This is a genomic window from Enterobacter sp. MGH 4, from assembly GCF_000534735.1.
GTDB lineage: Bacteria > Pseudomonadota > Gammaproteobacteria > Enterobacterales > Enterobacteriaceae > Enterobacter > Enterobacter intestinihominis.
This window is the reverse complement of sequence record NZ_KI973300.1, coordinates 23,449-80,631: the sequence shown is the minus strand read 5'-3', so window position 1 is coordinate 80,631 and position 57,183 is coordinate 23,449. Positions and strand designations below refer to the sequence as shown.

At 54.1% G+C, this 57,183-nt stretch carries 55 protein-coding genes, 7 pseudogenes and 1 riboswitch (1 of these 63 only partly in view); of the genes and pseudogenes, 29 read left to right on the top strand and 33 right to left on the bottom strand.

Going from position 1 to position 57,183, the window contains the following annotated elements; translation table 11 throughout:
• From L350_RS00035 to L350_RS00040, 3 genes and pseudogenes are all read left to right on the top strand, one after another.
• A protein-coding gene (locus L350_RS00035) for a DsbA family oxidoreductase (protein WP_008502228.1) crosses the window boundary here: on the top strand, positions 1–73 show its 3' portion. 629 nt of this gene lie to the left of the window's left edge; 73 of the gene's 702 nt are visible here — the last part of the coding sequence; its start codon lies beyond the left edge, outside the window; the stop codon is at positions 71–73.
• 65 nt (positions 74–138) lie between these two features.
• Positions 139–276 (top strand): annotated as a pseudogene (locus L350_RS23765) (sugar dehydrogenase); the annotation flags it as partial.
• A gap of 33 nt (positions 277–309) precedes the next feature.
• Entirely contained in the window at positions 310–1,278 is a 969-nt protein-coding gene (locus L350_RS00040; RefSeq protein ID WP_080686368.1) for an IS5-like element IS903B family transposase, read from the top strand.
• Between the two features lie 45 nt (positions 1,279–1,323).
• Here L350_RS00040 and L350_RS0122790 read toward each other — a convergent pair whose 3' ends face one another.
• Positions 1,324–1,779 carry a hypothetical protein gene (locus L350_RS0122790; protein ID WP_176483641.1) on the bottom strand — a complete coding sequence of 152 codons (456 nt, stop codon included), beginning with the start codon at positions 1,777–1,779 and terminating at the stop codon, positions 1,324–1,326.
• 272 nt (positions 1,780–2,051) lie between these two features.
• Between L350_RS0122790 and L350_RS22895 the strand changes: the two are divergent.
• A pseudogene (locus L350_RS22895) lies at positions 2,052–2,540 on the top strand (integrase core domain-containing protein); the annotation flags it as partial.
• 63 nt (positions 2,541–2,603) lie between these two features.
• On the opposite strand, the gene L350_RS00050 reads toward L350_RS22895, so the two are convergent.
• Both L350_RS00050 and L350_RS00055 read right to left on the bottom strand, forming a co-directional pair.
• Positions 2,604–3,815, bottom strand: coding sequence for a type I restriction enzyme subunit R domain-containing protein (locus L350_RS00050; protein WP_205247542.1), 1,212 nt, complete (start codon positions 3,813–3,815; stop codon positions 2,604–2,606).
• A gap of 45 nt (positions 3,816–3,860) precedes the next feature.
• Complete coding sequence (locus L350_RS00055) at positions 3,861–6,758, bottom strand: Tn3-like element Tn5403 family transposase (RefSeq protein ID WP_032627134.1); 2,898 nt, start codon at positions 6,756–6,758, stop codon at positions 3,861–3,863.
• Between the two features lie 94 nt (positions 6,759–6,852).
• On the opposite strand from L350_RS00055, the gene L350_RS00060 reads away from it, so the two are divergent.
• Entirely contained in the window at positions 6,853–7,458 is a 606-nt protein-coding gene (locus L350_RS00060) for a recombinase family protein (RefSeq protein WP_000509966.1), read from the top strand.
• 32 nt (positions 7,459–7,490) lie between these two features.
• Here L350_RS00060 and L350_RS00065 read toward each other — a convergent pair.
• The 3 genes and pseudogenes from L350_RS00065 to L350_RS24580 all read right to left on the bottom strand — a co-directional run.
• Positions 7,491–8,000, bottom strand: a pseudogene (locus L350_RS00065) (Tn3 family transposase); the annotation flags it as partial.
• A 68-nt stretch (positions 8,001–8,068) separates the two neighbouring features.
• Positions 8,069–9,688, bottom strand: a pseudogene (locus L350_RS0122785) (Tn3-like element Tn3 family transposase); the annotation flags it as partial.
• 39 nt (positions 9,689–9,727) lie between these two features.
• Positions 9,728–10,540: a DUF4158 domain-containing protein gene (locus L350_RS24580; protein WP_004187445.1), complete on the bottom strand. Its 813-nt coding sequence runs from the start codon at positions 10,538–10,540 to the stop codon at positions 9,728–9,730.
• Between the two features lie 158 nt (positions 10,541–10,698).
• Here L350_RS24580 and L350_RS00070 point away from each other — a divergent pair, with 158 nt between their 5' ends.
• The 7 genes from L350_RS00070 (at position 10,699) to L350_RS00100 (ending at position 13,730) form a co-directional block, all read left to right on the top strand.
• Positions 10,699–10,989, top strand: a complete 291-nt coding sequence (locus tag L350_RS00070) for a nucleotidyltransferase family protein (protein ID WP_001247892.1) — start codon at positions 10,699–10,701, stop codon at positions 10,987–10,989.
• Positions 10,986–11,387 carry a HepT-like ribonuclease domain-containing protein gene (locus L350_RS00075; protein WP_001293886.1) on the top strand — a complete coding sequence of 134 codons (402 nt, stop codon included), beginning with the start codon at positions 10,986–10,988 and terminating at the stop codon, positions 11,385–11,387. The genes L350_RS00070 and L350_RS00075 overlap by 4 nt, the downstream gene beginning before the upstream one ends.
• Positions 11,377–11,733, top strand: coding sequence for a cupin domain-containing protein (locus L350_RS00080; RefSeq protein ID WP_000215515.1), 357 nt, complete (start codon positions 11,377–11,379; stop codon positions 11,731–11,733). The genes L350_RS00075 and L350_RS00080 overlap by 11 nt, the downstream gene beginning before the upstream one ends.
• Positions 11,734–11,987: 254 nt before the next feature.
• Positions 11,988–12,314, top strand: coding sequence for a hypothetical protein (locus tag L350_RS00085; protein WP_003100858.1), 327 nt, complete (start codon positions 11,988–11,990; stop codon positions 12,312–12,314).
• On the top strand, positions 12,311–12,811 hold the full coding sequence (locus L350_RS00090; RefSeq protein WP_003100856.1) for a hypothetical protein: 501 nt from the start codon (positions 12,311–12,313) through the stop codon (positions 12,809–12,811). The genes L350_RS00085 and L350_RS00090 overlap by 4 nt, the downstream gene beginning before the upstream one ends.
• On the top strand, positions 12,808–13,179 hold the full coding sequence (locus L350_RS00095) for a hypothetical protein (RefSeq protein ID WP_003100853.1): 372 nt from the start codon (positions 12,808–12,810) through the stop codon (positions 13,177–13,179). Before L350_RS00090 ends, L350_RS00095 begins: the two co-directional genes overlap by 4 nt.
• Positions 13,173–13,730 carry a recombinase family protein gene (locus L350_RS00100; protein ID WP_003100847.1) on the top strand — a complete coding sequence of 186 codons (558 nt, stop codon included), beginning with the start codon at positions 13,173–13,175 and terminating at the stop codon, positions 13,728–13,730. The genes L350_RS00095 and L350_RS00100 overlap by 7 nt, the downstream gene beginning before the upstream one ends.
• A 32-nt stretch (positions 13,731–13,762) precedes the next feature.
• On the opposite strand, the pseudogene L350_RS00105 reads toward L350_RS00100, so the two are convergent.
• A pseudogene (locus tag L350_RS00105) lies at positions 13,763–15,115 on the bottom strand (Tn3-like element Tn3 family transposase); the annotation flags it as partial.
• Between the two features lie 161 nt (positions 15,116–15,276).
• Here L350_RS00105 and L350_RS00110 point away from each other — a divergent pair.
• Positions 15,277–15,834: a recombinase family protein gene (locus L350_RS00110; protein ID WP_004118540.1), complete on the top strand. Its 558-nt coding sequence runs from the start codon at positions 15,277–15,279 to the stop codon at positions 15,832–15,834.
• Positions 15,835–15,965: 131 nt separating this feature from the next.
• Positions 15,966–16,298: a DMT family transporter gene (locus L350_RS00115; RefSeq protein WP_004118538.1), complete on the top strand. Its 333-nt coding sequence runs from the start codon at positions 15,966–15,968 to the stop codon at positions 16,296–16,298.
• A gap of 353 nt (positions 16,299–16,651) precedes the next feature.
• Here the strand turns inward: L350_RS00115 and nhaA are convergent, their stop codons facing one another.
• Together nhaA and crcB are read right to left on the bottom strand one after the other, a co-directional pair.
• A complete protein-coding gene (gene nhaA / locus L350_RS00120) occupies positions 16,652–17,800 on the bottom strand; it encodes a Na+/H+ antiporter NhaA (RefSeq protein ID WP_011977829.1) in 1,149 nt (382 codons plus the stop codon).
• Between the two features lie 274 nt (positions 17,801–18,074).
• Positions 18,075–18,449: a fluoride efflux transporter CrcB gene (gene crcB / locus L350_RS00125; RefSeq protein ID WP_004118534.1), complete on the bottom strand. Its 375-nt coding sequence runs from the start codon at positions 18,447–18,449 to the stop codon at positions 18,075–18,077.
• Between the two features lie 77 nt (positions 18,450–18,526).
• Positions 18,527–18,597, bottom strand: a riboswitch (Fluoride riboswitch).
• 380 nt (positions 18,598–18,977) lie between these two features.
• Here crcB and L350_RS00130 point away from each other — a divergent pair.
• Positions 18,978–20,174, top strand: a complete 1,197-nt coding sequence (locus L350_RS00130) for an MFS transporter (RefSeq protein WP_001549953.1) — start codon at positions 18,978–18,980, stop codon at positions 20,172–20,174.
• Between the two features lie 71 nt (positions 20,175–20,245).
• Here L350_RS00130 and L350_RS00135 read toward each other — a convergent pair whose 3' ends face one another.
• A complete protein-coding gene (locus tag L350_RS00135) occupies positions 20,246–21,073 on the bottom strand; it encodes a universal stress protein (protein ID WP_004118529.1) in 828 nt (275 codons plus the stop codon).
• Positions 21,074–21,091: 18 nt separating this feature from the next.
• Complete coding sequence (locus tag L350_RS00140; RefSeq protein ID WP_001549885.1) at positions 21,092–22,570, bottom strand: SulP family inorganic anion transporter; 1,479 nt, start codon at positions 22,568–22,570, stop codon at positions 21,092–21,094.
• Between the two features lie 483 nt (positions 22,571–23,053).
• Between L350_RS00140 and L350_RS00145 the strand changes: the two genes are divergently transcribed.
• The 3 genes from L350_RS00145 (at position 23,054) to arsC (ending at position 25,264) form a co-directional block, all read left to right on the top strand.
• Positions 23,054–23,407: a metalloregulator ArsR/SmtB family transcription factor gene (locus L350_RS00145; RefSeq protein WP_001549886.1), complete on the top strand. Its 354-nt coding sequence runs from the start codon at positions 23,054–23,056 to the stop codon at positions 23,405–23,407.
• Positions 23,408–23,502: 95 nt separating this feature from the next.
• The gene (locus L350_RS00150; protein WP_001549887.1) at positions 23,503–24,786 is read left to right on the top strand and encodes an arsenic transporter; all 1,284 of its coding nucleotides are present in this window, start codon (positions 23,503–23,505) and stop codon (positions 24,784–24,786) included.
• A gap of 49 nt (positions 24,787–24,835) precedes the next feature.
• Positions 24,836–25,264: a glutaredoxin-dependent arsenate reductase gene (gene arsC, locus L350_RS00155; protein ID WP_001549888.1), complete on the top strand. Its 429-nt coding sequence runs from the start codon at positions 24,836–24,838 to the stop codon at positions 25,262–25,264.
• A 57-nt stretch (positions 25,265–25,321) separates the two neighbouring features.
• Here the strand turns inward: arsC and arsH are convergent, their stop codons facing one another.
• A complete protein-coding gene (gene arsH, locus L350_RS00160) occupies positions 25,322–26,035 on the bottom strand; it encodes an arsenical resistance protein ArsH (RefSeq protein WP_025801347.1) in 714 nt (237 codons plus the stop codon).
• A 5-nt stretch (positions 26,036–26,040) separates the two neighbouring features.
• Positions 26,041–26,373 carry an ArsR/SmtB family transcription factor gene (locus L350_RS00165; protein ID WP_001549890.1) on the bottom strand — a complete coding sequence of 111 codons (333 nt, stop codon included), beginning with the start codon at positions 26,371–26,373 and terminating at the stop codon, positions 26,041–26,043.
• Between the two features lie 303 nt (positions 26,374–26,676).
• On the opposite strand from L350_RS00165, the gene L350_RS00170 reads away from it, so the two are divergent.
• The 3 genes from L350_RS00170 to L350_RS00180 all read left to right on the top strand — a co-directional run bounded on the left by L350_RS00170 (position 26,677) and on the right by L350_RS00180 (position 31,129).
• Positions 26,677–28,245 carry an AAA family ATPase gene (locus L350_RS00170; protein ID WP_240183892.1) on the top strand — a complete coding sequence of 523 codons (1,569 nt, stop codon included), beginning with the start codon at positions 26,677–26,679 and terminating at the stop codon, positions 28,243–28,245.
• A 637-nt stretch (positions 28,246–28,882) separates the two neighbouring features.
• Positions 28,883–29,515: a DUF4145 domain-containing protein gene (locus tag L350_RS00175; RefSeq protein WP_223862080.1), complete on the top strand. Its 633-nt coding sequence runs from the start codon at positions 28,883–28,885 to the stop codon at positions 29,513–29,515.
• Between the two features lie 1,122 nt (positions 29,516–30,637).
• A complete protein-coding gene (locus tag L350_RS00180) occupies positions 30,638–31,129 on the top strand; it encodes a hypothetical protein (protein WP_032627128.1) in 492 nt (163 codons plus the stop codon).
• A 113-nt stretch (positions 31,130–31,242) separates the two neighbouring features.
• Here L350_RS00180 and L350_RS00185 read toward each other — a convergent pair whose 3' ends face one another.
• Both L350_RS00185 and L350_RS00190 read right to left on the bottom strand, forming a co-directional pair.
• Complete coding sequence (locus tag L350_RS00185) at positions 31,243–31,527, bottom strand: hypothetical protein (protein WP_032627126.1); 285 nt, start codon at positions 31,525–31,527, stop codon at positions 31,243–31,245.
• Entirely contained in the window at positions 31,527–32,354 is an 828-nt protein-coding gene (locus L350_RS00190) for a ParA family protein (protein WP_032627123.1), read from the bottom strand. The genes L350_RS00185 and L350_RS00190 overlap by 1 nt, the downstream gene beginning before the upstream one ends.
• Before the next feature lie 314 nt (positions 32,355–32,668).
• On the opposite strand from L350_RS00190, the gene L350_RS00195 reads away from it, so the two are divergent.
• Together L350_RS00195 and L350_RS00200 are read left to right on the top strand one after the other, a co-directional pair.
• Positions 32,669–33,622, top strand: coding sequence for an Rpn family recombination-promoting nuclease/putative transposase (locus L350_RS00195; RefSeq protein WP_032627121.1), 954 nt, complete (start codon positions 32,669–32,671; stop codon positions 33,620–33,622).
• 29 nt (positions 33,623–33,651) lie between these two features.
• Positions 33,652–33,978, top strand: coding sequence for a hypothetical protein (locus tag L350_RS00200; RefSeq protein WP_032627119.1), 327 nt, complete (start codon positions 33,652–33,654; stop codon positions 33,976–33,978).
• On the opposite strand, the gene L350_RS00205 is transcribed toward L350_RS00200, so the two are convergent.
• The 7 genes and pseudogenes from L350_RS00205 to L350_RS0122775 all read right to left on the bottom strand — a co-directional run bounded on the left by L350_RS00205 (position 33,950) and on the right by L350_RS0122775 (position 39,094).
• Positions 33,950–34,756 carry a DUF4225 domain-containing protein gene (locus tag L350_RS00205; protein WP_032627117.1) on the bottom strand — a complete coding sequence of 269 codons (807 nt, stop codon included), beginning with the start codon at positions 34,754–34,756 and terminating at the stop codon, positions 33,950–33,952. The two genes, L350_RS00200 and L350_RS00205, sit on opposite strands and share 29 nt — an antisense overlap.
• A 97-nt stretch (positions 34,757–34,853) precedes the next feature.
• A complete protein-coding gene (locus tag L350_RS00210) occupies positions 34,854–35,447 on the bottom strand; it encodes a DUF2913 family protein (protein WP_032627115.1) in 594 nt (197 codons plus the stop codon).
• 52 nt (positions 35,448–35,499) lie between these two features.
• The gene (locus tag L350_RS00215; protein WP_032627113.1) at positions 35,500–36,252 is read right to left on the bottom strand and encodes an HNH endonuclease; all 753 of its coding nucleotides are present in this window, start codon (positions 36,250–36,252) and stop codon (positions 35,500–35,502) included.
• A gap of 56 nt (positions 36,253–36,308) precedes the next feature.
• Complete coding sequence (locus L350_RS00220) at positions 36,309–36,908, bottom strand: hypothetical protein (protein ID WP_032627110.1); 600 nt, start codon at positions 36,906–36,908, stop codon at positions 36,309–36,311.
• Positions 36,909–37,000: 92 nt separating this feature from the next.
• Entirely contained in the window at positions 37,001–37,342 is a 342-nt protein-coding gene (locus L350_RS00225; RefSeq protein WP_023307206.1) for a hypothetical protein, read from the bottom strand.
• Positions 37,343–37,946: 604 nt separating this feature from the next.
• On the bottom strand, positions 37,947–38,132 hold the full coding sequence (locus tag L350_RS24830) for a hypothetical protein (protein WP_307723336.1): 186 nt from the start codon (positions 38,130–38,132) through the stop codon (positions 37,947–37,949).
• Positions 38,114–39,094, bottom strand: a pseudogene (locus L350_RS0122775) (IS5-like element ISKpn26 family transposase). Before L350_RS0122775 ends, L350_RS24830 begins: the two are co-directional and overlap by 19 nt.
• A gap of 53 nt (positions 39,095–39,147) precedes the next feature.
• Between L350_RS0122775 and L350_RS24510 the strand changes: the two are divergent.
• A complete protein-coding gene (locus L350_RS24510) occupies positions 39,148–39,459 on the top strand; it encodes a hypothetical protein (protein ID WP_050595088.1) in 312 nt (103 codons plus the stop codon).
• An 89-nt stretch (positions 39,460–39,548) separates the two neighbouring features.
• Here the strand turns inward: L350_RS24510 and L350_RS00230 are convergent, their stop codons facing one another.
• From L350_RS00230 to L350_RS00275, 10 genes are all read right to left on the bottom strand, one after another.
• Entirely contained in the window at positions 39,549–40,634 is a 1,086-nt protein-coding gene (locus L350_RS00230) for an iron-containing alcohol dehydrogenase family protein (protein WP_001148851.1), read from the bottom strand.
• A gap of 33 nt (positions 40,635–40,667) precedes the next feature.
• Positions 40,668–41,825 carry an alpha-hydroxy acid oxidase gene (locus tag L350_RS00235; protein WP_000217345.1) on the bottom strand — a complete coding sequence of 386 codons (1,158 nt, stop codon included), beginning with the start codon at positions 41,823–41,825 and terminating at the stop codon, positions 40,668–40,670.
• Positions 41,822–42,988, bottom strand: a complete 1,167-nt coding sequence (gene hisC / locus L350_RS00240) for a histidinol-phosphate transaminase (RefSeq protein WP_000135555.1) — start codon at positions 42,986–42,988, stop codon at positions 41,822–41,824. Before hisC ends, L350_RS00235 begins: the two co-directional genes overlap by 4 nt.
• Before the next feature lie 58 nt (positions 42,989–43,046).
• Positions 43,047–44,729, bottom strand: coding sequence for a urocanate hydratase (hutU, locus tag L350_RS00245; protein WP_000993475.1), 1,683 nt, complete (start codon positions 44,727–44,729; stop codon positions 43,047–43,049).
• Between the two features lie 43 nt (positions 44,730–44,772).
• Positions 44,773–46,323: a histidine ammonia-lyase gene (hutH, locus tag L350_RS00250; RefSeq protein ID WP_000741484.1), complete on the bottom strand. Its 1,551-nt coding sequence runs from the start codon at positions 46,321–46,323 to the stop codon at positions 44,773–44,775.
• A 114-nt stretch (positions 46,324–46,437) separates the two neighbouring features.
• A complete protein-coding gene (locus tag L350_RS00255; protein ID WP_016240370.1) occupies positions 46,438–47,223 on the bottom strand; it encodes an ABC transporter ATP-binding protein in 786 nt (261 codons plus the stop codon).
• The gene (locus L350_RS00260; protein ID WP_001087990.1) at positions 47,223–48,104 is read right to left on the bottom strand and encodes an ABC transporter permease; all 882 of its coding nucleotides are present in this window, start codon (positions 48,102–48,104) and stop codon (positions 47,223–47,225) included. The genes L350_RS00255 and L350_RS00260 overlap by 1 nt, the downstream gene beginning before the upstream one ends.
• An 11-nt stretch (positions 48,105–48,115) precedes the next feature.
• Positions 48,116–49,102 (bottom strand): ABC transporter substrate-binding protein, encoded by a 987-nt coding sequence (locus tag L350_RS00265; RefSeq protein WP_000069054.1) that lies wholly within the window; start codon positions 49,100–49,102, stop codon positions 48,116–48,118.
• A gap of 238 nt (positions 49,103–49,340) precedes the next feature.
• Positions 49,341–49,937: a HutD/Ves family protein gene (locus L350_RS00270; protein WP_000148344.1), complete on the bottom strand. Its 597-nt coding sequence runs from the start codon at positions 49,935–49,937 to the stop codon at positions 49,341–49,343.
• On the bottom strand, positions 49,934–51,307 hold the full coding sequence (locus L350_RS00275; protein ID WP_016240371.1) for a formimidoylglutamate deiminase: 1,374 nt from the start codon (positions 51,305–51,307) through the stop codon (positions 49,934–49,936). The genes L350_RS00270 and L350_RS00275 overlap by 4 nt, the downstream gene beginning before the upstream one ends.
• A 240-nt stretch (positions 51,308–51,547) precedes the next feature.
• On the opposite strand from L350_RS00275, the gene hutC reads away from it, so the two are divergent.
• The 5 genes from hutC (at position 51,548) to L350_RS24090 (ending at position 56,897) form a co-directional block, all read left to right on the top strand.
• Entirely contained in the window at positions 51,548–52,348 is an 801-nt protein-coding gene (hutC, locus tag L350_RS00280) for a histidine utilization repressor (protein WP_001294851.1), read from the top strand.
• Positions 52,349–52,501: 153 nt separating this feature from the next.
• Complete coding sequence (hutI, locus tag L350_RS00285) at positions 52,502–53,764, top strand: imidazolonepropionase (protein ID WP_001515701.1); 1,263 nt, start codon at positions 52,502–52,504, stop codon at positions 53,762–53,764.
• Positions 53,761–54,585 (top strand): N-formylglutamate deformylase, encoded by an 825-nt coding sequence (gene hutG / locus L350_RS00290; protein WP_000058769.1) that lies wholly within the window; start codon positions 53,761–53,763, stop codon positions 54,583–54,585. Before hutI ends, hutG begins: the two co-directional genes overlap by 4 nt.
• Before the next feature lie 231 nt (positions 54,586–54,816).
• On the top strand, positions 54,817–55,509 hold the full coding sequence (locus L350_RS00295; RefSeq protein WP_032627098.1) for a carboxymuconolactone decarboxylase family protein: 693 nt from the start codon (positions 54,817–54,819) through the stop codon (positions 55,507–55,509).
• An 18-nt stretch (positions 55,510–55,527) separates the two neighbouring features.
• Positions 55,528–56,897, top strand: a protein-coding gene (locus L350_RS24090) for an IS3-like element ISKpn8 family transposase (protein WP_085949440.1) whose coding sequence is annotated in 2 segments (ribosomal slippage) — positions 55,528–56,008 and positions 56,008–56,897 — 1,371 coding nt in all. Because the reading frame shifts where the segments join, the coding sequence is not laid out codon by codon here.
• Positions 56,898–56,985: 88 nt separating this feature from the next.
• On the opposite strand, the pseudogene L350_RS00310 reads toward L350_RS24090, so the two are convergent.
• A pseudogene (locus L350_RS00310) lies at positions 56,986–57,183 on the bottom strand (IS5/IS1182 family transposase); the annotation flags it as partial.

The window sequence follows — 57,183 nt, the reverse complement described above, 5'->3', positions numbered from 1 at the left end:
CTGGGATGAACAGCAAACCGAATTTTCAGCCACAGCGGGTCAGACCTGCGGAACGGATGGCTGCAGCATTTAATCCGTCAACCGCCGGCAGTTTCACGCTGCCGGCAACGTCTTACCCACCAGTAATGGAGTCTGAAAATGAATACATTTTTCAAAGGTAAAAAACTGCTTGTCGTCGGCGGCACCAGCGGCATGGGTCTCGCCGTGGCACGCATGGTACTGGAAGCGGGCGGCAGTGTGGTGCTGACCGGGAATAAAAAAGACAAAGCCGAAGCGGGGCTTTGTTGAATAAATCGAACTTTTGCTGAGTTGAAGGATCAGATCACGCATCTTCCCGACAACGCAGACCGTTCCGTGGCAAAGCAAAAGTTCAAAATCACCAACTGGCCCACCTACAATAAAGCCCTCATCAACCGTGGCTCCATAACTTTCTGGCTGGATGATGAAGCTATTCAGGCCTGGTATGAGTCAGCAACACCTTCTTCACGAGGCAGACCTCAGCGCTATTCTGACCTTGCCATCACGACTGTGCTGGTCATTAAACGCGTATTCAGGCTGACCCTGCGCGCTGCGCAGGGCTTTATTGATTCCATTTTTTCTCTGATGAACGTTCCGCTACGCTGCCCGGATTACAGCTGTGTCAGCAAGCGCGCAAAGTCGGTTAATGTCAGTTTCAAAACGTTCACCCGAGGTGAAATCGCACACCTGGTAATTGATTCCACCGGGCTGAAGGTCTTCGGTGAAGGCGAGTGGAAAGTCAAAAAGCATGGCCAGGAACGCCGCCGTATCTGGCGTAAGCTGCATCTCGCCGTTGACAGTAAAACACATGAAATCATCTGCGCTGACCTGTCGCTGAACAATGTGACGGACTCAGAAGCCTTCCCGGGTCTTATCCGGCAGACTCACAGAAAAATCAGGGCAGCATCGGCAGACGGCGCTTACGATACCCGGCTCTGTCACGATGAACTGCGGCGTAAGAAAATCAGCGCGCTTATCCCTCCCCGAAAAGGTGCGGGTTACTGGCCCGGTGAATATGCAGACCGTAACCGTGCAGTGGCTAATCAGCGAATGACCGGGAGTAATGCGCGGTGGAAATGGACAACAGATTACAACCGTCGCTCGATAGCGGAAACGGCGATGTACCGGGTAAAACAGCTGTTCGGGGGTTCACTGACGCTGCGTGACTACGATGGTCAGGTTGCGGAGGCTATGGCCCTGGTACGAGCGCTGAACAAAATGACGAAAGCAGGTATGCCTGAAAGCGTGCGTATTGCCTGAAAACACAACCCGCTACGGGGGAGACTTACCCGAAATCTGATTTATTCAACAAAGCCGTCGGTAGCTTACAAACATCACCTCCAGATTATGATGGCTGACCAGATATAAGGCACGCCTGAGAGCAGAAATTATCCAGCCAGTTTCATTACCAAATGCTCCGCCTCCGACCATAGTCACATATACTCTCGGATTGCCTGTAAGCCGGTAGTTCAGAACACCTGCCAGCAACGTTGCTTCGTAACTGGCTTCCAGTACCAGCGATGCAAAAGGAGCCCAGTCTTCCCGGGGAGATGAGTTATACGCGACAGGTAAGGCAGAGCAGAGAGCCTGAGACACAAACTGATCTTCAGGTACTCCTGGTATAGTGACTTCAGTATCTGAGTGCAATCCGATGCGTAACTCCTGTCTGAGCCTGTCCCGCATTTGCTCATCCAGCGATGCAATATAACGGCTAATAGCCTGCACCGTATTAGCCGACATCAGGGCATACCCGTTTTTCATTCGTATGCCATCAAGGGGTCAGTTTGGAGATCGGAAATTTTTGTACGTTAAGCGCATTATTTAACCAATCTTGGTTCGTAAGGGGTTGATTTTGCGTCAGTGGCTATCGCTTTTAAGTTGTCGCTCTTGCAGTATCGCATTTAGGTTATCCGATTAAGGTCAAACCTCTGAAAATGCCGTATAGCGCGGGAGTACACCCTATTGCTATAGGTAAGCCTGTTCAAAAAACAGGCTTACCGTACAATAATTCTCTATATCCAAACTGACCCCGTTCAGACGGCTTCGAGTTCAACTGCGACAACGGTGAAAAACTGCGGGTCACGTTCTCGCTGGACTGCTGTGACAGAGAGGCCATAGACTGGGCAGCGAGCACGGGAGGCTACGACAGTTCGACGGTGCAGGATGTGATGCTGAGGTCGGTGGAAAAGCGCTTCGGTGACAGGTTACCGGACACACCGGTGCAGTGGCTGACGGACAACGGTTCAGCGTATACGGCGTATGAAACGCGGAGGTTCGCCGTAGAGCTGAATCTGGAGCCCTGCACAACAGCGGTGAGCAGCCCACAGAGCAATGGTATGGCTGAACGGTTCGTGAAAACGATGAAGGAAGATTACATCGCGTTCATGCCCAAACCGGATGTGAGAACAGCGCTACAGAGCCTTGCAGCGGCGTTCAATCACTATAATGAAAACCACCCGCATAGTGCGCTGGGATACCACTCTCCGAGGGAATACCGGCGGCAGCGGGCATCGTTAACTTAAGATACAAAAGCTGTCCGGAAATGGAGGGGCAAGATCATCGCACCCTCCCGCACCAGCACCTTCTCATGCCGACGCCCCAGTCTGCGGCGGTGCTTTCGGCGGCACCGCGCCCCGCTGGTAGGTCGCATCGAACACTGTGTCCGTCAGCCAGCGCTTGAAGTTGGAGTTGTCGCTGAACTGCTTGAACAACTCGGTGTGGTCGGAAAGCAGCTCAAGCACCACGCGGTTGAGCGCCTTGTCGTGCTCCAACTTGGCGTTCTGCTTGTCGGAGTTCGCCTGCGCATTCTGGTAAGCCTTGTCCTGCGCTACTCGCGCAGGGATTTCCTCGGTGAGGACCTTGCGGATTTTGTCCTCGTCCTTCCACTCGATGTTGCCGAACAGGTCGTTGAAGGTCTTGATGATCGCGGAAAGTTTGTCGATGTCTGCCTCGCCCTTGCCGCCACCGCCGCCCGGCGGCACTGGCTCGACCGTGGCGTCGGCGTCGGCCATTGCCATCTTCAGCGCCGCTTTGGCCTCCACCCTGTAGCTGTCCATGTCGATAGTCTCCAGCACCCCTCTGGAGAGATCTTCCTCTTTGGGTGCTGGCAGCTTGGGGATGAGGAAATTCAGGAAGATCGAGAGCTTCTCCCACGTCGGGTGGCCGTAGCTCAGAATCGCAGCAAGAAAGCCGTAGCTGCGCACGAAGGCCTTGGCTTTACCCTTAAACTTGACCTGATCGTCCTCGCCGAGCTTGTCGGTGTATTCGGCCACGCACACATCGAGGATGGGGTCGAGTTTGTCCCTGTCTTCGCCACTCAAGTACAAGGTCACCAATTCTTCCACCTGTTGCCAGCTATACACCTGCTGCCCGTCGAGTTCAGCCTTTAGGTCGTGCAGTTTGTTGGCGTCGGTTTCTCCAGTCTGGATGGTAGCGCGATAATAGTCCTGGAACGCTGCCTTCACCGCCTCGGCGTTGTCAGCAAAGTCGAGCACGAAAGTGTCGTGCTTTTGCGGATGAGCCCGGTTCAGACGTGACAGGGTCTGCACCGCCAGAACGCCCGCCAGTGGCTTGTCCACATACATAGTGTGCAGCAAGGGCTCATCGAAGCCGGTGACAAACTTGTTAGCAACGATGAGGAAGCGATACGGGTCTTGCTTGAGATTTGCCGGAATGTCCTTACTTGGAAACCCATTGAGATCGGCCTCGGTCTTCTTCTGACCACCAATCTCGAAATCACCCGAATATGCCACGATAGCTTTGTACGGGCTCTTGATCTGTGTGAGGTAATCCGACACCTCGCGCCAGTAGGGGTCGGTTCCGGCTGAGGGCGAAATGACACCCTAAGCTTTCGGTTCCTTGGGCCAAAGATATTCGCCAGTCAGTAGAATGTGCGCCCAGCCCAATGGGGATATGCGGGGAAGAAATTCAGGGGGAACATCCAACCCTTCGTTCCGCCGCTCCGTGACGGCATGACCAAGATGGACGGTATTCCAGTAAATGATCACCGCAGTCAATAAATTGAGCCCAGCGATTCGGTAGTGCTGCCCCTCTGTCGTGCGATCGCGAATTTCCCCCTGCCTCCCGATACGGAGCGCATTTTTGAGCGCATGGTGGGCCTCTCCCTTGTTAAGACCGATCTGAGCACGCCGCTGCATGTCCGTATCCAGGATCCACTCAATAATGAAAAGGGTCCGTTCAATACGACCAACTTCACGAAGCGCAACTGCAAGGTTGTTTTGTCGTGGGTAAGAAGCGAGCTTGCGCAGGAGTTGGCTGGGCCTGATTTTGCCAGCGGTCATCGTCGCGGCACAACGGAAAATATCAGGCCAGTTCGCAACGATAAGATCCTCCCGGGCTTTTCCACCTACCAACTTGCGTAACTCCCTGGGGGTCGTATCGGGATTAAATACGTACAACCGCTTCGATGGCAGATCCCTGATTCGCAGAACGAGATTGTAGCCGAGCAGGCTACTGGCTCCGAACAAATGGTCGGTGAATCCTGCTGTATCGGCATACTGTTCGCGAACATGGCGACCGACCTCGTTCATCAGTAGTCCATCGAGAATATACGGTGCCTCGCTCACGGTCGCCGGGATCGACTGACAAGCGAATGGCGCGAACTGGTCGCTTACGTGAGTATACGCTTTGAGGCCGGGAACAGAACCATATTTGGCATTGACCATGTTCATGGCTTCGCCATGCCGCGCTGTCGGGAAAAACTGACCATCGCTCGATGCTGACGTGCCCATCCCCCAGACGCGTGACATCGGCAGTTTACCCTGCGCGGCCACCACAATTGCCAATGCCTGGTTCATGGCTTCGCTTTCAACATGCCAGCGGGCAAGGCGTGAGAGCTGCCAGTAATCATGCGTGTTTGTAGCTTCCGCCATCTTACGCAGGCCCAGATTGAGCCCTTCAGCGAGCAGGACGTTGAGCAGACCGATCCGGTCGCGACATGGAGCCCCGGTTCTCAGATGGGTAAACGCATCTGTGAAACCAAGGGCTGCATCAACTTCAAGCAGCATGTCGGTAATCCGAACGGACGGCATTCGGCGATACAGATCCAGTATGAGTGCCTCGGCACCATCCGGCACGTCTGCTGTCAACCTGTCGATCCGCAACGTTCCATCTTCTATGCTACCGTGCGGAATAGTGCCGTTACGGGCAGCCCGGGCCAGCCGCTTAAGAGCGATCGTGAGTCGCGCCTTTCTGTCTGCCAGCCAATCCTGTGGGTTGGAAGGCACGGCCAGTTTTGCATTTTCCTGCGCCGCGATCATCGGCACCAGTACCTGCTTGAGGTCACCATAGCGGCGCGAATGAGCGAGCCAGACATCTCCGGAACGAAAAGCATCCCGGAGGTGAAAGAGTACCGCCACTTCCCAAAGACGGGTATCTCCTTTTTCCTGAGCTCGTAAATGACGGTTCCATTTGGAGCTGGGCCGCAGGAAACGCCTTTCTGGCGATGCAACACCTTTCATCTCTCCGATCGACAAAGCTGCTGCTACCAATGGTCCGGCGACCGGCGCGGCTTCGAGCTTCAGACAGCGCAACATGCGGGGCGCATAACGACGAAAGCGATGGTATCCCTGCCCGACATATGCAAGAGGCTCATCGGCTAGCGTGTTGCTGAGTTGAGTCCCTGTCGCTACCAGTTGAGCGAGCCGGTCCCATGCAACCGAACTGGCGACAGCCATCTCCAGCGGGGTTCCGTCACTGCGGGCCTCAAGCAACGAAGCTCCCAGCGCGGTGAAGGTACGGATCGTATCCGTGAGTGTGGCTTTAGAGCCGGAAATTGTTTCGTCATGCTGGCGCTTCGCTTCCCGCCAGGTTTTTCCTACGATCCTGTCATGGGTTTCGACTATGGCATCAGCAATCGCCGCTTCCCACTCCACAACACAGACGGCAAGGATCGCCCAGCGGCGGTCCGAAGTGATGTCACGCAAACCGTCGGTGAAGTAGCGTTCACCCTGCCGACGCAGCCGGGCAATGCGATGGGCAGGTATGCTGGCCAAAGCACTATGATTGATATTCAGGGTACGCAGAAATTCGAGCCTGTCGAGCAAACGGTTAGCAGCAGCCGAGTTGTTACCAACCTCGAAGTTGCGAAGCCAGATGAAACGACTGATATTGCCGGCGAGCATTTCACTCAGAAGTTTGTCCAGGTGATCGCGAACATCCGCTGTTAAATTTTCCGCAATCCGCGTTTCAATCCGCCGCTCAGCGGCGACCAGAGCATCCGCGCACAAGCGCTCGATTGTCGATACTGCGGGCAGAATGGTGGAAGTTTCCCGACACCGCACAATAAAACGATGAGCAAGATCCTCGTTTGATCTGGCATCTTCGGCCTGGCCGAAAGTCCACTCCCGCAGATCACGGGCACCACGGCCCGTGAAGGTCTTGTAGCCGTAAATTTCGCGCAGCGTGTCCATGTGCTGCTGACGGGTTTGGCGCCGTGTGGCATAAGTGAGAAGCGCATCAGCCGGAACTCCAAGCTGAGCACCGACGAAGGAAAGGACTTCACGCGGGATCATCTCACCAGGAGCCAGTGCACGGCCCGGATATCGTAAGGCACAAAGTTGCAGGGCAAAGCCAATCCTGTTTTCCGGTCTGCGGCGCTGCCTAATGTTTTCCAGGTCATCATCGCCCAGCGTGTAGAACTTCAGTAGCGACAGTTCGTCCGTGGGCAGATCGAACAGCGCTGCTCGCTGCCGTTCGGTGAAAATATGGCGTCGTGACATACAAATTCGTCCCTTTTGAAGTATAGTCTGTTTTGGACAACAGCCAGCCCATATAAATCAGGGCGTTCCGATACAAAAATCCAGGAGGGTTCAATTGGGACATCGTGCCGCCATTTACTGCCGGGTTTCAACAGCGGATCAGTCTTGTGAACGCCAGGAATTTGATCTGCGAGCCTTCGCCGGCCGTGCCGGCTACGACGTGGTGGGAATATTTAAGGAAACAGGTTCAGGAACTAAACTCGACCGGGCCGAGCGAAAGAAAGTCCTGGCGCTTGCCCAGTCCAGACAAATTGATGCAATCCTGGTCACTGAGCTTTCCCGGTGGGGGCGCTCGACGCTCGATCTGCTCAATACGCTACGTGAACTGGAGAACTGGAAGGTTTCCGTGATAGCCATGAATGGAATGGCGTTCGATCTTTCGTCGCCGTATGGACGAATGCTGGCGACGTTTCTTTCCGGCATTGCGGAGTTTGAGCGGGATCTCATCAGCGAGCGGGTCAAGTCAGGCCTTGCTGTTGCGAAGGCACGTGGTAAGAGGCTTGGTCGTCAGGCCGGAGTGCGACCAAAATCAGACCGACTTTTGCCTAAGGTGGTTGCGATGAGGGCCGAGGGACGCAGCTATCGCTGGATCGCACGCGAGCTCGGTATCAGCAAGAATACCGTCGCTGACATCGTGCAACGACACAGAGCTAACGCTTAGGGTGTCATTTCGCCCTCAGCCGGAACCGACCCCTCAAAGCGTGAGGCCACCGTTTTCCAGGTTTCGTCCAGTTCGGTTGCCAGCTGTTTAACGGCATTTCCACCATCGGTGGGGTGTCCAAGCGCCCGGCATACGGCGATCCGCTGAGCCTGCCATTCTTTCCCCTGAAGAAACTTCTGACGCGGATCGCCCCAGCGATCGCTGTTCTCCAGCCAGATATCGCGGCGACGCAGCGAATCCTGAAGGCGTTCCAGCAGGCACAATGAGTATCCTGCACGCTGTATCCGGCCTTCGGAGTCGTACACCAGACGTTTCCAGGGACCTGTAATGATCTGCTCAGGCGCATTCTCCAGGAGGCGTTTTTTCGAACCACTCAGTTCGGCCAGGTAATGTATGGCCGATAGCGTATTTTCGCCGGCAGGGGCAGACTGAAAATGTAAATCACGCAGCATCGCTGGCAGAAAGCGCTTAACCCGTCCATATTGCTCGACCATTTCATCCTGGAAATTTGTGTCCTGCGGGCGGGCAAGCTCATTGACTTTACGGGGTCTGACGCTCAGTGGAACGAAAACTCACGTTAAGCAACGTTTTCTACCTCTGACGCCTCTTTTAATGGTCTCAGATGTCCTTTGGTCACCAGTTCTGCCAGCGTGAAGGAATAATGGCCGAGCATATTGATATGTCCGTGGCAAAGCGGGGAGAGGCGTGCGATATCTTCATCATTCAGTGTTTCACCTTGCGCCCGGAGATGATCCAGGGCTGCCTGCATATACATAGTGTTCCATAACACGACGGCGTTAGTGACCAGCCCCAGTGCGCCCAGTTGATCTTCCTGACCGTCGGTATATCGTTTTCTTATCTCACCTTTTTGACCGTGACAGATGGCTCTGGCAACGGCATGGCGGCTTTCTCCCCGATTAAGCTGGGTCAGAATGCGCCGGCGGTAATCTTCATCATCAATATAATTAAGCAGATACAGCGTTTTGTTGATGCGCCCCACTTCAATGATTGCCTGAGTCAGTCCGGAAGGACGTTCACTTTTCAGCAATGAACGGACCAGCACTGAAGCCTGTACTTTGCCCAGTTTCAGGGAGCCAGCGGTCCGGATCATTTCGTCCCACTGAAGGACTATTTTTCGGGGATCTGATTGCCCTCTGGCAATATCATTCAGCACGCCATAGTTGGCATCATGGCCCATTCGCCAGAAAACCGAAGCACCGGCATCAGCCAGGCGTGGAGAAAACTGGTATCCCAGCAGCCAGAAAAGGCCAAAGACAAGTTCGCTGGTACCTGCTGTATCGGTCATAATTTCGGTTGGATTCAGCCCGGTCTCCTGTTCCAGAAGGCCTTCCAGCACAAAGATAGAGTCCCTCAGCGTCCCCGGTATAACGATGCCATGAAAGCCGGAATACTGATCGGACACAAAGTTGTACCAGGTGATCCCTCTGTTATTACCAAAGTATTTGCGGTTCGGTCCGGCATTGATTGTTCTGACTGGCGTAACAAAGCGCATTCCATCTGCAGATGCCACTTCTCCGCCACCCCATATCTGTGCCAGTGGCAGCGTTGCCTGAAAATCAACCAGTCTGGCATTAGCGCTGGTGATAGTTTCAGCCCGCAGATAGTTCGCTTTTGTCCAGTTCAGCCGGTGTCGGGTCAGTGCAGGAACATTTGATCTGATCAGTGGTTCCAGACCGATATTGCAGGCTTCAGCCATCAGCACGGCGCTGATGCTGACGGGCAGATCATCAACTCTGGCACTGGCTTCACTAGCATGGAAAAACTCATCAGCAAATCCGGTATGGGCGTTAATTTCGAGCAGCAACTCTGTTAAATCCACCGGAGGGAGCAGATCACTGATCATTTTGCTCAGTCGTTTCAGACTGTCCGGCTCATCAAGACTGGCGAGGGGAGAAATTGTCAACCGGGGCTTCGGGCCAGAAACATCGAGTTCGACAGCCTCATTTTCGCCAAGACGTGCAGCAACCTGTCTGTAACGACTATCAAGCTGATGACCCAGAGATTTTATTGCTTCCTGCGGGTCTGTCGGGTGTCCCAGAGAACGATAAACCTTAATCCGGTTTGCCTGCCAGTCAGCACCCTGTAGTAATCTTGCTCGGGGATCTCCCCACCGGTTACTGCCGGTAACGTAGACATCCCTCCGCCTCAGACTATCCTGCAGTTTACTGAGAAAGCAGAGCGTGTATCCCCTGCGGGTGATATGTTTTTCCTTGTTGGGGTCGTCTCAGAAAACGGAAAATAAAGCACGCTAAGCCGGTTGCAGCGGCCGTAGCGGCCTGAACTTGCCCGCGCCGATCTTGGCGCTGCTGCGCCAGAGGTAATCGCCGGTCAGGTTGATGTGCTCCCAGCCGAGCGGCGACAGGTACTGCAACAGGCCGTCATCGACGGCTTGACCGTGGCCACGCAAGGCGTTCGCGGCCCGCTCCAGATAGACCGTGTTCCATAGCACGATGGCCGCCGTCACCAGGTTGAGGCCGCTGGCCCGGTAGCGCTGCTGCTCGAAGCTGCGGTCGCGGATTTCCCCCAGGCGGTTGAAGAACACGGCGCGGGTAATCGCTTCGGCGCTCGCCCGCTCGACGGCGTTGAGGGCGGGCACAATGACCGACTGCCGCCGCAGGTGCTCGATCAAGGCTCTGGCCAGCACGATGCCCTTGTCGGTTTGCATGGCCAGCTCGGTCAGCAACTGGACAGCCTGCCGGTAGTGGCCAATCGTGAACGGCTGGAAGCCGAACACCGTTTGCAGCTCGACCAGGTGCTCGCGTCGGGTCTGCTCACGCTGCCCGTACTCGTCCCAGCTTTCGATGCCGACCTTGAGCTGGTTGGCGACCAGTCTCAGCAATGGCGGGAACGGTGGCTCATCAGCGCCAAGGATGACGCCGGGAAAGCGCAGGTAGCAGAGCTGCACCGCGAAGCCCAGCCGATTGGCCGGGCCGCGCCGCTGCCGGATGATGGAGAGGTCGCTTTCGCTGAACGTGTAGTGACGGATCAACTCATCCTTGGTGTCCGGCAACGCCAGCAGGCTTTCGCGCTCGGCGGCGGAGAGGATCGAACGGCGGGGCATGCGGTTTCCTTCTTCTTGAAAACGTAGGTTTGTGACAAGCCCGCCAAGGCAACCGGCGCGGCACGGGAATCAAGGCATTGCGATTCTCGAAAATAGTTCTTGAAATTCTATTCTTGATTGCATATCATCTCAACGAGTTTCGATAAGAAAGGATGCGCATGCGACCGTCTGTTGTGCTTGACATGAAGCGAAGCGCAGTGCGTGAAGCGGTAGGCCGCTTTCGCGCCGCGAACCCGCGCGTCTTCGGCTCGGTGCTGCATGGCACCGACCGGGATGGCAGCGACCTCGACCTGTTGGTCGATGCGCTGCCCGGTGCCACGTTGTTGGACTTGGGCGATTTGGAAGAAGAACTGAAATCGCTGCTCGGCGTTGACGTCGATCTGCTGACTCCCGGCGACCTGCCGCCGAAGTTCCGGGCCAAGGTGCTCGCGGAGGCGCAACCGATATGAGCGAGAACCGCCTGCCCGATTACCTCGACCACATTCAGCAGGCCGCAACCGATGCGCGCAGCTTCGTGGAAGGGATGGCCAAGGACGACTTCTTGGCCGACAAGCGCACCCAGCAGGCCGTCATCATGAGCCTGATCGTCATCGGCGAGGCGGCCACAAAGGTGATGGATGGCTACGTCGAGTTCACCCAGGCGCATGCCGACGTGCCGTGGCGCAGCATGCGCAATATGCGTAATCGCATGGCTCACGGCTATTTCGACATCAACCTCGATGTGGTGTGGGAGACGGTACAGGAATGGCTGCCGGCGTTGCTCCAGCAATTGCCCGCCGTGCGTCAGGATGCCGACGATGAAGACCGTAACGACAACTGTGAAAGAGGGATCTCCGATGACTGTTGAATCGAGAATATTTTCTGTAGCCGAGTATGTTCAGCCGTCCGAAGGCGAGCCTATTCGTTCCGTTGTGCTTGAAACCCGAGACTCAATTATCGTGGTTTGGCATGTCCATCCCGGGCAGGAAATTGCGGCTCACATTCATCCTCACGGCCAAGACACGTGGACTGTTTTGTCGGGAATGGCTGATTACTTTCAGGGCAATGGGATTGTTCGTGCCCTCAGGGAAGGTGAGATAGCCGTGGCAAGACCGGGCCAAGTGCACGGGGCGCGAAATACAGGTACCGAGCCATTTGTGTTAGTCTCGGTTGTGGCATCAGCCAATGCCGGTTTCGTATTGGCTGAGCGATAGAGCCCAATCTCTGGAGTTGGTCCAATGAGCGGTCGGGGAGATAGGTAACAGACATGCAGCGGACACGGCTGCTAAACCAGGTCGCAAACCTCCTTGCGTCGCAGCGTGCCGCAAGCGACGCGATCAATCGAATGGGGTCGGCATGAGACTGAACACCATCCAGTTCCCGACCGCGTAGCCGCCTGTCCTGCCGATCAGGTCTTGACCATCGACGCCTGGGATCAGTCCTGAATGTTCTTGGAGACCACTACGTTATGAGCCGCAGCCGCCGCAAAACACCCATCGTCGGGCACACGACCTGCGGCAGCGAGCGCGAGGACAAGAAGCTCTGGCATCAGCGCTGGCGCACCCGTGAGCGCACGGCGCTGACCAGCGCGTCGCCCGAAGCCCTGAGCGCCCATCTGCCCCTGCTGGAAAACCAGGCCAGCAGCGTCTGGTCGATGGGCAAGGATGGCCGCTCCTACTGGCCCGTCAAGCGCCAGGCCGCCACGGCGGATCGCATCGCCAATCACAAGGGACGCAACCCGCAAGAACGCGCCTCCCTGAAAAAGCGCCTGCTGCGCAAGTGGATGAGCAAATGAAGCTCTCCTTCCATCAGCACATTGCGCTGTTCTGGATGATCGGTGCTCCGGGCGTCTTCGCGCCCGTGATCGAGAACGCCAAGCGGCCCGATGCCGGCGCCGTCATGGCGTGGGGTGTCGCGATCGTGGCGGTGATGATCCTCTTCACCCCTTTGCTGCTGCGCTGTCCACCATTCCGGCGCTGGTATGGCCGGACGGATGCGCTGTCGGAGCGGCAGCGCCAGGCGCTTGCCGAGCGCGGCCTGCGCCGCTACTACCAGACCGCTTTCGATGACGGCTACGTGCCCCGCGTGATGCCCTACGTGTGGCGCATCATCTGGACGGTCGGCGGGTTGATGGCTGTGACCGCCGTACTGCCTACCAACACCGGACGGCCAGCCTTCGATGCCTTGGTGGTCTTCTCGACCTGGTATCCGATAGGCGTGATGCTGCTGGTTTTCGCGTCGAGGCCCCTTGGCCGGTTGATTCGCCAAAGAGCACAGGAGCGGCGGAAATGAGCACGTCAACCATCGAGGCGCTGGCCAGCGCCTGGGCAAGGATTGCCGAGGAAGCGGAATTCCCCGCTGACTACGAGGGGACTGCCACACCACAAGCGCATCGGGCTAGCGAAGCTATTCAGGAGCAGATTCGGGAGCGCATCGTCGCCACCAACGACATGCGGCTGTTCAGCCTGCTGCACCTGCTGGGTCAGGCGTCGCTGCGCATGGAGCAAGCGCTGTGGCCGGAGGATTACGAGCGGATGACGCGCGAGGTTGAGGAAGCCCTGCGGCAAGCCACCGACGCCAACGCCAGATCGTACACCCACGAAGAAGTGATGCAGGCGATGCAGGAACGCATCGACCGGGCGCGAGACAAGCCATGTTGATTGGCTATGCGCGCGTCTCGACGCAGGATCAGAACCTGGAGCTGCAACGCGAAGCCTTGAGCAAGGCCGGATGTAAAAAGGTCTTCGAGGACAAGGTGAGTGGCACGCGGGCAGACCGGCCTGGCTTGGCCAAGACGCTCGAAATGCTGCGCGAAGGCGATACTTTGGTCGTCTGGAAGCTCGACCGGCTGGGCCGGTCGGTCAAGCAACTGGTCGATCTGGTCGGCGATCTGCACAAGCACGGTGTCCAGTTCAGGAGCCTCACCGACTCCATCGACACCGGCACACCATCCGGGCGGTTCTTCTTCCACGTCATGGCGAGCCTTGCCGAAATGGAGCGCGAGCTGACCGTCGAGCGCACCCGCGCCGGGCTGGAAGTCGCCAAGCAGCTCGGCCGCAAAGGCGGCCGCAAGCCGAAGATGACCGACAGCAAGATCGAGTCGGCCAAGAAGCTGCTGGCCAGCGGGGTGCCGCCCAAGGACGTGGCCAAGAACCTCGGCGTGTCCATTCCGACGCTGTACCGCTGGGTGCCAGCCTCCACGCACGCTTAGCGTGCTTTATTTTCCGTTTTCTGAGACGACCCCTTGTTAATCACCAGCCGTTTCCATGACCGACTGATAATTTCCGTTGGTGCGTCGTCAAAAAACTGCCGCCGTGAGCTGAACTCCCGGCTGAGGTAGTCACAGGCATTCAGAGTGGTAACCCCGGCAGGTGCGGATGAAAATTTAACGGTATTCAGCAGATGGGGCAGGAAACGACGAACGCGCCCGTACTGCTCCACCATTTCTTCATGAAAATTATCGTCTGAGGGCCGGGAAATTTCACGGACAAGCGTGATGATTTCAGCCAGCTTTTGCCTGGGGATGTAGCTGAACACCTCAGCACGAATCGATTCGTCCGGTGTTTCTTCTTTCAGCAGGTACGAACATGCGCTGGCGAGCGCCAATGCAGATTTATCCAGATCCTTCAGCGAGCGGAGCCGTTTTTTCTGCCCAATCTTTCTGGCGTCACGGATGATAACGGCCAGCATGGCGTCCAGAACGTCCAGTGCATCATCCAACGCCAGCGTTTCCCATGCAAGGACAAAGGCAACCAGAACCGCCATCCTTTTCTGCGGTGACATCCTGGCAATATTGAACACCGAAGTCATACCAGCATAACGTGCGAGATTTTTCAGGCGCACAGCCGGGAGTGTACTCAGGTTGTCAGCATGCAAGCCAAAATCGTTCAGAGTTTTCCAGCGTTCAATTGCTTCATTAAACGCCGGACCACTGATGGTCACAGGGCCTTTTTTCAGTGATTCCAGTAAAGACAGGCGGCTGCAATCAGTTGGCCCCAGCAGCATCTCCAGCTGTGAACGTTGTTCGGCTGACGGTATCAGTGCCAGTTTGTTCCACAGGCGCAACGTCGCCTTTTCCCTTACCTCTGAAATCAACCGGGTCAGCGTAGTGGCTCCGGGGAGAATAATACGATGTTGCATAAGCCACCCTGTCGCCAGATCGAAAAGCAGGCCAGGACGTTCGTTGCTTATCCAGCTCCGGGTATATAAAAGACGGGTAAGGCGAAATGTCCAGGGCCAGGCAAATTCACGATACTGATAGTGCTGACGTATCAGCGCTGCATGCTCACGGCGGGTATTTTCCCTCTGACCGTATTCTGCAAGAACGGTGATATCACGAATCCCGAGCTGTCTGGCGGTAAAATGCCGGACGCCGGAAGGAATATGATTCATATCGGTGAGGAAGGTGCCCAGAAAACGGACACATCCAATTTGCAGGGCAATGCCCAGACGGTTGTGATCACCTCTGCTTTTTCCGATAAATTCCTTGTCTGCTTCATCAAGATGAAAATATCGTGCCAGCTGAAGCTCATCCGGTTCACCGGTGAATCTGCCATAGCTTTCAGTCTGCTCAGTGGTCAGAAAGTCAACGGGCATATCGGCCTCCCTGCCTGACGGGCATTTAGTAACATTTTTGCAACCGTCCGAAATGTTATAAGTTTTGAGACCTTTTAAAGTGCGTGCTTACATGAGTATCAAAAATCGTGTTTTATGCTTTATGATACTACGCAGTATCAGTATCGATTTGTGAGACCAATATGGCATTACTGGGATATGCAAGGGTATCAACGAGCCATCAGAAACTGACGGCGCAGATCATGGAGCTGAAATCTTCAGGCGTCAGAGATGACCGGATTTTTACTGACATGATGTCGGGCGCCACGGACGAACGTGAAGGGTTACAACGGCTGCTTGCCCGTGCCGAAAAAGATGACATTATCATGTGTACCAAAATGGACCGGCTTGGCCGCAACACAGCGGATATGATCCACATTGTTGATGCCTGCTATAAAAAGGGAATAGCCATCCGGTTTCTGGAGAATGGACTGAGTACTGAAGGCACGATGGGTAAAATGGTCATTCAGATCCTTGCTGCCGTTGCTGAAGCTGAGCGGGAGCGGATCCTGGAGCGCACAAACGAAGGCCGGGTCATCGCCATGGCGGCAGGCGTCAGGTTTGGACGGAAACCTCATCACAAATCGGCCGCCGCACTGGAGCTTATCCGGCACGAAACGCCCATTAAACTGGTGATGGAGAAAACCGGCATATCCAGGGCCACCTATTTCAGGTTAAAAAAACTGGGCCCAGGCAGTTAACCCGACGCAGGCAGCGATTTTTTCCTGTGCCGGAAAGGGTTTCGCGGTTGATGCTGATGATCCCCTGCTTAAAAACAGAGTTAACATTGCCCACAATATTGCTGGTTTTGATGAGCCGTTAAAGGAGTTTTATGAATGGATGGATGTATCTGGTGATTGCCGGCATAGCCGAAGTCTTTTATGCCGCGTCAATGCTCCGGACTGAGGGATTTACCCGGATCTACCCCAGTATTTTTTGCCTGACATTTATCGGTGTGAGCATGTACTTTTTGTCCCTGGCAACACGGACTATTCCTGTAGGAACCGCTTATGCGGTCTGGGTCGGGATTGGTGCTTTAGGGACAGCAGCGTACGGAATAATTTACTTAAATGAAGATAAGGGCCTGTTACGCATTGCCTGTTTCGGACTGATTCTGGCGGGTATCATTGGCCTGAAAATTCTGGCAGGACACAAGCAGCTGTAGGTTCTCATCCATAAACAGAACTCCGGGGGCATTCTGATTTTAGACATCAGCATGCCTCTCCCTTTCCCCTTTTTGAAATGGGACATTACCCGCTACATTAATAACAGGCGAGAGAACCGACATAACCGGGGGCGGCCAGGAAAAGTTGCCATGATTGACAAAAAGACTGCTTTTTGTTTGTACCTGCATGATTAACGGTGCGAATTTTTTCGGCAAACTATAAATGCGGGCACCAGTGTGATGATAAGCACCTGAATAAATGCCGACGGTAATGAAGGTGGCCCTGTTGATTAATAAGTTTGCAGGGAAATAAAAATCCCCGTCATCACGGGGATTTTCCGGACCCGAATGCGTTACCGGGAAGGATGCGAAGGAGAAAAGCGCAGTATCAGCATACCCGCCAGTGCTGCCAGTACAGAGCCGGCAAGTACCCCCACCTTGACCTCGTCCACCAACAGGGGGCTTTCTGCAAACGCCAGGTTGCCGATAAACAGGCTCATGGTAAACCCTATTCCGCACAGGACCGATACGCCGTAAACCTGCAGCCAGGTACTTTTTTCAGGCCGTTTTGCCAGGCCCAGGCTGACGGCCAGCAGCGACAGGCCGAAAATGCCCGCCTGCTTGCCAACAAACAGGCCCAGCGCAACGCCGACCGGTACCGGCGACATCAGGTCATCAGCCGTCATACCGGAGAGCGCGACCCCCGCATTTGCGAAGCCAAACAGCGGCAGTATCAGAAACGTCACCCACGGATTGATGCCGTGCTCCAGCCGGGCAAGAGGGGATTGTTTATCCGGATCGGTTACCCGCAGCGGGATAAAGAGCGCCAGCAGGATACCCGCGATGGTGGCGTGCACCCCGGACTGAAGCATGAAAAACCACAGCACGCCCCCCGCCAGCAGATAGGGAAACAGCCGGGTAATCCCGGCACGGTTCATGATAAACAGCAGAGCAACCGTGACCGCCGCACCGGCCAGCATCAGAAACGAAATATTACTGGTATAGAAGAGCGCAATAATAGCCACTGCGCCCATGTCGTCCAGAATAGCCAGCGCCGACAGGAAAATTTTCAGCGAGGCAGGTACGCGACTGCCCAGCAGTGCCAGTACCCCGAGCGCAAAGGCAATGTCCGTGGCGGCAGGAATTGCCCAGCCAGCGAGGGTTTCATCGCTGCCCGCATTAAACCATACGTAAATGGCCGCAGGCACGGCCATCCCGCCCAGCGCGGCAAATCCCGGCAGCGCGCGCTGGCCCCAGGTGGCAAGCTGACCGGTGAGAAGCTCGCGCTTGATTTCCAGGCCGACCATCATGAAGAACACGGCCATCAGGGCGTCGTTTATCCAGTGCTCAACGGAGAGGCCGGCGGCGTTGTATTTCAGGAATACCTCATATCCCTCCCTGAGCGGAGAGTTAGCCACGATGATAGCGGCTGCTGAGGCGATGATGAGCACGATGCCGCCGGCTGCGGGCGAGCTGAAAAATGCAGATGGCACTTCTGACATCCTCTTTTTATTTCTGTCTGGGATTTCTGACACACTCCCTCCCTTTATTCAAAAAAAACAGGCCTTCCCCTGATATACAACCGCTGGTTATCAGAGGATAAGCCGGCTGAGCTACGCTGAAGATATAAAAAATACGATAATTAATTGCTGATAAATTAACGAATTAGCGTGACGTTAATTTTATCATAACGTCCGGCCCGCTTCAGGCGGAAGAGGTAAAGCCCTGTAAAGCTGCCGCAGGCAGGGGCATTTTTATCCGTCATCAGCCACACGCTCACAGCAGCCATGTGACGACAAAAAAACCCAGGGCAGTCATCAGAATGGAGCCGGTTACGTGTACCAGCAGTGAAGTAAACGCCCAGAAATAATTACCGGACTGCAGCTGTGAGAATATTTCCAGGGAAAACGTGGAAAACGTGGTCAGCCCACCGCACAGCCCGGTGATAACAAGTAATCGCCAGGCCGGATCCAGGTCAGGATGGCGCATGAACCAGGCCAGCGACGCACCAATGATAAATCCGCCCGCAAGGTTCACTACCAGCGTGCCCGGTGGCAGGTCAGGAAACAGGCTGTTCAGGCGTGCGCCAAGCAGCCAGCGGATCAGGCAGCCAGCGGATCCACCAATGATAATGGCCAGATAAGATTTCACGGGGTTTACCTCTGTGTCAGAGGGAGTATGCAGGCTGATGATACGGGGCGGCCTGACATACTCCCGGTTAAAGGGGAGTAATATCAGGCGTCATCAGCTTCTCAGGGGAAGCGGTTGGGTAAGGTGGAACGCCATCACCTCGCCGCAATTCTGGCCCGGTCACGGGCGTTAATCAAGCGGCTATCCACTGTTTTTGTGCGACTCCCCCTGCGGCGGGCATGAGGAGCCCGTTTTCAGGCTTGACCTGAAGAGCATTAAAAATTATCGTTTCGGCAGCATTTTATATCTGACTGTGAGTCATGCACATTACGCCACCCTGAGTTTCTCTTCGCCCGTCCTTTATCAGAGAGCCTGCCGCGACAGCCAGTCCGCGCCGGGTACCGTTCTCTCATATCCGTTACGGGACTGCCACCTTTCACGGTGAACCCGCGTGTACCTGCTTCAGGGACGCAGGCGCCGTGTCCGCAGCAGCCGGTACGGACACGTCGTGATTAATCGGCGGGCTGCAGCCCGCCTTCAGGGATATTCATGCGTCAGCTTTTTCGGTTTATGTTTCATCACGCCTCTCACCTTACGTTCGGTGCGATGCTGATGGCCATGTCCAGCTTTGGACAGACCTATTTTGTCTCACTTTACGGGCAGGATTTTCGTGAGGCCTTTGGGCTCACCGACGGCGGACTGGGCGGCCTGTACGCAATCGGAACGGTGATGAGCGCCATCACGCTGACCTGGGCCGGACGGCTGATTGACTACACCACGACCCGCCGCTTCACGCTGGCGGTCACCCTTTTGCTGCTCACGGCCTGCCTGCTGGTTTCCGGCGCACAGGCGGCGTGGATGCTGTGCATCGGGTTTTACTTTCTGCGCCTCGGCGGCCAGGGACTGATGGTGCATACTGCGCTGACCGCAACGGCGCGCCAGTTCCCCCTTGATGCAGGCAAGGCGCTCGGCGCCATCGCGCTGGGGCTCTCGCTGGCGCAGGCCGTTTTTCCTGTGATTGCGGTGCAGATAAGCGCGCTGACGGGATGGCGCGCTGCCTGGGGCATCAATGCCGGAATGCTTGTTGCCGGCGTGGGGGTCGCGCTGATGTTTTTGCCCCGCGGGAAAGAGAAGCCGCTGCGTACGTTCAGAAAGCGGGGTGAGGAGAAAGAAAAAGAGGCGCCGGTATGGCGAAACCGCAACCTGCTGCTGGCGCTGCCTGTCGTGCTGGCCTCCCCCTTTATCACCACCGGCTTCTTCTTCCACCAGGCGAGGCTGGCACAGGAGAAAGGCTGGGAGCTGTCGTGGGTGGCGGTATGGTTTATTGCCTATGCCATTACCCAGGCGGTATCGCTGCTGTCGTTTGGCCCGCTGATTGACCGGCTCTCACCACGCAGGCTGCTGCCGTGGTTTCTGATGCCACAGGCCCTGGCCATGCTGGCGCTATGGCTCAGCAACGGTCAGTGGGTGACGCCTTTTTACCTGATTATGACCGGCGTATCGTCGGCCATTGCCTCAACGCTTGCCACCGCGCTCTGGGTACAGCTGTTTGGTCCGGCGCAGCTGGCCAGGGTGCGCTCGGCGGTTGAGGCAGGGACGGTGATTGCCAGCGGGGCATCCCCGGTAATCATGGGCGTGCTGATAGATAACCATGTCACCCTGCATCTTCAGGCCCTGTTCTGCCTGGTCTACATTCTTGGCGCCAGCCTGCTGGCCACCGGTATCAGGACGGATGCGCCGCAATAACGCGCCTTTACCTTCATACCCGTCATCCTCTTTCCCCTGTGAAGGCGGGCCTGATATCAGGCCCGCCTGTTTCATCGCAGCATCAGCAGGGGCTGACGGCTTTCAGACAGCATTTCCGTGGTGTGGCTGCCAATAAAGAATCGCCGTAACCGGGAGTGCCCGCAGGCCCCCATTACCGTGAGGTCGATATCATGGGCGTCCGCGTAGCGGCACAGCGCCCCGGTTACGGACTCGTCTTCCAGCAGGCGTGTCTCGGTCGTGATACCGGCTTCCTGAAGAACAGCCTGCGCATCCTGCAGGGCTGACATGTCACCGTTGACCATCACGATATGACAGCTCAGGCCGTGCAGCAGCGGGCTGACCGTCAGGCGCGTCAGGTTTTTACGGCTCTCACTGCTGCCGTCGTACGCAAACATCACCCGCGCCGGCGGCGTAAACGTCTCCGGCACAATCAGCACCGGGTTTTTCTGCAGGCGAATGACGCTTTCCAGATGGCTGCCTACCTGATTCTGCGTCCCGCGGCGCCCCAGCACCATCAGCCGGACTTCGCCCAGCTCCGCCAGGATTTCGTCCAGTGCGCCGTGCTTTTGCAGCAGCTGTGCGTCCGGCTGTCCGGTCTGCTTCAGGAGCTCCGCACAGCCGGCCAGCACGGCCTTGCCCTGCGCCATCAGCAGCCGGCTGCGCTCACCCTCGACGCGGACCAGCGCTTCGGTCAGCTGCTCCCGGCTGTCAATACCAATGCTCCCGGTCAGGTCAGACACGGCGGGAGTCTCACTCTTTTCGAGCACGTGCAGCAGCGCCAGCGGCGCGCCAAGTTTACCGGCTGCCCAGGCAGCATACTCACAGACCGGCCGGGTTGACGGCGAGCCGTCAACGCAGGCAATAACGGTGTTATTCATGATGCTTTCTCCAGTAAATTAATGGCCACCCATCAGCTTTTCCACTTCTTCAGGCTTGTCATGCACTCCGAAGCGGTCAACGAGGGTGCGGGTCGCGTCATTCATACCCTTGATCTCCACTTCCGTGCCTTCGCGACGGAACTTGATAACCACCCGGTCCAGCGCGCTCACGGAGGTGATATCCCAGAAGTGGGCGTGCGTTACGTCAATCACCACGCGCTCCACCGCTTCACGGAAGTCGAAGTGGCTCATAAAGCGATCGGATGAGGCAAAGAATACCTGGCCGGCTACGGTATAGGTGCGGGTGTCGTCCTTCAGCTCAGAGGAGACCGCCATAAAGCGGGCGACCTTGGTGGCGAAGTTCAGCGAGGCAATCAGCACGCCGGTGAGCACGCCAAACGCCAGGTTATCGGTCGCCACCACCACCACCACGGTGGCCAGCATCACCACGCTGGTTGACAGCGGATGGCTGCGCAGGTTGCTGATGGAGCGCCAGGAGAAGGTGCCGATGGAGACCATGATCATCACCGCCACCAGAGCCGCCATGGGTATCCGGGACACCCAGTCGCGCAGGAACACCACCATCAGCAGCAGCACCACGCCGGCGGTGAGCGTGGAAAGCCGCCCGCGCCCGCCCGATTTGACGTTGATCACCGACTGGCCAATCATCGCGCAGCCCGCCATGCCGCCGATAAAGGAGGTGCAGATGTTGGCCACGCCCTGCGCCTTGCACTCGCGGTTTTTATCGCTCGGCGTGTCGGTCATGTCGTCCACGATGGTGGCGGTCATCATCGACTCCAGCAGCCCCACCACGGCAAGTCCTGCCGAGTACGGCAGAATAATCATCAGCGTGTCGAGGTTAAGCGGGATATCCGGGATCAGAAACACCGGCAGGCTGTCCGGCAGTTTGCCCATGTCACCCACGGTGCGCACGTCCAGGTGCAGCCACATGGAAATGGCGGTCAGCACGATGATGCAGACCAGCGGCGAGGGAATGGTTTTGTTCAGATACGGGAAGAGATAAATGATGCCCAGGCCCGCAGCGGTCAGGGCATAAACGTGCCAGGTGACGTTGGTCAGCTCCGGCAGCTGCGCCATAAATATCAGGATGGCCAGCGCGTTCACGAAACCGGTGACCACCGAGCGGGAGACGTAGCGCATCAGGCTGCCCAGCTTCAGGTAGCCGGCCGCCAGCTGCAGTACGCCGGTCAGCGCCGAGGCCGCCAGCAGATACTGCAGGCCGTGGTCTTTTACAAGCGTGATCAGCAGCAGCGCCATCGCACCGGTGGCGGACGATATCATTGCCGGACGGCCGCCGAGGAAGGCCATAACCAGGGGAATACAGAACGCAGAGTAGAGCCCGACCTGCGGGTCGACTCCGGCGATGATGGAAAAGGCGATCGCTTCGGGAATAAGCGCGAGCGCGACCACAATACCGGCAAGGACGTCACCACGGACGTTACCCAGCCAGTCCTTACGCGTCGAGGACAGCAGCATAGTCATTTCTCAGTTTTTGATTACGGTCAGCCCGTGAGGGCAAAAATTTTACGTACGAAAAAGCACATCCGCAGACGGGATGTTTTTGAGTGCGCGCCGAAGTTTATTCAGTGCGACAGAGGAGGGGTACGACTCAGGGTGGCGTAAGACGCATGGTGGTGTTTATCACTCCTTCACGGCTGACAGAGCAGCGCGGGTAATCAGAAAGACCGGATGAACAGACGTTCAGTACCGGCCACAAATGCCCGCCGGGCAGATGAACCACGGCAAAAAGCGCTTTTTACTCTACACGAATTGTTAACGGGGTCAACGCGCAGGGCAAAAACGCTGTTCATGGAATGCCGGTCAGGCGCATCCGGACGGAAAGTCCTTCTGCATGCTCAGGCTCGTCCGGCGTTCGCACATACATATGATTAAGTGAATATAAATTTGACGGAGAAAGTTTCACAGGTACACTCAGGTCAGTCACAATAAGGAGTCACCATGCCACCCGTGTCCCCCCTGCAGCTTTTTAAAAGCCTTTCCGACGAAACCCGACTCAGCCTCGTGCTGCTGCTACGCGAAAAAGGGGAGCTCTGCGTCTGTGAACTTACGTCCGTGCTGAAAGAAACTCAGCCCAAAATCTCACGGCATCTGGCTCTGCTGAGAGAAAACGGGCTGCTTACCGACCGGCGGGACGGAAAATGGATCCACTATCGTCTGTCGCCTCATATGCCGGCGTGGGCAGCGGCGGTTATCGAACAGGCTTATCTCTGCCAGCGGGATGATATCCGCCAGCTCAGCCGGCAGGCTGAACGCGATAACGCCACCACCAACGGCAAGCCTGTCTGCATTTAAAAATTTACCGGTATATATCTGGATTATCGAATATATTACGCATCGAAAATTTATCAGTCCGGTTTAACAGGCATTTGTATTCAATAGGAGCGGGTATGTTTCTGGCAGGTGCGATTTTCATCCTGACGCTGGTACTGGTCATCTGGCAGCCGAAGGGGCTGAGCATTGGCTGGAGTGCCGTCATCGGTGCGGCGCTGGCGCTGCTGACCGGCGTGGTGCACATCGGTGATATTCCGGTGGTCTGGCAGATTGTCTGGAACGCCACGGGCACGTTCATTGCGGTCATCATTATCAGCCTGCTGCTCGATGAGTCCGGCTTTTTTGAGTGGGCCGCGCTGCACGTTTCCCGCTGGGGAGGCGGCAGGGGCCGGCTGCTGTTCACGTATATCGTTCTGCTGGGTGCCGCAGTGGCGGCGCTGTTTGCCAATGACGGAGCCGCGCTAATTCTGACGCCGATCGTTATTGCCATGCTGCTGGCGCTGGGATTCACTCCCGGCTCCACGCTGGCGTTTGTGATGGCAGCGGGCTTTATCGCTGACACCTCCAGCCTGCCGCTCATCGTATCGAACCTGGTGAACATCGTAACGGCTGACTTCTTTACGCTGGGCTTCAGCGAGTACGCATCCGTCATGGTGCCGGTGAACATTGCCTCCATTGCGGCCACGCTGGTGATGCTTCATCTCTTTTTCCGCAGGGACATCCCGGTCACCTATGACCTGGCGAAGCTGAAGGCACCGCGGGAAGCCATCCGGGATGCACGAACCTTTAAGGCTGGCTGGGTGGTTTTGGTTCTTCTGCTGGTTGGCTTTTTTGCTCTGGAGCCGCTCGGCGTGCCGGTCAGCCTGGTGGCGGCGGTGGCGGCGTTTATTCTCTGGCTGGTTGCCCGCAAAGGACACGTGATTGACGCCGGCAGGGTGCTGAAAGGCGCGCCCTGGCAGATCGTTATCTTTTCGCTGGGCATGTATCTGGTGGTATACGGACTGCGTAACGCCGGACTGACTGATTACCTTTCCGCCGCCCTGAACCGGTTTGCAGAGCACGGCGTATGGGGCGCAACGCTCGGCACCGGCTTCCTGACGGCGGCACTCTCGTCCGTCATGAACAACATGCCCACCGTGCTGGTTGGCGCGTTGTCGATTGACGGTAGTAGCGCACAGGGCGTGGTGAAGCAGGCGATGATTTACGCCAACGTCATCGGCTGTGACCTCGGCCCGAAAATAACCCCTATCGGCAGCCTCGCAACCCTGCTGTGGCTGCACGTGCTGGCACAGAAAAACATCACCATCAGCTGGGGCTATTACTTCCGCGTGGGCATCGTGATGACCCTGCCGGTGCTTTTTGTCACGCTGGCCGCGCTGGCCCTGCGCCTGTCTGTTTAACTTTAACCCCGGGGCTGCGCCCGTGCAGCCCCTTTACGGAGTACCGCTTATGACTGACATTACCATTTACCACAACCCGGCCTGCGGGACATCCCGCAATACCCTGGCGCTTATCCGTAACAGCGGCGCCGAACCCACGGTTATTCTGTATCTGGAAACGCCGCCGTCACGCGATGAGCTGAAGAAGCTGATTGCGGATATGGGCATCGGCGTGCGCGACCTGCTGCGCAAAAATACCGAACCGTACGAACAGCTCGGCCTGGCAGAAGACCGCTTCAGCAATGACGAACTGCTCGATGCCATGCTGGCTCATCCGATCCTCATTAATCGCCCGGTGGTAGTGACACCGCTCGGCACGAAGCTGTGCCGTCCCTCCGAAGTGGTTCTGGACATACTGCCGGACCCGCAGCAGGGCGCGTTTACCAAAGAGGACGGCGAAGCCGTCATTGATGAGCACGGGAACCGCGTCAGCCACTGATTTTTTACCAGGCTGCGGGCATAACAGTGTGGAAAAAGCCGGCATCTGCCGGCTTTTTTATATGCTGCGCTGGTTGACCCGCTCAGAAAGCTGCGCGGCACTCTCTTTCCTTTCGCTGTAGCGGTCGGTGAGATAATCACTGCGACCGCGCGTCAGCAGGGTGAACTTCATCAGTTCCTCCATGACGTCCACTATGCGGTCATAATACGAAGAAGGCTTCATGCGGCCATCCTCATCAAACTCGGCCCAGGCTTTTGCCACGGATGACTGATTCGGGATGGTGATCATCCGCATCCAGCGTCCAAGAATACGCATCTGATTTACAGCGTTGAACGACTGTGAGCCGCCGCTGACCTGCATGACGGCCAGGGTTTTTCCCTGTGACGGGCGGACCGCGCCTGACGTCAGCGGTATCCAGTCAATCTGGGCCTTCATGATGCCGGTCATGGCCCCGTGACGCTCCGGAGAGCACCAGACCATGCCTTCCGACCAGAGAACCAGCTCCCGCAGCTCAGCCACTTTCGGGTGCGTCTCCGGCGCATCATCGGGCAGTGGCAGGCCGGACGGGTTGAAAATTTTCACCTCCGCGCCCATGGCCGTCAGCAGCCGGGCACCTTCTTCCGTTGTCAGCCGGCTGTAAGAGCGCGCCCGCAGCGAGCCGTAGAGCATCAGGATGCGGGGCGGATGCGTTATCTCTCTGGCCTTCAGCTTATCTTCCGTCAGCGGCGCGTCCAGGAGGGCCGGATCGATATTTTTCAGGGCATCAGTCAGGTTGTTCACAATGGGGTCTCTTCGGGAGTCTTTGCGGGTGACAGACTGCAGCTGCCGCCTGCGCAGCATTCTTCTGTCAGAAAGGCCATCAATTGCTCAAGCTGCGCATAGCAGGGCCTGCAGAACAGGGTACGACTCTGCCGTTCCTGGCTTATGAGTCCAGCGGATATCAGCGCTGAAAGATGATGGCTGAGCGTGGAGGCAGGAATCTCAAGGTGCTTCTGCAGTTCGCCAACCGGCAGGCCTTCATGACCCGCCCTGACCAGCTCCCGGTATATGCTGAGACGTGTCGGGTGGCCCAGTTCTCGAAGTGCGTTTGCAGCAGTGTTTAAATCCATAATACCTCCTTTATCTATATTTCCAGAATAATAGAAATATAGCCTGCGTCAATCGTTTCTGCCGTGAGGGTACCGCTTTCCCAATCATGCTCTGTCCGCCAGGTTATGGGGGGCAGAGCCAGAGCACTACCGAAATCCTTGCGAATACCCGTGCAGGGAATAATTTCCGCCCCCTTTATGGCCGGAAAAAAAACTGATAAACGTCGCCTTTTCAGAAGGTTGCTTTCTTAACGTGGTTTTTCGCATGGTTGGACCTCAGACCCCTATATCAGCTTTAGCCTCCCGCCAGAGCTCAACCCTGATGTGATCCGGCTAATTTATTCACCGCTTCAGCCCGCGTCAGGGACACAATTTGCCGAATTCATTGCGAATCTGGGAAATGCCGACTGGGTCAGAGAGGGGAGGAGCTTTATTCGTGACGATGTCTGCCCTTTCTGTCAGAACACGTTTGATACGGCCCATTTTGCCGAAGAAATGGCGAGGATGTATGACAAAAGCTACACCGACGCGATCGATGTAATACACAAGGCGGCAGAAGAATTAGCGGACAATATTGACTATCTCAATGACCTGTCCGAGAGAGTTTTCAGACATCCCGCTGTAAGCGAAGGTGATGAGGTTTTCAGCTCACTCAAGTTACTTATTCAGATAAGTCAGACAAACTATCAGACCATCCTCAACAAACTCGAGAGACCTTCTGAGATGTACGATATGGCTGATATTTCTGAAGCGCGCAATACCCTCATCAGCAATATAGAAAAGATAAATAATACCGTTTCTGCGAACAACCAGCTGGCCGATAACTACGATGCAGAAATGGCGAGATTAAAGGCTGATGTCGACACGTATCTGCGCCAGATTTGCGACGAGTATCTTGTGGCACTGACGGCTGAACTTCATGAGGTCAGGGCTCAGAAAACAAAAGCCGAGCAACAGGCCTCAGCTCTTTTGACTGAAAGAAGGCAGCTCGGGGAGCAAACGTCTCGGCTTGTAGGGCAACTTTCAGTCATTCAACCTACCATCGACTCCATCAATAATAATCTCAAAGCGTTGGGCGTAACTGACTTCCACATATGCTGCCATGACGAGGAGATGAAGCTTTACCGGCTTAGGCGTGCAAGCGACCCAGGGGAAAGAGAAGTATTCAGAACGCTGAGTGAGGGTGAAAAAACTCTTATTGCGCTGCTCTATTTTATCGAATCCTGCACCGGCAATGTTACGCCCTATGCCGTCCACGATGGCCGGAAGATAATAGTAATTGATGATCCGATATCCAGCCTCTCACATAATTACATTTATGAAGTAGCCTCGCTGATAAAACGAAAAATTATTAAACCTGAGACAGCCCGCCATCTGGTAATCCTCACTCACAACCTGTTTTTTTTCCAGGAAATTTTGCTGACGTCCGTGAGGAGGCTGGAGAGTAAACTCGATGCCCCTAAAGGCTGGTCACTGCTGCGTATTGTCAAGAATGATCACAGCGACTGTATCCCTTTATCCATGCACGAAATGCTTAACGAGTATCAGGCTCTGTGGCAGACACTCAAGGACGTGCGGGACAACAAGAGTCAGCTTATTGTGCTGCCTAATACGATGAGGAATATTCTTGAATACTATTTCAGCTTTGCCTGCAAAGAGGAGAAACTGGAAAAAACGCTTGCAGCTCTGGCTTCTGACCACGCCGAAGGCCGTTATGATTCATTCTATCGGGCCATAAACAGACATTCTCATTCAGATGGCAGAAATATTCTTTCTACAGGCATTATGGATAAAAGCGAATATTTCAGGCTTTTCAGAAAGATTTTTGAAGAAATGGACGAACTGAGACATTACTGCTCAATGATGGATGAAAAGCAAGAGGAAGCTATTTAGTTTCGGCTTTGGAGCGGAGCATCATCACCTGCGGGCACCATTCACTTAACGATTCGGGAGCGAGCGCATGTGCTTACGCACATGTTCTACGCGCCCGAAACGAAAACGTGTATACCGGGTGACCGGAACAACTTTCGGTTTCATGAGGCTTTCCTTCTACAAACCGGCTACTGCCGGAAGTCCCTGTACCCATTACAGGCTGGTAATGATCCAGAGGGGAACGCCCGAGGTGATGACAAAGTCATCATACGAAAAATGACACCGGCTGTCATAACAATAATGCTCTTTTCACTCAAAAAAATCTCGTTAAAGTCTCGTATGCTAGCTCGGCTCGGGCGTGCCGACTTTAGCGGAAAACGGAAAGGGCAGGAAATGGAGAAGAGTCGAAAACCATTTATCCGACATGTCGATAATCGAGGGGCGTGACTCTTTTTCCTGAAGGGTTTATGGATTATGTTGAAAGCGAGTTATCACTGAATTTGAAGATCTGATTCAAATCTCATCATTATTACCCTCGGAGTCCAATTAAATGTCTGTTCATAAAATTTCGGCTAGATTTTTCGGGAGCCTGAACGTGGAATGGCCATGCCCTGCATGTGGCCAGAAAACGTTGCTCATTGACAACGAGAGTTTCTACATGAAGTCACTGCTGGAAAGCAGGCGAGCTCAGAATGAGGAATGGTTTGAACCTTATATGGATGAGACGGTATTCAGCTGCATGGCGCACTGTTCCCGGGCAAACTGCGATGAAGTGGTTGTCTGTATTGGTAAGGGAGGCTGGGAGGAAGAATGGGACGATGAAATGCGAAATCGTGATTATGTTCCCTGGTATAAACCAATGAGCTTTGTTCCGACGTTGCACCCATTTGCACTTCCCGGAAAATGTCCGGCGGAGATTACCGGGCCTATTACAGCTTCTTTTTCTGTCTATCTCAGCCAGCCAGGGTCTGCGGCCAACTTAATCAGGATCTCGGTTGAGAGAATGCTGACGGCAATTGGTGTTCCTGAGCATAACGATAAAAATAAACGCATTAATCTTCATCAACGTATCGAACTGCTTGACGGGCAATATACTCCCTACAAGGACACGCTGATGGCCATTAAATTCCTGGGTAACGCCGGCAGCCATACCTATGATGAAGTGACAACCGGCGATATCGAAGCGGCATTCGAGATTATGGAGTATGTCGTGAATGACCTCTTTTCCGGGCGTAAGGAGTCGATTGACGTTCTCACCAGACGACTACATCGCAAGTTCGGAAACCAGTAAGGAAGCCGGCATTACTTACCTGCCACTGGGTTGCGGTAGCAGTACTCTGTAAGTCAGGATAGTTCAGAAGCTGAAGAACTATCCTGACTAAGGAAACCTGAAGGAATGTTGTTTAACCGGACAACATACTTATCTGCAAGATAGTCCTCAGTACGATATTAGTTCGTCATACTTATATACATATATTTTATGTAATAAGTACAACAAAAAAACTCAACGTAACGAATGTCTAAGTACCAGACATTAATTAAATAAGAGAAACTTTTTCAGATATTCTTTTAGATACTATTTCCGCACACGCGTCAATCCTCCGATCAAATATATTTTGACTTCCATCAGGCCTTCTGGCATTATAATAAAAAATGATGCACACCCCACTCAACAGTGATTCTGTTGCCGTCTTATTTCGCCTGATGGTGAAAATCAGACCGCAGCCGGGTGCATTACGTGCTGGTTCCGGCATATTGCGATATCTGCACTTAAGTTAAATATTATCTGCACCGCTGACCTGGTTTACTCCATTACTCTGGTTTTCGCCGGAAATGGTAACAGAAGAACAGGCCTGACCCATTGTGCCAGGCAACGCAGCTGCAAGGGGAAATTCTCATCGTAAGAGTTATAGGGAGATTGCGCTTAGCACGTGATAATCGTTGACGCAATAGCGAAAATGGCGAAGCAGGAAGAAAATAACTAAAAATATATGTTGACTATTGACAAACACGCTTATTTTAGGGTAAGATAAGCTTATTCTGAACATGACAGAGAATACTGTCATGTGGCCGACAGAGGCCAGGGCAACCCAGATTCGAATAATACTATCCGGTTCCCTGTTCTGTTGGCTCAGCCAAGACAGCAGGCACCGGTGCGCCCGGGCCTGCTTTTTTTGTGCCCGAAGCAAATGACGCGATTCTTTATTCCGCTACTGCGGAGATGGATTCGTATACCCAAAAAACAGCTTTCGCGCTTCGCGAATAAGGAACTGAAATGAACTGACAACTAATGAAGAAGTATCACGTGGCTATTACTGCCAACCATTTTTTAACAATCTGAAAGGTTTCTAAATGAAAACTTTGAATGCTGTAACTCGGAGAAATAACTCAATAACTAACCAAGGAGACTACTATGTCTACAAAAACGTATTTTCAAGCTCTAATCATCTCTGGTCCGGACGTCACGCATTATGGAAATCCAGAACGCCCCCGTAAGAAACGCCGTGGGTTATTTGGCCTCAATAAACAAGAAATCTGTATCGGATCGCTTGTTGGTCTGGTAGAGCAATCTATCCATCAGAAACTCGTAACCTGGGCTATTGGGGTGCTTCAGGCTATTGGATTTGGCACTGGGCTTGCAACCTGGTCAGCTGGTGCATTTTGCATTGCACTTGCCTGTATGATTACAAGTTGGTGCGGATCTTCAATCCTGAGTAAAAAAAGTATCTCCGTGGGCGTGCTTGCGGGTCTGGTTGAGCAAACTATACATGCCGCTTTATTCGCTAAAGTGACAGCAGTATTGTCGGCTATTGGGTTTGCGGCGGGGCCAGCTGCCTGGCTTGCAGGTCTATTCTGCATTGCTTTGCCATGCCTGGTATCCGCCGCAATCTGTAAGCTAAAGTAGTCCTATTGATGCAGGGTACTTGCGATACCCTGCAACTATAATAGAGATTGATTGTATAAAGATCAACCCCTGATATTACAAAGTTAATACTAATGTATTACGTAAGTAATACATTAGATATTTTCCTTAATTGCTTTTAGCACCTTCTCTGGCCCGGCTGACTGTGCAAGGTAGAGCCCTGCGCGCAACAACGTCGATACTGTGATATTTTTATGTGTCAGCGCCTGGATCTGTTCGACCAGCTCCTGTGCAAGCACCTTTTCGGCGGGGGTCATACGTATTGTTTTGGGCGTTTCACCTGTAGTATTTTTCTTTTTAGCAGCAATATTTGTCAGGCTGCTTTCTTTTCTGGCCCGTTCCGGTTTTTCCATTTTTGGTCGAACAAGTTCTTTAGACATTATGCTGCCTCACTGTTGATAATTTCTTCTAGCTCGCGAGCCAGTTTGCCGTAGTCAACTAAAGCCATTGCGCTTTTCTGATAGTAATAAAGTGGGAGACAAGCCACCTGCGACTGCACTATTGCCTGATCAGTACGAATCCGGCTCTTCAACAGGCGCGGTGAGATTCTCTCATGTGAAGTCAGCACGGTATCGATATAGGCGTTAATTTTCTTATTGGCGCCGTTGTAGTTATTACGAAATACGCTGAAACGCGAGTAATCTTCCTCAGAGATCTCATCCATGTAGTCCAGCATGATTTCCAGGCCACTAAGCGAAAAACTCCCGCCGTCGACAGGAACAAGAACATGGTCGGCAATGAAAATGGCATTGCCGGTTGCGATATTGAGCCCTGGTGCGCAGTCAATAATGATGTAATCGTATTCGCCGCGAACTTTCTCAAGATGTCGGCCCAGGATTTTTTCGCGGTGACTGCGTGTAAGTGTCTGTTCGATAATTTTTTCAAACGTAGGGTCGGACGGGATCAGATTAAGGTTAGGGATAGGCGTTTCACCGGCCATCGCAGGAATGATGACATCACGGATATCAAATCGGGAATTACTATAAAGGTCGCAAATTGTAGGGCCGTACATGGAATAATACTTTTTGCCATTTGCGGTCACTTCGGTTGTATTGGCCTGCTGGTCGGAGTCAATCAGCAGCGTGCGCTTTCCAGTTCGGGCAAAGTGGACAGCAAGATTTGTCGCTGAACTGGTCTTACCAGGACCGCCTTTGTTGTTCATTATTGCAACTATTCGCGCAGATTTTTCCTGTAGCTTGCTCATCATGACGGCTCCAGATTAGGGTTAGTATACAGGAATACTTGTAATCCATTTAGCACACATAAGCAATACAAATGTACTACAATAATCATTATAGACTTCTATTCTCCAGCTTCTGACTCTCGCACTGGCCAGGTAATCAGAACAGGCGGCGTGGGTGAGGAAAAGTTCGCCTAGCGTCCGGTTAACAGAATGACAGGGAAGGGGACCGAACCACACCGGCAAAGTCCCCTGAAGGAATGGCAATTCAGTTCACCGCCAATGTTAGCTTTTTACGGGTTGTGATAGCATCTTAGGGTCATTTTTCAGAGCCAGGGCTGATGAAGAAGAAAAGCAGCACACCTACACCCCACGATGCCACGTTCAGGCAGTTCCTGACGCAACCAGATGTTGCGCGTGATTTTATGGAAATCCACCTGCCCGCAGAGTTACGAGCAGTCTGCGATCTCAGCACGCTGAAGCTGGAATCCGGCTCGTTCGTCGAGGATGATCTCCGCCAGTATTTCAGCGACGTCCTTTACAGCCTGAAAACCACCGGCGGTGATGGCTACGTTCACGTGCTCATTGAACACCAGTCTTCGCCAGACAAACATATGGCTTTTCGCCTGATACGCTATGCCGTGGCTGCCATGCAGCGTCATCTGGAAGCGGGCCATAAGAAGTTGCCCCTGGTGATACCCGTTCTGTTCTATACGGGTAAGCGCAGCCCGTATCCGTACTCCACCCGGTGGCTGGATGAATTTGACGATCCGCAGCTGGCAGGCTCCCTTTACAGCTGCTCTTTCCCGCTGGTAGACGTTACGGTCATTCCGGATGATGAAATCGCTGGCCATCGCAGCATGGCCGCCCTGACCTTACTGCAGAAACATATTCACCAGCGGGATCTTGCCGAGTTGATTGACAGACTGGCGCCCATCTTACTGGCAGGTTATCTGTCTTCATCGCAGGTAGTATCACTGGTACACTATATAGTACAGGCTGGCGAAACATCAGACGCCGAAGCCTTTGTACGCGAACTGGCACAGCGTGTGCCGCAACACGGAGACGCACTTATGACCATCGCACAACAGCTTGAGCAGAAGGGTATTGAGAAGGGTATCCAGCAGGGGATCGAGCAGGGCATCCAGCTAGGCGAAGAGCGTGGTATTGAAAAAGGCCGCAACGAAGGCAAACTGGAAGTTGCCCGTACCATGCTGCAGAACGGCATCGATCGCAATACCGTCATGAAAATGACGGGTCTGAGTGAAGACGACCTGGCGCAGATCCGCCACTGAGTATTCTTTTCAGGTTGAAGGAGACGTTCATGACAGTGAAGAACGACGAACTTATTGCGGCAGGTTTTAGCAGCAAAGAAATAGAGAGAATCAAGCGTTACACTGTAACAGGTGATTCACTGGACAGGGTTCTGTTAGATCTTTCCCGTTATTTCAAAATGTTCGTTTGGGTCACCACTGTTATGGTCGTGATTATAATCCTCAGTACAATTTTAGGCAGCACCACACAGACAATCTCTAGCGCGATAGCCGCAGCTTTCCTGGTGATGGTGTTTCTCCTGGTGATGCCTATCAAGGTTGGTTATAAATCCTGGAAGCTATTAAAAACTAACGCGAACGATTTTGATCGTGGGTGAGTAGCTCCAGTACCACTTTTGCACTGACTCCCCATCCCAGAACCTTCATTGTCAGTCTGCCCGGAGACATGGTTTCCACCTTGCGGTAATAGTCTCCGGGAAGATAACGGAAAAGACGCCAGGCCTCAGCTTTCCCGGTCAGACCAAACACACCATAAACGTTGGCTGCAAGCGTGGTTGCATTAAAGATCCCCAGGCCGACATCGCGGCTGAAGCCCATAAATTCCGCTACGGTCATGGCGCCATCCGCCAGGATACCCTCTGAAGCAGTTTCATTCAGGAGTTGACGGGCTGCTTCCCTTGTTACCGTATTAAGAGCATCACCGACCAGAATGGCACCGGCAAGCATACCAGCTGGCGTCATGGAGGCGATCATAACACCGCCAAACACAGCCTGAACGCCGGCAAGAACGACCTTAATTCCGGATATGAAGTATCCGACAATTTTATTCTGCTCTGTTACATACTGTATTTCAGCGTAGATCCGGGCATAACCGGTTTTCAGCATACGCGACTGCTCAAGCAGGAACTCATTTTCAGTCCTGAGGTTTTTCAGGCAGGCAATACATTCTTCATCACTCTTTGCTTTCCTTGCCGCCTCAAACTGTTGCATGACCACCTTTCTTATCTCATCCACGAATTTCAGACGGGTCAGTGAATCACTGAGGTGCATTGCTGCGACAGTATTTGCGGTATTCACAAGCTTACGGGCTTCCAGATTAATCATCGTATCAGCCCACTGACGCCGACTCTGCCCGGGAAAAAGCGCGATATCCATTACATATTCCTTATCTGTCATCAGGATGAGAAGTCATTAGCCTGCATGTATTAAAACAGCGCAGCTGCGCGCCAGGACTTCATGTCTTCAGTTTTCTTTATCCCTGTCTGACCATCAGCGTAAACTGGTGGGGCAGGCAGGCATCTCCTTCAGGAACGGCTATCCAGCCACAGCTTTTCAGCAACGCATTGAGCGCTTCAACCTGCCCGCTTATTCGGGCTGGCACCGGTAATATTTGTTTTCCTTCTTCATTGAAGGCGATGTCCAGAGCGCTTTTCAGAAGACAGATGCTGTTTACTGATGCCGAGGTCTGGATTCGGCGCCGGCCACTCCAGTCTCTGTCGCTAAGGGCGTGGTAGGTCCAGTAATGCTGAGTTGCCAGTTCTATAGCATAGGTCAGCCGGAACATATCATTTTGCTCCAGCAGTTCACCGTTGCAGCTGCGCCAGATATAGTCCAGCTTTTGCTTCAAGCGGGCGCGCATACCCAGCGACCGTCCCTGGTTCAGTATCCAGTCGATGTCGGTGGCCAGGTCACGCGAGAAGCGACGCTGCTTTTTGGCCAGAGCAAACCAGCGCGTGATGAAAAGATTTTCCTGCGATTCAGAGCTTATCAGGCCGTCCTGACGGGCCAGCTGTAGTGCGACAAGTGCGCACCATGCCAGATGTCCGGTCTTATCCGTGTTTATCAATTCTTAAGCATCCCTGACAAATATGTAATGGCAACGAACCCGTAGACGATAACTATTCAGTAGCACCAATCCGTTTTTTAGCTTCATTAATTATGCTGCGCAGCACATCAACCGACAATGGTCTGGATTCATTCGATCTGTGCACCATCGCGTGGCAGTTAGGGCACAGAGGAACCAAATCGTTCTCTGGGTCTATTTGGTAGCTCTCGCCAATAGTTTTCAGGGGGTTAATGTGGTGGACGTGGATGAAGTCCTTGCCCAGGTCTCCATAGGTTTTTTCGAAATCGAATCCGCAGCCCTTACAGACGGTACCATGATGCCTGATACAGGCTTTCCGGGCTTCAGAACTTCTTTCATAGGCGTTGACGGTAATGACCTTTCGGGCACCTTCAGTATATTGCTCTGGCATGCTGAGTTCTTCAGGATAGGCATGGCCGATAGTATCGGCATACCAGACACGCCCTTCCTTCCGGAGATAGCGTTTTTCAATGCGATGTTCGAAACCTTTGATCGACGCTACGTCAGGATTATCAGGCTTTGGGGAGTGAATCATATTGAAGGTGTACAGGTCATATCCTTCGTTCAGGTAGCCAAGATGCTCGATAGCCTGAGTGTAACCCGGTAGTCTCTTATTCTTGGCACTAAACTCCCATTCTTCGCGGAGGATAACTGCGCGCTCCTGTTCACGTTCAGAGTCCCAGGCACCAAAAATCACGAACTGGCGGTCATGGCTGATGAAAGACCAGCTCCAGTTCCAGTTCTTACAGGTTGCTCCCTGACTCTGTATAAACTGCTTTCTGTTCACTTCCCACCTCTTACATTAAACAACAATAGTTTTTAAGCAAGTATACCTAAGATTAATTACAATCTACTACTAAGATATTTATTAAACCGTTTTTTGTTCTTAAGAACAGATATAAATCTAGTTGAAACAATCATTATAAGGAATGTATAAAACACTGCTGCTACAATAAGTGAAAAAGGAAAGATAGCATTAGGCAAACCCTTGTTCCAGTCCGCCGAAAAATAATAAGCCAGGTAGTATGTGAAAAATGTAAACAACCAAAAAGCCAGGGCGAACAGAACATTTCCCACATTTACACGAATTCTACCATTTTCAATGACATACAGCCCTTTAATGCGTAATAAACTTTTTGCGAAGTATCCGTTTTTACTTATATCCTCATAGAAAAAACTAATTACACACTTTGATAAATCGGTATTTTCATGCAGCTTATAATCGCTTATTATTATTTTGTGCTTTAGTTTTTCCAGGGTGTTACTACTTTTTTTATAACCATTGATATATTCTATTGCTTCTATTTTCTTACTCGTAGGTAAAGAGAAAAAAGAAATATATGAAGAATAAAACCTTTTAATCCAGGGTATTAATATCGTTGAAATAGCAAGTATAATAAACGGAGACAGCATTTTTAAAAATTCGACGTATTCTTTATTCATATTTTTTCCATCCTTTCATACTACGACCATTTGAGGTCGCAGACCTTTTTATTTAGGTTCTTATATGCGTACTGCGCACGAAGACCTCTCCGTTAGCGAGGATCGAATAGCTGTTGTCTGACCATTTCGAATGCTTTCTGCAACGTTGCTTTATCGGATATATTCATAATTTGAGTTGCTAATAGTTCCAGTGCGTCATTGTTTGATTCTTTTGCCAGAAGCAGAGCACTCATTCCTAACGCTAATCGAGGAGATTCAGAAACAGGAATATTATCTTCATCGAAGATGGCTTTTAATTCCTCCTGAACGGATGGTCGCATGTTTGAAAAATCCTTTTCAATGAAAAGTTTACGACATGCATCTATCAGCATGTCTTTGCGCTCTATGCTCAGCATGCTGTCAACCATCGAGTCGATTATTGATGGGTTGTTCATTTTATATCAATATCCTTATCAAATTTGAGCGATTATTATTCATAACCTGGTTTACCAGTGAAGTACATAGACGTTTGGTGTATTAGCCAGTCTCGTGGAAATGCGCCGCAGGCGCATGAAGGCGCCAGCTTGAGCTGAATGTGGCTCTTCTGGTTAGTGGCGCCGTAGCCCGGCGCAGCCGGTTGATCTATAGAGGATCGCTATCAACCTCCCCTTCCCTGCAAAGCCATAACCCGCTAATCGCGACGCAGAAGCATCTGTGCGCCATCGGAGTGGTCACGACAAGGCGTAGCCGCAGTCGGGGCGTATCTCCGCGTTAGCGGGCCGTCAGGGCCGCTTACGGGCGTGTACTAAAAACTCACAGCGACACTACTCACAGCCACTCAGAATTCTAGTTACAACATCCATCATTAAAAGCGACGTTGTTCCGGGCCTTCGGCCCGGGGCGGCCTCGCTTTTCAGTGGTGGGGAGGGGCACTTGGCCGGCAAACCGGCGCCGGTTTTATGATGAACTTCCTTTTGAATGCTGTAACTAATTTGCTTCTCCGGTCGGGGCCCGTCGCGAAGCGATGGGAGCTCTCTCTGGTGACCTGCTCCCCGTTGATTAATACACCGTGATGTTAGGGAAGGTGCGAATAAGCAGGTCATTTCTTCCCAAGCTGACTCGCTGATTAAAATTTCGCGGATCTGGGCCGATTTTTTTCCCGCAAACACATCGAATCAGCCTATTTAGGCTATTTTTTCCACCATTTCTGGCGTTATTTCCGGTTTTTACTGAGATCTCTCCCACTGACGTATCATTTGGTCCACCCGAAACAGGTTGGCCAGGGTGAATAACATCGCCAGTTGGTTATCGTTTTTCAGCAGCCCCTTGTATCTGGCTTTCACGAAGCCGAACTGCCACTTGATGATGCGAAACGGGTGCTCCACCCTGGCACGGATGCTGGCTTTCATGTATTCGATGTTGATGGCCGTTTTGTTCTTGCGCGGATGCTGCTTCAAGGTTTTTACCTTGCCGGGACGCTCGGCGATCAGCCAGTCCACATCCACCTCGGCCAGCTACTCGCGCTGTAGCGCTCCTTGGTAGCCGGCATCGGCTGAGACAAATTGCTCCTCTCCATGAAGCAGATTACCCAGCTGATTGAGGTCATGCTCGTTGGCCGCGGTGGTGACCAGGCTGTGGGTCAGGCCACTCTTGGCATCGACACCAATGTGGGCCTTCATGCCAAAGTGCCACTGATTGCCTTTCTTGGTCTGATGCATCTCCGGATCGCGTTGCTGCTCTTTGTTCTTGGTAGAGCTGGGTGCCTCAATGATGGTGGCATCCACCAAAGTGCCTTGGGTCATCATGACGCCTGCTTCGGCCAGCCAGCGATTGATGGTCTTGAACAATTGACGGGCCAGTTGATGCTGCTCGAGCAGGTGGCGGAAATTCATGATGGTGGTGCGATCCGGCAGGGCGCTATCCAGGGATAATCGGGCAAACAGGCGCATGGAGGCGATTTCGTACAGGGCATCTTCCATGGCACCGTCGCTCAGGTTGTACCAATGCTGCATGCAGTGAATACGCAGCATGGTCTCCAGCGGATAGGGCCGTCGGCCATTGCCCGCCTTGGGATAAAACGGCTCGATGACAGCGGTCATATTCTGCCATGGCAGAATCTGCTCCATGCGGGAGAGGAAAATCTCTTTTCGGGTCTGACGGCGCTTAGTGCTGAATTCACTATCGGCGAAGGTGAGTTGATGGCTCATGATGTCCCTCTGGGATGCGCTCCGGATGAATATGATGATCTCATATCAGGAACTTGTTCGCACCTTCCCTGGAGCACCTCCACCAACAAGGGATTATCCAGCCCCATCCTGCCGGTGAGGTTGCTCTGTCCGCCGCCGAGTTTGAAGTGGAGAACCCGTACGCCATAGCCAGGCGCTGGAGCGCGCTCTTCGACCTCCCGATGACAACGCGCGCGGGCAATCCGGCGCTGCGTATTGGCGATAAGTATTTCCAGTTCAATCAAGGGAACAGCAACGCGCTGGTGCAACTCGATTTTCTCACCGACACGGCGGCGCTCAAGGGTCAAACCATTTTGGTGGGCGAAGGGCGTTATGCGTTTCACTGACTCACAATGGGCACCTGCGCGAACGAAGACCGACAACAGGGAAACAGCGTATTCACGTTTTCCACCATCGGGATACGCTGCTGAGGGTACTACAACAACCCGGCCTGATGTTCCACACGCGCAATGGCGCTATACAGTGCGCCCGCTGTGACCGGAGCCGGCATGTTCGCCATATCCGGCGCATGCAATGCCATATCAATAATCCCCGCCAGTTCCGTGCTGTCCAGTTCAGCAATTTCCCGCAGGCTGAGCGGGATAGCGCACGCGCGGGCCAGGCCAATGGCCTCCAGCAATTCCTCATCGCTGCGGTTCTCCAGCGCCAGCAGGCAAAGGTTGCCAAATCCCACCAATAAGCCATGACCAAATTCGCGGGTTTTATCGCATACGGTAAACCCCTCATAAATTGCATGAGCGGCAGCAGCATGTGCCCCACTGCTCATTAATGAGGTCAGTCCGGCAAACATAAATATCGCATCCAGTACTTGCTCCAGCGCAGCATCGGGCACCCCTTTGCGAACTGCATCGCAGGCGGCGGGGCCGTGGGTATTGATCAGGTCATAGCAGATACGGCTGTTGGCAATGGACGCCCGGGCGATACCGCTGTGATTGTCCAGCCCGGCGCTGATAGCGCGAAACTCGTACCATTTCGCCAGTGTATCGCCAAGGCCTGCCGCCAACCAGCGCAGCGGCGCGGCGGCTATGATTTCTGTGTCAATAATCACCACAGCAGGCGCCTGATTCAGTGGAAAGAGATCCCGAAAATGGCCGTCATCGTGATAACGGACAGTGAGTGGCGTCACCGCCGCGCAGGTTGCCGCAATGGTTGGCACGGTGACCACCGGGACACGGGTCTCCACGCCCACGGCTTTACTGGTATCCAGGGCTTTTCCCCCACCCACGCCAATGACCAGGTCTGCGCCGGTGGCCTGCACCACTTGCGCCAGACGATGAATATGGCTTTCGCTGCACACGCCGCCAAACCACTCCCGGCCAACCACCGTCACCGATGATGCCGCCAGTTGATAGCGGATATGCGCTTCCACCGCCGCCAGGCCACTATGGCCGCCGATAATCAGCGCCCGTGAACCCAATAATCCGCAGACCTCACCGATACGCGAAACCGCACCTGCGCCACGCAGGATCTGCGCCGGGAAGATAATATTTTGTGCCTGCATAACTGATGCTCCGTGATAACGATGGTGTACATATTAAAACCCCGCCATAGCAGGCTGAAAACGCAGCAAATGCGGCCCTAACTGGGCAATCGAAGTGCATCCCAGTTGCGCCAGCGTGCGATCCATCTCCTGCAAAATAATGTTCAGCGCTTGTTTCGCACCCGCCTCACCAAAGGCAGCGACGCCATAGAGCACAGGTCGGCCAATCAGCACGCCATTCGCGCCCAGCGCCAGTGCTTTCACCACATCGGTGCCACGGCGAAATCCACTGTCGATAAGGATGACAGCATCAGGACCGCAGCACTGACGAATCTCCTGCAGTACTTCCATGGGGCTGACTGAACCGTCCAGTTGTCGCCCGCCATGGTTTGATAACACAATGCCATCCACGCCCGCGGCAAAAGCGCGCCGGGCATCTTCAGGCGCCAGGATACCTTTAATTAACAGGGGACCTGACCACTGTGTGCGGATCCAGTGCAGTGTGGCCCAGTCCAGGTGGGTATCCATCTGTTCGGCAAAATAGCTCGCGCCACCTGCGCCTCGTTGTTTGTCAGCCGGAACATAAGATTTCAGGTTGCCAAAGCCAGGGATGCCTGCGGGCCTGATGGCTCGCCACACCCAGCCGGGATGCATCGCAATGTCCAGCATGCTCGGCAGAGATAGTTCCATGGGCCGTCGGTAATTCCGTTTGTCCTTTTCACGGTTGCCAAAGTGCACCGCATCCACAGAAACCACCAGGGTCGTACAACCCGCCGCCCGGGCCCGGGTCAGTAACCCTGTCGTGACGGCGCGGTCTTTCAGCACATAGAGCTGGAACCAGTGTCGGGGAATGTTTTCTGCGGCGATCTCTTCAATGGAGGCCGTCGAAACCGTACTCTGTATATAGCCGATGCCCGCCTCTCTGGCGGCCCGCGCCAGCATCACATCTGCGCCAAACCGCAGCATGCCGTTGTAGCCTGTCGGGGCGATAAACAAGGGCGCAGCCAGCTTCTGTCCACACAGCGTGACGGATAAATCCCGTTGCGTAGCATCTGTCAGCACAGGGGGAATAAAGCGCCAGCGGCCGAAAACACGGCGATTATCCTGTAACGTTTGTTCATCATCGGCCCCACCCTCCAGATAACTGAAAGCAAAACGGGGAAGCGTGCGCTTTGCCTGCCGACGTAAATCATCAATGTTCAACACTGTCACGCGGCATCCTCCGCCAGGATACGTTTCAGGCTCCGAATAAACTGCTGGTTATCCTGTTCATTCCCCACAGACACCCGGATCCAGTGTTCATACCCCTTCTCCCGCCATGGCTTGATAATGACGCCATCGCACAGCAGACGCTGCGCCAGTTCTGCCGCAGGCTGCCCGCAGTCAAAAAACAGGAAGTTGGCGCAGGATGGCGCAACGCGGAAACCCAGCGCCGTGAGCTGCGCCGACATCATGTCGCGCTGCGCACTGACCAGCGCAATGCTGTCATTAACATGTTGCTGATCCCCCAGAGCTACCACGGCCGCCGCTTGTGCCGAACGGTTAATATTAAACGGTGTGCGAACGCGATTGAGCAGATTGACCAGTTCAGGGTGACTGGCTAAGCCATAGCCCACCCGCAATCCCGCCAGGCCGTAGGCTTTCGAAAAAGTACGCAGCACAATCCAGGGGCGCGACTGCGCGGCCAGCACACGCTGGCTGTCCGGATAATCCGGGTTGTTCCGGCAATATTCGAAATAGGCCTCATCAATCACCAGCACACAGTCCTGAGGTGCCGCGGCGATGATGCGCTCAAAACCTGCATTGTCGAGCATGCAGCCCACGGGATTCGACGGGTTGCTGAAAATCACCATTTTGGCGGGCATCGAAAGTGCCTGAGTCCAGGCGGCGATATCGAACTGATGCTGCTTATTCACGTCAACCAGGGTGACGTCCGCGCCCATCATGCGCGGGAAAATCTCATGCAGACCAAATGAAGGTCGCAATGTGACCACGCGGTCCCCGGGGTTGAGAAAGGCCAGTGCCAGCATATGCAGGATATCTTCTGAACCATTCCCGATAACAATATTCCCGGCCTGCACACCGGTATACGTTGCCAGCGCATCGCGCAGCGCTGTACTGGCAGCATCCGAATAGACTGCGCTGAAACCGGCATCCGCCTGCAGTGCCGCGATGACCTGCGGGCTGGCGCCCAGCGGATTTTCATTACTGGCCAGTTTGGCGATATGGCTCAACCCATATTGCTGTCGTACCGCTTCCGCCGACAACCCGGCGTTATACAGGCTTAATGACCGCGCTGTGGGCCTGGCGAGGTTTTTCAGTATCTGCTGTTGTGAATCAACAAGTGAACTGGAAACTGCTACATCAGAAGCCATTGCATATCCCTCAAAAAAACGCCGGAGGCACAACACCAGGCCATCCGGCATTCAGGCATCAGATCATCGGCAAATTCAAATGATGACGTTCAGCACAGGCTTTTGCCTGTTCATAGCCAGCATCCGCATGGCGCATCACCCCGGTGGCAGGGTCGTTCCACAGCACACGCGCCAGTCGGGCATCGGCATCTTCAGTGCCATCGCACACAATCACCATCCCGGCATGTTGTGAAAAGCCCATGCCAACACCGCCACCATGGTGCAGACTGACCCAGGTGGCACCCCCGGCGGTATTGAGCAATGCATTGAGTAATGGCCAGTCGGATACCGCATCAGAGCCATCTTTCATCGCTTCGGTTTCACGGTTCGGCGATGCCACTGACCCCGTATCCAGATGATCACGGCCAATAACAATCGGCGCTTTCAGTTCGCCGTTACGCACCATTTCGTTAAACGCCAGCCCGGCGCGGTGACGTTCACCCAGGCCCAGCCAGCAAATACGCGCAGGCAGCCCCTGGAAGGCAATGCGCTCACGCGCCATGTCCAGCCAGTTGATCAGATTGGTGTTGTCCGGGAAGAGTTCTTTGAGTTTCGCGTCGGTCTTATAGATATCTTCCGGGTCGCCGGAAAGGGCAACCCAACGGAATGGCCCTTTGCCTTCACAGAACAGCGGGCGGATGTAGGCCGGGACAAAACCCGGGAAATCAAAGGCGTTTTCAACGCCCTCTTCTTTGGCGACCTGGCGGATATTGTTGCCGTAATCGACGGTGGGGATCCCCATATGGTGAAAATCGAGCATGGCCTGGACATGTTTTGCCATAGAAGCGCGGGCGGCTTTCACCACGGATTGCGGATCTGACTGACGGGCGGCCTGCCATTTTTCCAGGCTCCAGCCTTCCGGCAGATAGCCATTAAGCGGATCATGAGCGGAGGTCTGATCGGTCACAATATCCGGACGCAGGCCACCCGCTTTTGCCCGCGCCGCCAGTTGCGGCATCAACTCAGCGGCATTGCCCAGCAGGCCGACAGAGATGGCTTTTTTCTCCGCACAGGCTTTTTCAATCATCGCCAGCGCCTCATCGAGGCTGCGGGTCTTATAGTCCACATAACGGGTACGCAGACGGAAATCAATGTGGGATTCCTGGCATTCAATGGCCAGGACGCAGGCCCCTGCCAGCACGCCAGCCAGCGGTTGGGCGCCGCCCATACCACCAAGCCCTGCCGTCAGAATCCATTTGCCCCGCAGGTCGCCGTTGTAGTGCTGTCGGCCCGCTTCGGCAAAAGTTTCATACGTCCCCTGCACAATGCCCTGCGCACCAATGTAAATCCAGGAGCCTGCTGTCATCTGGCCGTACATCATCAGGCCCGCTTTATCCAGTTCGTGAAAGTGGTCCCAGTGGGCCCAGTGCGGCACAATATTGGAGTTAGCAATCAACACGCGCGGCGCATTGGTATGGGTGCGAAAAACACCGACCGGCTTACCGGACTGTACCAGCAGGGTTTCGTCTTCACGCAACGCCCGCAGGCTGTCCAGAATGGCTTCGAAGGCAGGCCAGTTGCGGGCGGCTTTACCAATACCGCCATAGACCACCAGGTCTTCCGGGCGTTCGGCAACATCGGGGTCAAGGTTGTTTTGGATCATGCGATAAGCCGCTTCGATCAACCAGTTTTGACAACTCAGCGCTGTTCCCTGGGGAGCGCGAACGACATGGGCGGCGGCATTTTTCTGTGGCGCGTTCATGGTCATATCCTTCTATAAAAAATGAAATTTATGTAAAGCGTTATCAGGCAAAGCTCGGCAGTAATGCTTCAATGGCCGCAGGCCAGTGTTCACGGGACGCCCACAAACGCATCATTTCGACATCCGGCGCCATCAGACGATCTTTTTCGAGAAAAGCGACATGTTGCCGAATCGCCTTCATTTCGCTTTCCAGTGTGGCGGAACTTTGCAACGGACGATGAAAATCAAGTCCCTGGGCAGCGGCCATGGCTTCGATACCGACAACCACACTGGTGTTAAAACACATATTGCCCAGACGGCGGGCGGCATAGGTCGCCATTGAAACGTGATCTTCCTGATTGGCGGAGGTGGGCAGGCTGTCGACACTGCCCGGATGTGCCAGCGATTTATTTTCTGATGCCAGCGCGGCGGCCGTGACCTGCGCAATCATAAAGCCGGAGTTAACGCCGCCATCGTTTACCAGGAAAGGCGGCAAGCCGGACAAACCGCTGTCCAACAATAAGGCCATTCTGCGTTCAGAAATCGCCCCCACTTCGGCAACCGCCAGCGCAATGATGTCCGCGGCGAAAGCCACGGGTTCTGCGTGGAAATTCCCGCCAGAAATCACGTCGCCATTTTCGGCAAAAACCAGAGGGTTATCGGATGCTGCGTTTGCTTCAATACGTAGAATGCGGGCCGCATGTCGCAGGTTATCAAGGCAGGCACCCATAACCTGAGGGACACAACGAATGGAATAAGGGTCCTGAACCCGGCCGCAGTTAGCATGGGATGTCACAATATCGCTACCGGCCAGGATCGCCGTCAGCGCAGCGGCGACAGCAATCTGGCCTTCCTGGCCGCGTGCTTCATGAATACGCGGGTCAAGCGGTTTAACTGAGCCTTTAATCGCTTCCAGTGATAATGCCCCGGCCACCAGGCCTGCGGAAAACACCCGTTCTGCTTCAAACAAACCTGACAACGCGAGGGATGTCGATACCTGGGTGCCGTTAAGTAATGCCAGACCTTCTTTCGGCCCAAGTTCAAAGGGGCTCAGCCCTGCGGCAGCCAGGCCTTCAACCGCGGACATCGTTTCGCCACCCAGTGTCACCTGCCCTTCGCCAATCAGCATCAATGACAAATGCGCCAGCGGCGCCAGGTCGCCCGAAGCGCCGACGGATCCTTTTTCCGGAATACAGGGGTACACACCCGCATTAAATAACGTTATCAGTGCATCAATCACCTCAATACGAATACCGGAATGACCCCGGGAGAGGCTGAGAATTTTCGTCGCCATCACCAGGCGAACAACGTTATCCGCCAGGTTTTTGCCTGTGCCCACACTGTGGGACAGCACCAGGTTTCGTTGCAGTTCGGTCAGACGTTCCGCCGGAATACGGGTTTGCGCCAGTTTGCCAAACCCGGTATTAATGCCGTACACCACGTTTCCCGATGCCACAATGCGGGTGACTGTTTCCTGGGAGGCCAGCACATCGGCACGGGCCTCTTCGGCCAGCGCAAGGCGGACATTACCCTGGTATATTTGTCGCAACATGGGCAAATGGACATGCCCGGGTTGCAGGCGGCAAAGGGTGTAATCGGTGGATGAAGCAGCCATAATCTATTCCTGTATATACAAGTAAAACGGGAAGTAAACCCGGTGTAACACCGGGTGTTTATGCACAACCTGACTCACGCTAAAACATGATTAACTGCGCTGCATACCGCGAACTTAGTGATCGATGGTTTGCAGGGTTTCCGTACGAATTTCTTCCGTGATACGCGCCTTCAATGCCATAAATTCTGGTGATGTTTTCAGGGTATAATCACGCGGGTGCGGAAAATCTACCGCCACTTCCGTTTTGATTCGCCCGGGGCGCGCACTGAAAATCGCCACTTTATTGGCCATAAAAATGGCCTCATCAATATCGTGGGTCACAAACAGGACTGTTTTGCGGGAAGATTCCCATATCGACAACAACAGTTCCTGCATCATGACGCGCGTCTGGTTATCCAGTGCGCCGAAAGGTTCATCCATCAGCAGAATTTTCGGGTCGTTGGCCAGGGCGCGGGCAATGGCTGTGCGCTGTTGCATACCGCCGGACAACTGACGGGGGAAATGCTGCTCAAACCCACGTAAACCGACCTTATTAATAAAGTAGTCGCTGCGCTCTTTTTGTGCCGCTTTACTCACGCCGCGTTCCTGTAGGCCAAAGCAGATATTCTGCTCAACCGTCAACCAGGGGAACAGTGTGTAACTCTGGAATACCATGCCGCGATCCGCGCCCGGACCATCGACCAGCACGCCATCCAGCCAGACCTCGCCGCGGGTGGGCTGATCCAGCCCGGCAACAATGCGTAAAAGTGTGGATTTACCGCACCCGGAAGGCCCGAGAATGGTAATAAAGTCGTTCTCATTGACCTGATAATCCACGGGCAGTAATGCCTGGGTCTTCTCGCCTTTCGGGCCACTGAAGACGCGTTCCACCTGGCGAACACTCAGCTTCGGATAGCTCATCACAGCGAACTCCATACAAACAGGCGGCGATTCACCGCTTTAAACAACAGATCAGACAGCAATCCAATGCAGCCAATCACGATAATGCCGAAAATCATTTGCCCGGTATTGAGTAACGCCTGGCTATTGACAATCATGTGACCTATCCCGCTGGATGAACCAATCAGTTCCGCCACGATGACATAGGTCCATGCCCAGCCCAGCACCAGGCGCAGCAGTTCCGCAATTTCCGGCGCCGCCCCGGGGATTATCACCCGACGCACCACGCTCTTGTTGGTCGCGCCAAGGGTATACGCCGCTTCCACCAGATCGCGCCGCGCCGCGCCGACAGCCACCGCAACCATCAGGGTTATCTGAAAGAACGAACCGATAAAGATCACCAGTATTTTTTGCATTTCGCCAATCCCTGCCCACAGAATAAGCAGGGGGACAAACGCCGATGCGGGCAGGTAGCGGCAAAACGAAACGAAGGGCTCAAAAAACGCTTCGATCAGTTTGTATGAGCCCATCAGAATACCCAGCGGCACGGCGATAATGCACGCCAGAATAAAGCCGCCCAGTACACGCATTACCGTCATACCGATATCTGTTGTGAAATCAAAATCGGTAAATAACAGCCCCCCTTCCTGCAACATACTGGCCGGACTGGCAAGGAATGTCGGCGACACCAGCCCGGTAAAAGTCACCAGCGCCCACAGCGCGAAAAACAGCACAAAAAAGCAGAAGCCCAAAAACCAGCGATGACGGGACGCCACGGGGCGCAGTGGCACCATCATCGGGTTGTGCCAGACCTTTTTACTTGCCGGCAGAGGCGCCGGCTCACGTAAAACTGACTGCGTACTGGCGGGAAATTCCGCGGCCTGACTGACAGGACTGTTCATCTTGTGGTCCTTCATGGCTGAGTCACATACTTCGCGTCATACAACGTATTAATATCCGGCGTTTTATGCAGGATTTTCATTTCCGTCAGCAAACGCGCCGCTTCGTTGGTAAAGGTGACAATCTCGCCACTGAAGAACTTCTTGTTCGCATCACGGTCTTGCCAGCGCAGATAGCTGGACTCTTCAGCAAACTGTTTGCCGGTTTCTTTGACCGCCGCCCCCATAATCTCATTGGCTTTATCCGGATCTTTTTTGATCATATCCAGGGCTTCAAAGTAGCTATTTACCAGTGCCTGAGCCGCTTTGGGGTTTTTATCCAGCCAGGATGGCGTACAACCCAGGGTGTCCATCACCATGGGATAATCCAGTGTGGTGGTCAGAATTTTGCCTTTGTCCGGGCTTTGGCGGATGGTGGAGAGATACGGCTCGTACGTCACAGCGGCATCGTTCTGCCCGGCAATAAAGGCATGAGCGGCGGCATCCGGCCCCAGGGTTGCCAGTTTGACGTCTTTCATCGTCATGCCGTTTTTATCGAGGATCCAGGCCAGCAGAAAATAGGAGGAGGTTCCTGGTGCATCGACACTGATGGTTTTCCCTTTCAGGTCAGCCACTTTATTGATACCCCCACGTACGGCAATCCCATCCGCGCCATAGGATTTATCCAGTTGCACAATTTGCTTGATGGGCACACCGCTGGCATTCCAGGTGAGGTAGGTTTCCACCGTGGTCGCCGCGCACTGCAAAGAGCCTGATGCAATGGCCAGGTGGCGTGATTGCTGGGGTACCATTTTCAGCGTCACGTCCAGGCCATTCTTTTTGAAAATGCCTGCCTTATCGGCCAGTGTCAGGGGAGCGAATCCTGTCCACCCGGAAATACCAATGGCCACCGGAGTCTCTGCCGCCATGGCGGTGTTTATTGCCCCGCAACCCAATGTCACTGCCAGCCCTAACATGGATAACGAACGCTTCAGCACAGTCCTGGAAATCATGTTGCTCATCTGCCACTCCTGCCAAATTACCTGTCTCGGGGAAATGCCTGGCCAGTGAACTGCCCGGGCAAAATACGCTACTGTATACTCTTGTCTATACAAGCAAGCCGAATAAGTAAAGCAAGCTTTGTGCCAGTTCAGCTATGCCTGCTTTCCCGGTTATTTCGGCCTGTGGCCAGTGGTTTTCTCTGCCTGTCGAATCAAATAAGTGCGCAGGATGCGCCAAACCAGTGCAGGACGCACCAACTCAGGCAATGACCGCCGCCCAAAGTAGCAGACTGCGCGTTTTTTGTGCATCCACAGTATGCAAGGCAGAAATCGGCCACTGTGTCGTCTGACAGCTGTCTGACGTCGGTGGCCACCAGATACCTTCACCCGCGCCCAGCCGGGTCCCATCCGGTAATTGCCAGTCACCCTGAATGGCGAAAAGCACACCGCCCTGCTCACGGGACACCGTGCCACTTCCCCTGAGGGCGACAACGCCGGGCAAACAGACAGTACGCCGGGTCATCAGGTTAAAATCCATCGTCTCGCCCCCCAGAAGATGTGCGTGGAGTGCAAGATCCCCGCTAAACTCGAAGGGTTCTCCCACGGTATTCAGCACATGATTCACCCCGATGCCGTCAGTCAGTTGCATGCCCTCGCCACTCAACAGCGTGATGGAACGCGCAATGCCGGGGAAAGCGGAAAACGGGCCATCCTGCGCGACAGTGGCAATGCTGGCACGCCAGTCAAAATCCGCCTGCCCTGGCGGCCAGCTGATAATTTCGCGGGTTTCGCCGCCGCCATTACGCCAGCGACTGACCGGCAGCCTGGTCTGGGAAAAACGCTGCCAGCCCGTCATGCTGTCGCCTCCGCCAGTTGGCGCAGTACCTGCAGAAAATCAGCGGCAACGGCCTGTTGCTGCGCATGTTGCCCATTGATAATGCGGGGGGTCCCGCCAACATACACATCGCGAATCTGCCCGGCGTGGCCGGCAAATAACCAGCGGTTGAGAATTTCAGGGGCGCGGGCTGCCGCCAGGTAAGGATCCTGTCCATCCAGCACCAGCCAGTCGGCGCGATACCCCACTGACAATCTCCCGACAGGCGCGCCACAGGCCTGCGCACCACCGGCAAGCGCCTGGGTGTACAACACATCGCCCACCACATTTTGGGTCGCCGTTGTCAGGCGGTTGCGGCGCTGATCACGTAAGCGCTGCCCATATTCGAACCAGCGCAGCTCTTCCACCACATTAAGTGAAACATGGCTGTCGGAACCAATACCCCAGTGACCGCGCTGTGCCAAATAATCGACGCCGGGGAAAATACCGTCGCCCAGATTCGCTTCTGTTGTGGGGCACAGCCCGGCAACCGCACCGCTTTGCGCCATGCGGGCCACTTCTTTCTCATCCGCATGTGTCGCGTGGACAAGACACCAGCGGGCATCGATATCCAGGTGATCATACAGCCACGCAATGGGGCGTTGTCCGCTCCAGCTCAGGCAGTCATTGACTTCTTTTTGCTGCTCGGCGATATGGATATGTACAGGCAATGCCGGGTCGCTGGCCTGTAAAACCTGCTGCATCTGCGTGGGGGTCACGGCCCGTAGTGAGTGAAAACACAGGCCCTGGTTTTGCAGTACTTTGCCCGTTATCTGCTGGCGGATAATCGCCTGCTGGCGCAAATAGGTGTCAGCGTCCTGAATAAACCGCACCTGACCCGCCTGAGCCGGTTGCCCGCCAAACCCGGCATAGCTGTAGAGCACGGGCAACAGCGTCAGGCCGATTCCCGCAAGGTCGGCAGCGGCGCTTAATTGGGCGGTCATCTCGCCGCGGTCAGCATAGGGGTTACCGCTGATATCATTGTGCAGATAGTGGAACTCAGCGACCTGGGTATAACCCCCTTTGAGCATCTCGATATACAACTGGCGGGCGATAATACCGACCTGGTCCGGCGTTAATCGCTGCACCGTGCGATACATCAGGTCACGCCAGGTCCAGAAACTGTCCTGCGGGTTTCCGGCCACCTCCGCCAGCCCGGCCATCACCCGCTGGAATGCATGAGAGTGTAAATTCGGCATACCCGGGATCACCGGACCTGAAAGCCGGACAGCATCCTGTGCTGTGCTGTCCGGCGTGATGGCGGTTAACATGCCGGCAGCATCGACATCCAGACGCACATTGTGAGCCCATCCTTCAGCAAGCAGGGCTTGTGTAGCAAAATAAGCAGGCATAACAACGTTCCTGAGCAGCAAAAGAAACATAAAGGCAATTATAAGTAAACAATTGCAAAACTTTGGGGCGACTTGTCTATACATATACATATGCATGGTTTGGCTGTAAACTTGCGCCATTCCTTTTTTTATCATTTGAGTTTTTCACCACAGCTTTTCTGCTTACGCTTCGCGGTTGAAAATACGCCAGCGTCCGGGAAACGATGACCTTGTCTGTGGCACTTTTGAGAGGTAAGAAACATGTCTGAGCCCACCCTTTTTTCATCGGCCGGTACGGCGCAACAAGACGTGACCCGGCAGACACTATCTGAGCTGGCCGCCGCCATGAGCGATGCACCGGCGCCCATTTATCAGCGGGTGAAACAGGCCATCATTGGCCAGATTCGCGCCGGCGTCTGGAAACCCCACCAACGTATTCCATCGGAAAGTGAGCTGGTTAATGAAATTGGCGTCAGCCGTATGACCATCAACCGGGCGCTGCGCGAACTGACCAGCGAAGGTTTTTTAATCCGCATGCAGGGCGTGGGGACGTTTGTCGCCGAAGCAAAAGCCTATACACCGATGCTTGAGGTCCATAATATTGCTGATGAAATCGCCCAACGTGGTCATCGTCATGACAGTAAAATTTTAGTGTGCGAGGCCCGCCAGGCGGACGCCGATCAAGCGCTCCAGTTGGGGATTGCCATCGGTGATACGCTGTTTTACTCCCAAATTGTGCATTACGAAAATAACGTTCCGGTACAAATTGAAGACCGTTTTGTTAACCCGGAAACGGCGCCGGATTACCTCCGGCAGGTGCTCAATAAACAGACGCCATATACCTATCTGATGGATATTGCCCCGCTGACCGCAGGGGAGCACCGCGTTGAAGCCATCAGCGCCAGCGATGAACAACGCCACTTGCTGCAACTTGAGGAGCATGAGCCCTGCCTGTTGATTCACCGGCGAACCTGGAGCGGCAGCCGCGTTGTGACGTCCGCCCGCCTGATTTACCCGGGTTCGCGTTATCAGTTATTTGGCCGTTTTACCAGTCACGGCTAATCGCGTCTGGCGCAGGCGGCATTCACAGGCCGCCCGTCTTTACGCGACAGTTGGCGATAAGAAAAAACTATCTCTGGCCGCCTTGCCGCCCTTTCGGTTATGGGTTAGGTTGACTTTAATTGTCTATACAAGATAAATCATCCGGAGTCTGCTATGTCCTTAGCCTCGTCCCTTTGCCTTACTGTCACGCCCCCGGCGCACTGTGACAGTGTCTGGCGCGGCGCCACGCTGGTCACCATGCAGGATGGCCGTTACAACGTGATAGAAAACGGCGCATTGGCAGTGACGGAGGGAAAAATTGTCTGGCTTGGCCGTAATGCCGACTGCCCGGCGTTTCCCCATGCACAACAGCATGTATTCGACGGCGGGATAATTACCCCGGGATTTATCGATTGTCATACTCATCTGGTGTTCGGCGGGAACCGCAGCGCCGAATTTGAGCAGCGGTTAAATGGCGTAAGCTATGCAGAAATCGCCGCGGCGGGCGGTGGTATTTTATCCACTGTAAACGCCACCCGGGACGCCACGGAAGAGGAACTGCTCCGGCAGGCTTTATTGCGTTTGCAACCGCTGCTGGCCGAGGGGGTCACCTGCCTTGAAATTAAGTCAGGCTACGGGCTGACCCTGGACAGTGAATTAAAAATGTTGCGGGTTATCCGCAAATTAGCCACTCTGTTGCCTGTCGATATTCAGTCCACCTGTCTTGCCGCCCATGCCCTGCCGCCCGAGTACAAAGACCGGGCGGAGGACTATATCGACTTTATTTGCGATACCCTGCTGCCCATTGTCGCCAGAGAAAAACTGGCGGATGCCGTTGACGCATTCTGTGAGCACCTTGCGTTCTCCCCAGCACAAGTCGAGCGCATTTTTGATGCTGCACAGGCTTTGGGGTTGCCGGTTAAATTGCATGCGGAACAACTCTCTGCCCTGCATGGCAGTTCACTGGCGGCAAACTATCACGCCTTGTCGGCGGATCACCTTGAATACGCCACCCAGGAAGATGCTCACGCCATGGCGGCCAGCGGCACTGTCGCCGTCCTGCTGCCCGGCGCATGGTATTTACTGCGTGAAAAACAGCACCCGCCCGTGAATTTTTTCCGCCAGTATCAGGTGCCGATGGCCCTGGCGAGTGATGCCAACCCGGGGACATCCCCGGTGCTGTCATTGCGCCTGATGCTGAATATGGGCTGTACACTGTTTGGTCTGACGCCGGAGGAAGCGCTGGCCGGGATTACGTGCCACGGCGCGCGCGCCCTCGGTCTGGCCGCGTCTCACGGTACGCTTGCCGAAGGTAAGGTTGCCGATTTTATCCACTGGCCGCTGTCGCGACCGGCTGAACTGATCTACTGGCTGGGCGGTCAATTGCCCTGCACGGTGGTCTATCGCGGGAAAATACGAGGAAACGTTCATCCATGAGCCTTTCAGCTATGACTGACATTATCGATCCTTACCATTTCACGGCTGGCAGTGCACCGTTGCTTATCAGTATTCCCCACGCGGGAACACAACTGACGCCGGAGGTCGACAATGGTCTGAGCGATGCCGCACGCCCGCTTGGCGATACCGACTGGCATATTCCCCGCCTGTACGATTTTGCTCACGCCCTCGGCGCCAGTATGCTGGTCGGGAATTATTCCCGTTTTGTTATCGACCTGAATCGCCCTGCTGACGATACGCCGCTCTATACCACCGCCACCACAGGATTGTACCCGGAGACTTTATTTGATGGTCGGGACAGCTTTACGCCCGGCATGACGCCGACAGCCGCCCATCGTCGGCACTATCTGGCGCAAATCTGGCACCCTTACCACCAGCGTATCCAGTCAGAGCTGGCGCGGATAAAACACCAGTTTGGTTATGCACTGCTGTTTGACGCGCATTCTATTGCATCGGTTATCCCGCGTCTGTTTGATGGTCGGTTGCCTGATTTGAACCTCGGTACCAACGGCGGCGCCAGTTGCGCTGCAGCCCTGAGCGACCGTCTGGTCGATTGCTGTCAGAAACAGTCGCCATTCAGCCATGTGCTTAATGGCCGGTTTAAGGGCGGCTATATTACCCGGGCATACGGACAGCCTGACGCGAATATTCATGCCGTGCAACTTGAACTGGCGCAGGTCAATTATATGAACGAAATGGCGCCTTATGCGTATGCAGAGGAAAAGGCCCCTCAACTTCAGGCGCTGCTGCGATCCTTACTTGAGAATATGCTCGACTGGGCAGATAGCCACTATCAATAACCCTCACACATGCCATGAGGCAGGCACCCAATATCCGGTCTGCCTCAAGCCAAAATGCCATTAACCCGGGAGCCATCTTTGGTATTCTGCTGATGTCATCCCCGCATTAATGAGCGCCATGCATAAGTCCATGCATATTTACCCGTATTATCATTGAATCCTGCTTTGCATACACTGCCGGTATCAGGGCGCACGCCCTTCTCTTTTTCGCAATACACCCGGAGATTTGTTATGCAAAACAGGCTGGACAATAAACAGCAGGCCATTATTCCAATTGCGGCTTTCGCCGCAAAGGGCGACACAGAAAAACTCGCTGCTGAAATACAGCACGGGCTGGATACAGGCCTTACCATCAATGAAATCAAAGAAGTCCTGATTCAGCTCTATGCCTATGCCGGTTTTCCTCGCAGCCTGAATGCCCTTGGCGTGCTTATGGGCGTGGTGGAACAGCGTCAGCAGCAAGGAATTACGGATAATGCGGGAGAAGACGCATCCTCTTTTCCTGAGAACTGGAATGCCCTTGAAGGTGGCACGCAAAACCAGACGCGTCTTATCGGGAACCCCGTAACAGGCCCGCTATTTACCTTTGCGCCTGCAATTGACCAGTTCCTTAAAACGCACCTGTTTGGTGATATTTTCCAGCGTGACACCCTGAGCTGGCAGACGAGGGAGCTGGCCACCATTTCGTTTCTGGCTGCAATTCCCGGTGTCACCAGCCAACTGAAAAGCCATTATGCCATCAGTCTGAATGCGGGATTGACGGCTGAGCAGCTGTGGGCATTTACGGCAATTCTGGGTCAAAAATGCGGTGCTGATATGGCAGACAACGCCAGGCCCGTGCTGGGTGAGCTGCTGGATGAAACAAAAACGCCCCGGCACGGTGGCTTATCCACACTGTACTGCACCCATTTTGTTGGACGATGAAATGGAATAGTCCCTGATATGTCAAAGCCAAAATACCCCTTCGAAAAGCGCCTTGAAGTCGTGAATCACTACTTCACAACTGATGATGGTTACAGGATCATCTCTGCACGTTTTGGTGTGCCTCGAACCCAGGTCAGGACGTGGGTTGCCCTCTATGAAAAACATGGAGAAAAAGGTTTAATTCCCAAACCTAAAGGCGTTAGTGCTGATCCAGAGTTGCGCATTAAGGTCGTGAAAGCCGTGACCGAGCAGCAGATGTCCCTCAATCAGGCTGCTGCTCACTTTATGCTTGCTGGTAGTGGTTCTGTAGCCAAGTGGCTGAAAGTCTATGAGGAGCACGGAGAAGCTGGTTTACGCGCACTCAAGATCGGCACCAAAAGAAACATTACAATGTCAGTTGATCCAGAAAAAGCGGCGTTAGCATTGGAGCTGTCGAAAGACCGACGTATTGAGGATCTTGAAAGACAAGTTCGATTCCTTGAAATGCGGCTTACGTATCTAAAAAAGCTGAAAGCCTTAGCTCATCCCGCGAAAAAGTGAAAGTACTCAACGAGCTAAGGCAGTTTTACCCTCTTGATGAGCTTCTCAAGGCAGCGGAGATACCGCGCAGTACGTTTTATTACCATCTAAAGGCTCTCAGCAAGCCTGATAAGTATGCGGATGTTAAAAAGCGTATTGGTGAGATTTATCACGAGAATAAAGGTCGTTACGGATACCGTAGGGTAACGTTGTCTCTCCATCGAGACGGGGAACGGATTAACCATAAAGCCGTTCAGCGCCTGATGGGAACCCTCTCGCTTAAGGCAGCGATTAAGGTCAAGCGATACAGCTCCTACAGAGGAGAGGTAGGGCAAACCGCCCCCAATGTTCTCCAAAGGGATTTCAAGGCTACACGGCCAAACGAGAAGTGGGTTACCGACGTTACTGAATTTGCAGTCAATGGGCGAAAGCTGTATTTGTCTCCAGTAATAGATCTCTTCAACAACGAAGTTATTTCTTACAGCCTGTCGGAAAGACCTGTGATGAACATGGTCGAGAATATGCTCGATCAGGCATTCAAAAAGCTTAAGCCTCACGAGCATCCTATTCTGCACTCTGACCAGGGATGGCAGTATCGTATGAGAAGGTATCAAAACATCCTTAAAGAACAAGGCATTACACAGAGCATGTCCAGAAAAGGCAATTGTCTGGATAATGCAGTCGTGGAATGTTTCTTTGGAACCTTAAAGTCGGAGTGTTTTTATCTTGACGAGTTCAGTAATATAAGCGAACTGAAGGATGCTGTTACGGAATATATTGACTACTACAACAGCAGAAGAATTAGCCTGAAATTAAAAGGTCTGAGTCCAATTGAATATCGAACCCAGACCTATGTGCCTCGTGTTTAACTGTCCAACTTTTTGGGGTCAGTACACACCGTGGCTTTGTTGAATAAATCAGATTTCGGGTAAGTCTCCCCCGTAGCGGGTTGTGTTTTCAGGCAATACGCACGCTTTCAGGCATACCTGCTTTCGTCATTTTGTTCAGCGCTCGTACCAGGGCCATAGCCTCCGCAACCTGACCATCGTAGTCACGCAGCGTCAGTGAACCCCCGAACAGCTGTTTTACCCGGTACATCGCCGTTTCCGCTATCGAGCGACGGTTGTAATCTGTTGTCCATTTCCACCGCGCATT

What these genes read in the sequence shown, in the direction of transcription:
- hutI (WP_001515701.1), top strand. Translation starts at nt 52,502, where the DNA reads ATGTCCTTAGCCTCGTCCCTTTGCCTTACTGTCACGCCCCCGGCGCAC.
- L350_RS00185 (WP_032627126.1), bottom strand. Translation starts at nt 31,527, where the DNA reads ATGTCTAAAGAACTTGTTCGACCAAAAATGGAAAAACCGGAACGGGCC.
- L350_RS00145 (WP_001549886.1), top strand. Translation starts at nt 23,054, where the DNA reads ATGCCACCCGTGTCCCCCCTGCAGCTTTTTAAAAGCCTTTCCGACGAA.
- L350_RS00260 (WP_001087990.1), bottom strand. Translation starts at nt 48,104, where the DNA reads ATGAACAGTCCTGTCAGTCAGGCCGCGGAATTTCCCGCCAGTACGCAG.
- L350_RS00080 (WP_000215515.1), top strand. Translation starts at nt 11,377, where the DNA reads ATGACTGTTGAATCGAGAATATTTTCTGTAGCCGAGTATGTTCAGCCG.
- L350_RS00255 (WP_016240370.1), bottom strand. Translation starts at nt 47,223, where the DNA reads ATGAGCTATCCGAAGCTGAGTGTTCGCCAGGTGGAACGCGTCTTCAGT.
- arsC (WP_001549888.1), top strand. Translation starts at nt 24,836, where the DNA reads ATGACTGACATTACCATTTACCACAACCCGGCCTGCGGGACATCCCGC.
- L350_RS00220 (WP_032627110.1), bottom strand. Translation starts at nt 36,908, where the DNA reads ATGAATAAAGAATACGTCGAATTTTTAAAAATGCTGTCTCCGTTTATT.
- hutC (WP_001294851.1), top strand. Translation starts at nt 51,548, where the DNA reads ATGTCTGAGCCCACCCTTTTTTCATCGGCCGGTACGGCGCAACAAGAC.
- L350_RS00115 (WP_004118538.1), top strand. Translation starts at nt 15,966, where the DNA reads ATGAATGGATGGATGTATCTGGTGATTGCCGGCATAGCCGAAGTCTTT.
- L350_RS00095 (WP_003100853.1), top strand. Translation starts at nt 12,808, where the DNA reads ATGAGCACGTCAACCATCGAGGCGCTGGCCAGCGCCTGGGCAAGGATT.
- hutH (WP_000741484.1), bottom strand. Translation starts at nt 46,323, where the DNA reads ATGGCTGCTTCATCCACCGATTACACCCTTTGCCGCCTGCAACCCGGG.
- L350_RS00265 (WP_000069054.1), bottom strand. Translation starts at nt 49,102, where the DNA reads ATGAGCAACATGATTTCCAGGACTGTGCTGAAGCGTTCGTTATCCATG.
- hisC (WP_000135555.1), bottom strand. Translation starts at nt 42,988, where the DNA reads ATGGCTTCTGATGTAGCAGTTTCCAGTTCACTTGTTGATTCACAACAG.
- L350_RS00085 (WP_003100858.1), top strand. Translation starts at nt 11,988, where the DNA reads ATGAGCCGCAGCCGCCGCAAAACACCCATCGTCGGGCACACGACCTGC.
- L350_RS24580 (WP_004187445.1), bottom strand. Translation starts at nt 10,540, where the DNA reads ATGCCCCGCCGTTCGATCCTCTCCGCCGCCGAGCGCGAAAGCCTGCTG.
- L350_RS00205 (WP_032627117.1), bottom strand. Translation starts at nt 34,756, where the DNA reads ATGGATATCGCGCTTTTTCCCGGGCAGAGTCGGCGTCAGTGGGCTGAT.
- L350_RS00100 (WP_003100847.1), top strand. Translation starts at nt 13,173, where the DNA reads ATGTTGATTGGCTATGCGCGCGTCTCGACGCAGGATCAGAACCTGGAG.
- L350_RS00140 (WP_001549885.1), bottom strand. Translation starts at nt 22,570, where the DNA reads ATGCTGCTGTCCTCGACGCGTAAGGACTGGCTGGGTAACGTCCGTGGT.
- L350_RS00130 (WP_001549953.1), top strand. Translation starts at nt 18,978, where the DNA reads ATGCGTCAGCTTTTTCGGTTTATGTTTCATCACGCCTCTCACCTTACG.
- L350_RS00225 (WP_023307206.1), bottom strand. Translation starts at nt 37,342, where the DNA reads ATGAACAACCCATCAATAATCGACTCGATGGTTGACAGCATGCTGAGC.
- L350_RS00090 (WP_003100856.1), top strand. Translation starts at nt 12,311, where the DNA reads ATGAAGCTCTCCTTCCATCAGCACATTGCGCTGTTCTGGATGATCGGT.
- L350_RS00190 (WP_032627123.1), bottom strand. Translation starts at nt 32,354, where the DNA reads ATGATGAGCAAGCTACAGGAAAAATCTGCGCGAATAGTTGCAATAATG.
- L350_RS00295 (WP_032627098.1), top strand. Translation starts at nt 54,817, where the DNA reads ATGCAAAACAGGCTGGACAATAAACAGCAGGCCATTATTCCAATTGCG.
- L350_RS00055 (WP_032627134.1), bottom strand. Translation starts at nt 6,758, where the DNA reads ATGTCACGACGCCATATTTTCACCGAACGGCAGCGAGCAGCGCTGTTC.
- L350_RS00275 (WP_016240371.1), bottom strand. Translation starts at nt 51,307, where the DNA reads ATGCCTGCTTATTTTGCTACACAAGCCCTGCTTGCTGAAGGATGGGCT.
- L350_RS00150 (WP_001549887.1), top strand. Translation starts at nt 23,503, where the DNA reads ATGTTTCTGGCAGGTGCGATTTTCATCCTGACGCTGGTACTGGTCATC.
- L350_RS00175 (WP_223862080.1), top strand. Translation starts at nt 28,883, where the DNA reads ATGAAGTCACTGCTGGAAAGCAGGCGAGCTCAGAATGAGGAATGGTTT.
- L350_RS00110 (WP_004118540.1), top strand. Translation starts at nt 15,277, where the DNA reads ATGGCATTACTGGGATATGCAAGGGTATCAACGAGCCATCAGAAACTG.
- L350_RS00180 (WP_032627128.1), top strand. Translation starts at nt 30,638, where the DNA reads ATGTCTACAAAAACGTATTTTCAAGCTCTAATCATCTCTGGTCCGGAC.
- hutU (WP_000993475.1), bottom strand. Translation starts at nt 44,729, where the DNA reads ATGAACGCGCCACAGAAAAATGCCGCCGCCCATGTCGTTCGCGCTCCC.
- L350_RS00270 (WP_000148344.1), bottom strand. Translation starts at nt 49,937, where the DNA reads ATGACGGGCTGGCAGCGTTTTTCCCAGACCAGGCTGCCGGTCAGTCGC.
- nhaA (WP_011977829.1), bottom strand. Translation starts at nt 17,800, where the DNA reads ATGTCAGAAGTGCCATCTGCATTTTTCAGCTCGCCCGCAGCCGGCGGC.
- L350_RS00195 (WP_032627121.1), top strand. Translation starts at nt 32,669, where the DNA reads ATGAAGAAGAAAAGCAGCACACCTACACCCCACGATGCCACGTTCAGG.
- L350_RS00075 (WP_001293886.1), top strand. Translation starts at nt 10,986, where the DNA reads ATGAGCGAGAACCGCCTGCCCGATTACCTCGACCACATTCAGCAGGCC.
- L350_RS00070 (WP_001247892.1), top strand. Translation starts at nt 10,699, where the DNA reads ATGCGACCGTCTGTTGTGCTTGACATGAAGCGAAGCGCAGTGCGTGAA.
- L350_RS00135 (WP_004118529.1), bottom strand. Translation starts at nt 21,073, where the DNA reads ATGAATAACACCGTTATTGCCTGCGTTGACGGCTCGCCGTCAACCCGG.
- L350_RS00230 (WP_001148851.1), bottom strand. Translation starts at nt 40,634, where the DNA reads ATGCAGGCACAAAATATTATCTTCCCGGCGCAGATCCTGCGTGGCGCA.
- L350_RS0122790 (WP_176483641.1), bottom strand. Translation starts at nt 1,779, where the DNA reads ATGAAAAACGGGTATGCCCTGATGTCGGCTAATACGGTGCAGGCTATT.
- L350_RS00200 (WP_032627119.1), top strand. Translation starts at nt 33,652, where the DNA reads ATGACAGTGAAGAACGACGAACTTATTGCGGCAGGTTTTAGCAGCAAA.
- hutG (WP_000058769.1), top strand. Translation starts at nt 53,761, where the DNA reads ATGAGCCTTTCAGCTATGACTGACATTATCGATCCTTACCATTTCACG.
- L350_RS00165 (WP_001549890.1), bottom strand. Translation starts at nt 26,373, where the DNA reads ATGGATTTAAACACTGCTGCAAACGCACTTCGAGAACTGGGCCACCCG.